The organism is Streptomyces sp. NPDC020490, assembly GCF_044335305.1.
Lineage (GTDB): Bacteria > Actinomycetota > Actinomycetes > Streptomycetales > Streptomycetaceae > Streptomyces.
Window position 1 is genome coordinate 57,672 of the sequence record NZ_JBIRUY010000002.1, and the last position, 50,055, is coordinate 107,726.

The following is a 50,055-nucleotide window of genomic DNA, read 5'->3' on the forward strand; positions in this document are numbered from 1 at the left end:
AGAAGCGGGAGGTGATCCGGCGCGTGGTGACGGTACGGCTGTACAAGGCGAGTAAGCCCGGGTCGCATCGGGTGGAGTGGGAGCGGGTCCGGCTCGCGTTCTTCGGGGAGCCGGGGTTCAGGGCCTGACCCCTCCGTGCTCCCGCGAGCGCTCCCGCTCAGGCTTGCCCTCCGGCTGCTGCTGGGGGAACGGGATGAGGTTCCCGGTGGCTGACTCTCCGGGCGCGAAGCGGCCGTTGTGGAACATGCGCACGGTCGCTTCCATCGTCTGCGAGATCAGCTCGGCCCGCCGCTCCTCGAACTCCCGGTGCAGCGCCTCGCGTTCGGCCTTGAGCTGGACGGCGAGTTTGGCCCGCTCGGCGGCCGCGTCGCGGGTGAGGCGGCCCTGCTCGCTCTCCAGCGCGGCCTTCGCGGCCTGGTAGGTGCTGCGCTGTGCTTGCGCTTCGCGTTGGGCGGCGGCCAGGAGGCGCCGGTCTTCGCGTGTGTCGACTATCCACTTGTGGACCAGGACGAGCGCGAGGGTGGTGAACGCGGTCAGGGTGAGGCAGGTGCCGCCGACGGAGTGGGCGACGTCGTGGCGGAGGATGCCGTGGATGCTTATGGCGAGTCCCCCGAGCATCACCAGACCTGTTGCGCCGGCCAGTACCCGGGCCCCGCTCGTGAGATTCATCCATACCCCCGCATCACATCTGTGCTGCTGTCCCTCCGTGGTCAGCATTGGAGCGATCGGAGGCCTCGTTCTCTAGACGCTTGAGACGCTCGATGGTTGCGTAGAAAAGTTGGCGTCCTACTTCGTCCCTGATTCCGAGGCGATCGGCTGCTTCTTCCGGAGTGAGACTAGAGCCTACCCGCGATCGTTCAGTTTCGGACAGTGACTGAAGTGATTCGGAGGACAGGACGCCGCCTTCTACGAGGAGAGTGGTCACTTCCAGGCCGGTGGCGTCGGCGATGGCCTCGTAGAAGCGGGCGTCGGGGAGTGCGGTTCCTTGCCAGAGTCGGCTCACGCTGCTTTCGGTCATGCCGGTGTCCCGCGCGAAGCGTGCTTTGGCGCCGTGGCCGGTGTATCCGGCTCGTGTTGCGGCTGGCACAACGATCGCTGCGAAGCGTTGCGCGCGCGTGGGCATCCCGTCCGTCATGTCCAACGACTGTACCTCCCTAGTTAGGGAGTAGCCACAAAATCCCTCACAAGCAAGGGCGCCAATCAGGCCATTGACCTGCGTTTATGCAGCTCACATCGAAACTCGAACAAGCGTTCGCCTGGCAAATTCACTCCCCCCTAGCGAGCAAGCTCCCTTGCGCGCAAGCATGGATCGTGGCAGAGTCTCCCTCGTGAGCAAGGAACCCCCTGCTACCAGCAACGACTCATGCCCCGAAGGGAGTGAATACGTGTTCCGCCTCAACATCACCAAGCTGCGATACATCGCGAAGAACAACGGCGACAGCAGCGGCTACGCGATCAGCCGGCGCACCGGCATCCCCGAGTCCTCCGTCTACCGCTACCTCAACGGCACGGCTCAGCCTGACCTGAACTCGGCCATGCGCCTCGCCGAGGCCTACGACATCGACCTCCGCACCGTCATCAAGCGCGTCCCGGTCGGAGCTGTCGCGTGACTCGCGACGAGCGCCGAGCCCTCCTCGGCGACGACGTCCTCGCACGGCTGCGTGAGCGCGTGGCCCTCGCCCCGGAGCCCACCGACGACCTCGTCGCCGACCTCCGCCTGATCATGACGCGCCCTGGTGGCCGCATCCCGCAGGCCCGGCCGGCTGCTGACGCCGCCTGACCCCTTGAACGCGCCGAAGGGCCGCTCCGACTTGCCGGCCTGAGCGACCCCACGACTACGGCGCCCCTACAAGATCCGAAAGAGAGGCCCCGATGGGCACATCCTTCCAGACCCCGACCATCACCCGGACCCCGCAGGTGGTGTCCCTGCACAAGGCGCCGCTGCCGACGGCGGTGTTCGTCGACCGTGACGGCGACGTGTGGCACGCGACCGGGCTCACGCCGGGCGGTGAGCTGCTGCTGGCCTGCCCGCACCCGCTCAACCCGGAGGACCAGGGTGTCGGTGAGTCGTTCCCGTGGACGCTGCGTTCGGTGCGGGCGTCGTTCGGTCCGCTGATCGCCCGGACGGCGGTGGCGGTGTGAACACGCAGCTCGTGAACTCGGCGGCGGGCGTGATCCTCGCCGCGCTGCAGCAGAACCGGACGGCCGCCGGCATCGCGCTCGCGCTCGACTCCGCGCAGTTGTTGCAGTCGCCGGAGGCGGCGGCGGGGTTGGACCGGCTGCGGGCTCGGGTCGCCGAGCTGGAGGCGCTGCTCGCGCAGGCCACCGAGTTCCGCCTGTCGGAGCCGGGCTACGGCCTGTACGTCCGCCAGGCGCCCGGTGCGCGCGGCTTCGCCGTGCTGGAGGCCCGCCGCTCCGACAAGGGGCGCCGCGCGTGGACGACGGTGGGGTGGCAGTACAGCGCGGTCCTGTCGGGTGCGGAGTTGTTCTGCTGGCCGGATGCCGTGTCGGCGGTGGCGGAGGCGCGGCGGGTGATGCCGGGTGCGGTCGTCCGTGACGGCTCGTCGGTGGAGACGGCGGATGGGATCACGCGGCGGATCGCGCCGACACAGGCCCTCCGCGAGGGCGAGGACGACGTCACCCCGCAGGTGACCAAGCTGCGGGCCCTGCTCGCCGGGCAGCGGGCCGCCGTCGAGGGCGAGCACTACCCGACCGTGCACCACGACTACCGCGTCCCCCGGGACCTGCCCGAGGCGGGTGACCGCTCGTGATGTGGCTCCTCGTCGCCGCCGCTGTCGTCGCCGTCCTCATGGTCGCCGTGGCCATCCTCATCCCCACCGGGAGCAACCGATGATCCGTTCTTCGAAGCCGCCGCTGTCGTTCGAGACCGGCGCCAACCACCTGCACGGCGTCCTCCGCGTCGACCAGATCCGCACCGACACCTTCTTGCAGCTGGTGCAGCACTGGGCCGACCCGCAGGCGCGCGACGAGATCCTCGACGCCCTCGACCAGCTGGCCGACGTCGTGCACTCCCCGCGTCGTGAGGGCGAGTTGGACGCCGCGATCTTGCAGGTCGAGGACGTGGCGGGCATGGACTCGGCGCAGGTCGAGGTGTCGATCCCGGACACGCGCCGCCTGCTGAAGGAACTGTCGCTGGTGGAGCGGGTGTTGTCCCGCTTCCGCAGGCCGCTCAAGGGCGTGCTGCCCGTACAGCAGGACCGGAGGGCGTCGTGAGCATCCCCACCTTCCTGCAGACCTTGTCCGGCGGCGACCTGCCCGCGGACGCCGTCCGTGAGGAGCGCTGCATCCGCGAGCCGATCGGCTGCGGCCAGCCCCTCATCGCCGAGGACGGCACGGCCCGCGTGTTCTGGGACGAGGCCGAAGCCGCCCGCTATCAGGCGGAGTGGCGGATCACGGGGCTGTGCCCGGACTGCCAGGACCGCATCGCTGACGAGGGCGGTGCGGCATGAGCGAGGACTACCCCGGCGAGCTGGCCATGCTCCGCGGCCTGGTCCGCACCCTGCGCGTCGAGGTCCGTGCCGACGACGCCAGCCTCGACACGGTCCGTCAGCGGCTGTGGCAGCACGTCGAGGACGAGCGGGCCGCCCGCACCGAGGCGAAGAGCAGCCGGGCCGACGCCGTCCCCGGCCTCACCGACCGTCAGGCCCGCCTCCTCGACGCGATCCGCACCCACCGCGGCGAGTGGACCACCCGCCGCGTCATCCACCTGTACGCCCTGACCGACCCCGGCGTCGTCCAGCGAGGCACCGCCCGCCGCGACCTCGAAGCCCTGCACCGGGCCGGTCACCTCGTCCTCGTCGACACCCCCGACAACCGCCACTACGTACTGAACACCCGGAAGGACGTGCGCCCGTGAGCGCCGAACTCGTCAAGCACACCGCCCCCGCCGCCTCCCTGCCGGACATGGTCCGCTACGCCAACGAGCTGGCGAACGCGAACCTCCTGCCCGGCCAGTACCGCCGTCAGCCCGCGAACGTGCTCTACGCCATGGAGTACGGCCGCACCCTCGGCATCACCCCCCTCGCCGCGATCACCGGTATCCACGTCATCGAGGGCAAGCCGTCCGCGTCCGCCGCCCTGATCTCGGGGCTGGTGCGGCAGGCCGGCCACAAGCTCCGCGTCCGCGTCGAGAATGGGCCGGGCGGGCCGCGTGCTATCGCCACCATCCACCGCGCGGACGACCCGGAGTTCGAGTTCCGCGCCGAGTGGGACATGGACCGGGCCCGGGGCGCGGGGCTGGTGAACAAGGACGTGTGGCGGAAGTACCCGCAGGCCATGCTCAAGGCGCGCGCGATCACGGAGGTGGCGCGGGACGCCTGCGAGGAGGTGCTGTTCGGGCTGCACTACACGCCCGAGGAGCTGGACGCGAACGTCAGCGAGGACGGCGTCCCGGTCGACGCCTCGGTGCAGCAGTTGCGGCGGGTGCAGCCGGGCGAGGGCGACCCGTGGGCCACGCCCGGCCCGCAGCAGGGCACGCCGCCCGAGCAGGAGTTCGCCGACACCGCCGCCAAGGCGACCGACCAGACGGCCGTGAAGGACGTCTACCGGCAGGCGCACGCGGCCGGGCTCCTCGCGGCGACGGTGAAGGTCGACGGGGAGTCGACGGAGCTGGGCGCCTACCTGATCGCGCGGGGCCAGCAGCTCGCCGCACCCGCGCCGACGACGGGCGACGACGCGTCTGACGACGGGGTGGTCGACGCCGAGGTCGTCGAGACCCCCGCTGAGCCCACCGCCGACCCCGTGGCCGACGCGCAGGCCGCCGAGCGGGAACTCCGCGACGCCGCCGCCCGGGTTGGGCTCGACAACCTCGACGAGGAGTTCGAGCGGTCCTACGGCCTGCCCATCAGCGAGGCGTCCGCCCGGGACCTGCGCGGCATGACCGCGATCCTCACCGGCCACGCCGCCTGACCACCGCACAACTCGGGGCCGCCGCGGCCCGAACCTGCGGCGGCCCCACCCTCCAAGGAGACCACAGCACATGAGCCTGAAAGACACCGCCCGCGCAGTCGCGGTCCTCTCCACCCTCCACAGCGCCATCGCCGACCAGCTCAAGACCGCGAAGCGGGAACTTGAGGACGGCCTGCGCGCCGCCAAGGCCGAGACCGGCACCCAGAAGATCGCCATCACCCTCAACGAGGGCCAGGACATCGGCACCGCCAGCCTCGTCCAGCCGAAGGCCACCGCCGCCGTCACCGACCCCGACGCCTTCACCGCATGGGTCGTCGAGAACTACAGCGGCGAGATCACCCGCCGGTTCGTCACCGAGGTGAAGCCCGGCTTCCAGAAGAAGCTCCTCGACCAGATCACCGCCGCCGGGGTGGCGGAGTGGGCGGACCCGGAGACCGGCGTCATCCACGAGGTGCCCGGCGTGACGATGCAGGGCCGGTCCGCGTACACGCGGCTGACCGTGCCGGACGCCGGCAAGGAGGCGATCGCTGCGGCGTGGCGGGAGAACCGGCTCGGCGCGGCCATGCCCCCGGCCATCGCCCCGGCCCCCGCCGCCGTCGAGTCCAGCGACGACGAGACGGAGAAGCTGCGGCAGCGGATCGCCGAGCTGGAGGAGCGGGACGCGTGGCTGTCCGCGCTGGAGGCCGCGGGCGTCGACAACTGGGAGGGCTGGGACACCGCCCGCGAGATCGCAGGGGAGGCGTCGTGAGTGCCTTCGCGGACGTCCGCAAGGCGGCATGGGACACCGAGACCACCGGCCCGAACCCGCTCGAGGACCGCATCGTCACCGCTGCGTTCGTCGTCCGCGGCGGCGGCCGCGAGGATCGCGTCTTCTCCTGGCTCATCAACCCCGGCATCCCCATCCCCGCCGAGGCGAGCGCCGTGCACGGAGTGACCGACGCCATGGTGCAGGCCGACGGGCAGGACCCGAAGACCGCCCTCGACGAGATCGCCACCAACCTGCTTCGCGCGGCCGCGTGGGGCATGCCGATCGTCGCGTTCAACCACTCGTTCGACTGGTCGATCCTGCACTACGACCTCAAGCGGAACGGCCTGCCGACCGTCGAGGACCGCCTCGCCGAATACGCGGACTCGGCGCCGCTGCCGCTGCTGGACCCGCACGTCATCGACCGGCAGTGCGTCCCGCGGCTCCGCGGGAAGGGCCAGCGCAAGCTGAAGCCGACCGCCGAGCGGTACGGCGTCACGCTGACCGACTGGCACACCGCCGAAGCCGACGCGCTCGCCGCGCTGCTGATCACCGAGGCGCAGTTCGAGCGGTTCCCGCAACTCGACTTGATGGGCCCGCAGCAGTTGTTCGCCGCGCAGCGCGCGTGGCGGGCGGAGCAGCAGACCGGCCTGCGGGAGTGGTTCCGCACGCAGGCGACGCCGGAACAGGCCGCCGATCCGGAGCGGTCGTTCGACGGGTCGTGGCCGTTGATTCCCGCCCCGCGTGAGGGCGACACCACCACCAGGCAGGAGGGCCTGCTGTGATGCTCATCTTCCGCGCCCGCTACGAGCGGGACATGGCCAGCATGCGCGCCGAGAACGCGCGGCTGAGCCGCGACCTCGACGCCGCCCGGACCGAACTCGACGCCGTCCAGGCCGCCGCCAAGACCGCGGCCAACGCCGCCCCCCGCCGCGACACCCCTGCCGCCGAGGTCGGAGAACGCCTCATCGAGGGCGGCCACCCCCACCCGGCCAGCACGCCGCGACGCGGCTGCGGCACCTGCCGTCTCCTCGCCGACCGGCTCGCTGCTCTGCAGGTCTCCCACGAGGCCGACACGCGGGAGCTGCACGACCTGCGGCAGGGGGCGGGATCGTGAAGCTCGCCAGCCGTTTCTTCCGCGGTCCCGGCCGTCACCGCCTGACGGACCGCCCCGCGGCCCGGATCGAGGTGCCCCTCGACCACCTCCTCGGCCCGCGGTTCGCCGACGTCCCGCACGGCGCGATCGCCCCGCAGGGCTTCCGCAACTGCCCGCCGTGCGGCGGCGAAGTCCCGGTCGTCCTGCACCCGGGCGGCGCGCACACGTGCGAGGCCGGCCACCTGGTGTTGCCGGGAGGCGCCCGGTGACCGCTCTGTTCGACCTCACCCCGCAGGTTCCGGCCGCCACCCAGGCGGCCGGGCCCCGGCCCCGCTACCGAGTCGCCGGGATCGACGCCAGCCTCACCGGCACAGGCGTCGCCACCCTCGGCGGCACCACCCTCATCACCTCCACCGGCCGCCGCAAGGACTCCATCGCCCAACGCCGGACCCGCATCAAGGGCATCGTCGACGAGGTCCTCGTCGCGATCGGTGTCGTCGACCTCGCCGTGATCGAAGGCCCCTCCCACCACAGCGTGGGCGGCTCCGTCTGGGACCGGGCCGGACTGTGGTGGCGGATCGTCGACCGGCTCTGCGCCGAGGACATCCCCGTCGCCGTCATGCCGCCCATGTCCCGCGCGAAGTACGCCACCGGCAACGGCGCGGCACGCAAGGCCGCCGTGATGGAGGCCGCCCGGCACCGGTACGGGGCCGTGCTGGACAACGACAACGAGGCCGACGCGCTGGTCCTGCGCGCGGCCGGACTCGACTGGCTGGGGCAGCCGTTGGCGGAGGTTCCGGCGGGGCATCGTGCGGCGCTGGCGGGATGCCAGTGGCCCGACCGCGAGCAGGTGACCCGATGAACCTGCCCGAACGCGAACCCAACGGCCTCACCCTCCTCGACCTCTGCTGCTGCGCAGGCGGCGCCGCCATGGGCTACTACCTCGCCGGCTTCGACATCACCGGCGTCGACATCGTGGACCGACCCAACTACCCCTTCCGCTTCGTGCAAGGCGACGCCCTCACCTACGCCCGCATGAACGGCGCCGACTACGACCTCATCCACGCGTCGTGGCCCTGCCAGCACCGGGCCGCGATCACCAAGGGCACCAACGCCCACCTCCAAGACACCTACCCCGACCTGCTACCGGAAGGCCGCGAGGCCATGCTCGCCACCGGCCGGCCCTACGTCATCGAGACGACGGAGGCCCGCCCCGATGTGGTGCTGTGCGGCACGCAGTTCGGGCTGCCGATCCTGCGGCACCGCCGGTTCGAGGTGCACGGCTGGACCCCGCTCGCGCCTCCGCACACGCCGCACAGGGGGCGGGTGCGCGGGTGGAGGCATGGCGCGTACTACGAGGGCGAGTACCTCGCGGTGTACGGCAAGGGCGGGGGCAAGGCGAGCGTTCCGGAGATGCAGGCCGCGCTCGGGATCGACTGGACCGATGTGCATGAGGAGTTGACGGAGGCGATCCCGCCTGCGTACACGCGGTTCCTCGGCGAGCAGGCGGCCGCGCAACTGCTGGGGGTGGCCGCGTGAGCCCCGTCCGCGCTGACGTCGCCGAGCTGCTGCACGCCGGATACGGCGACCGCACCATCGCCCGCCAACTCGACCTCACCATCAGCACGGTGGAACGCGCACGGGCACGGCTGGGCATCCCGCCCGGCCGACCTGGCCCGAAGCCCACCCACAGCCCCGAGGACCTGTTCTGGCGGCGCGCACAACCCACCGACGACGGGCACCTCCTGTGGCCCACCTACACGCCACAGAACGGCGCCGTCATCAAGCACGGCGGCCAACGCCACTCCGTCCACCGCATCGCCTTCCGCATCGGCCACCAGCGGGAGCCCGAAGGCCGGGTGACGACCGGCTGCGACCGGGCCGGCTGCGTCCACCCGCGGCACGTCGAGGACCAGGCGATGCGCGCCACGTACACGGCGATCTTCGGAACCACGGGAGCCACAGCATGAGCATCGACTTCCTTCCCCAGCCCACCGGAATCACCTGGCAGAAGCAGGCCGCGTGCCGCGCCGAGAACGTCGACCCGGAGTGGTTCTTCCCGGAGCGCCACGTCGCCGAGATCGCCCTGGCCCGGGAGATCTGCGCGGGCTGCCCGGTCGCCCGCGAGTGCCTGATCGACTGCATGGCCTACGAGGGCGGCAAGCCGGTCGGGTCCCGGCATGGGGTGTACGCGGGGTTGTCGCCGAAGCAGCGGCAGCGGCTGTACGAGCAGCTCCGCACCCGCGCGAAGACGCGGCCGCAGCCGGCGGAGGAGCGGCCGGTGGAGAAGCCCGCGGTCAAGAAGCGGGAGCCCGCTCGGTGCGGGACCCGGCCGGGCTATCAGAAGCACCTGCGGGAGAAGACCGAGATCTGCCAGCCGTGCCGGGATGCGAACACGGCGGCGGACCGGCGGCTGCGGAACACCGGCACCACGAAGCAGCTCGCGGCCTGATGACCGGCTGGCTCGGCGGGCTGCACATACGGCGCACGGCAGGCGGCCTCGCAGTCGCCGACGTGCTGTGCGCCGTGTGCCTGCACCACCGCCGGGCCATCGGCGACCAACCCGTCCGCGACCTCGTCGCCTCCGACCCCATCACCACCCACCGGGCCGAGTGCCCGGGACCACGGAAGGACACCACACCATGACCATGAGCACCGAGGAAGCCTCAAAGCTCATCTTCGAAGCCCTCGCCCACGGCGTCGCCGGAGACCGCGACAACGCCATCGGCAAGCTCAACAGCGTCTGCGAGGACGCCGACGGACCCCGCATGTACGGCGTCTGCTGCGCCCTCGCCGGAGCCGGAGCCCACATGCTCCGCCGGATCTACGGCGACAAGGCGCCCAAGACCCCGGAGGAAGGCATGTTCGTCCTCCAGGAACTCCAGCCCGGCGCCATGGGCGACGACCCGGCGAAGGCGTTCTCCGTCCGCTTCCTGACCGCATGGGCCAACGGTGACACGGACACCACCGACGCCCTGTTCACCGCTGCCACCCGCGCCAGCGGCGAGCAGTACATCGGCTCGGTGTGCGCGCTGTTCGCGGACGTCATCGGGATTACCCGCCTCGCCCTGGACCAGGACAAGACCGCCTGACCGCCCGACACAAGCGCCCCGCCGGGCGGACACCGGCGGGGCACCAACCCCAAGGAGACCACGACATGGGCATGTACCACTCCACCTACTTCGCCTACGGCGTCCACATCCCCCTGCCCGACGACGTCCACCCGTGGGCCGAGAACGACCGCGTCGACGCGCAGCTCCGCACGCTCAAGGAACAGTGCCCCGACGTCGGCTACCTCTCCGCTGGCAACTACGACGCCGACGAGCTGTTCCTCACCACCCAGTGCGACGAGGTCGCGCTCGGCACGTACAAGCACGTCACGCCCGAGACCGTCACGGCCGAGCAGCTCGCCGACTGGAATCGCCAACTGGCAGCCGCCGTGCACGCCCTCGGATACGGCGATCTCCCTGGGCTGGCCGGGCCTGGCTGGCTCTGCGTCCCGGACCTGTCCTGACCGACTGACCTGGCGGCCGGCCCCCACGGCGCACCTCCCCCGAGCGCCAGCGGCCGCCACCCGGGCCCGCCCCGCACCCCCGTCGGGGCGGGCCCACCCCAGCACAAAGCCCCACACCACACGGTGCGGGGCTCAAGACACGCGAGAGGAGGCAGGCCATGCCCTACCGGCCCGACCCGAAGACCACAGCCACACCCGGCGTATGCCCGCGCTGCGACGCACCCGTACTCCAGCAGCGGGAAGGCCTGCCCTACACCGTCACCGCGGACGCCGCACGGCTGACGCCCGACGCCGCGGCGCGCCTGGTCGAGCCGAACCGGCTGGCCTGGTGCCTACGCGAGGCGAAGTGGTCGCCGCCGCGGCTGGTCGAGGTGCTGCCCGGTTTCCACGGCCTGGCGTGTGGGCGGGCGCACGTCATCGACCATCGCTGCCCGGCCGGGACGCCGGCGGTCAGGGGGGCGCTGTGGTGACGTCAGGACTCGGCGATGTTCTTCGCGGCGTTGACGTCGCGCTGGCGCTTACGCCACGCGGCGATCTCGCGCTTGATGTACATCCGCAGGTCGTCCGACCGCGAGATGCCCTTCTCGTCGCACACCGCTTGGTACGCGCTCCAGTCGTCGTTGGAGACGCGCACTACACGGTTGGGCATCGGGTCGCGGGTTGCCATGGCAAAAGGCTAGCTGATCTGCGCGCATGCAGTCGATACCACCAACGCAAGACGGTGGCATTTCGCATATGCATTTTACGTGCACTGCCGGTAGGATCTGAGGCAGGTGAGGCACACAGCGACAGCGCTTTGACCTGCTAATTCACGCTGCCCACGCACGCACCCCCCGGCAAGGAGCACCACCCGAGTGACCGAGAACCCGCAACCGCAACGCCGCCCCGGCGAATGGCCCGAGCAATACCTACGCATCGCCGCCGAACGCGCCCGCTGGGAACTCACCCTCGGCTCCATCCGCGCCCACCTCGAAGAACAACCCAGCCCCGCCGCCGTCCGAACGGCCGGCCGCCGCTGGATCAACGCAGTCCTCCAGATCGCCGAGCACACCGCCGCCACCAAGCGCGGCCAGCACACGAAGGAGCGCGAACAGTGACCGAAGGCATCGCGTTCAACCGCCTCGCCGACCTCCTCCGAGACCGCGGCGAACCCACCCGCTACCGCGGCGGCGCGCTCCGAACTCGCGGCCTCTGCCACGACGGCGACGCCCCCGACACCGTCGCCATCCGCCGCGGCAACAACGGCGGCGTCGTCATCTTCTGCCACAAGTGCCAGGGCAACACCGACTTCCTCACCGCCATCGGCTGGACCGAAGCCGACTGCTTCGACGAACCCCTCGCCGAACGCCCCCGCGACCGGCCCGCCGACGACCTCTGGATCCCCTGCAAGGACCGCGGCCACGCCCGCATCGCCCAGTACCTCTACCGCGACGAGCACGCAGCCGTCGTCCACGGCGTCACCCGCTGCGACCACAAGTGCTTCGCCCAGTGGCGCCCCGACCCGGCCACCCGCTCCGGCCGCCGCTGGTCCCTCAACGACCACACCGGGCAGCGCCTCGTCCGCGCCGTCCCCTACCGGCTCCCCGAACTGCTCGCCGCCAAGCAGGCCGACCGCGTCATCTGGATCGCCGAAGGCGAGAAGGACGTCCACGCCCTCGTCGACCACGGCCTCGCCGCCACCTGCAACGCGGGCGGCGCCGGCAAGTGGACCGCCGAGCACGCGGCGTTCCTCGAGGACGCGGACGTCACCATCGTCGCCGACCGCGACGACACCGGCCGCAAGCACGCCGAACACGTCGTCGCCACCCTCACCGGCATCGCCCGCTCCGTCTACGTCGTCCAGGCCAAGACCGGCAAGGACGCCGCCGACCACTTCGCCGCCGGACACGCCGACTCCGAGTTCGTCCAGGTCTGGGCACCCGTCCCCTACGCGGCCCCCATGGCGGTGGCCGCGTGACCGACGCCCCCAACTGGCAACCCAACGTCGGCACCGCAGACCCCCGTCTGCTGCCTGCCGAGTTCTGGGAGGCCAGACCCGCTCACCGGCAGATCCAGCGCGCCGCACACGCCATCAACCGCAGCGCCGACGTGGCGTTCGCCGGCGTCCTCGCGCGGATCGCCGCACTCATGCCCCCGGACCGGCCCGGCGACACAGGCATCGGCTCCCCGGCGAGCATGAACACCTTCGTCGCCCTGCTCGGCCCCAGCGGCAGCGGCAAGTCCTCTGGCAAGCGGGTGCCGCGCTGGCTCGTGCCCGCCCCGCCGGACATCGACTTCGCCGAGTACCTGCCGCTGGGCACCGGCGAGGGCATGGCCGAGGCGTACATGGGCGAGGTCGAGGTCACCGAAGGGGGCACCGGGCGCGGGAAAGGCAAGACGAAGACCGTCCGCGAACAGGTCCGCACCAACGCCCTGATGTACGCGGACGAGGGCGAGCGCCTGATCAAGACCATGTTCGGCCGGTCCGGCACGACCATCGGCGAGACCCTGCGCACCGCCTGGACCGGCGACACCATCGGCCAGTTCAACGGCCAGAAGGTCAACACCCGCGTCATTGAAGAGGGCAAGTACTCCCTCGGCCTGATCATCGGCTTCCAGCCCGAGACCGCACTGCCGCTGTTCGACGACGCTGCGGCCGGCACCCCACAGCGCTTCCTGTGGTTCTCCACCCTCGACACCACGCTGCCCGACGAACCGCCCGCGTGGCCGCCGCCGCTCGAACTGCCCCTCCTTAACAGCCGCCTGCGCGACGTCACGATCACCTTCGCCGACACCATCCGCAAGGAGCTGCGCATCGAGGACCGGGCCCGCGTCATGGGAGAGATCATCCCGGCCCCGCTCGACTCGCACCGGCCGCTCACCCTCGTCAAGACATCCGTCCTGCTCGCCGTCCTCGACAACCGGGCCGACGTCACCGCGGAGGACTGGGAGCTCGCCAAGGTCGTCTGGAACACCTCCTGCAACGTCCGGGACGCCCTCGTCGAGGCTGCGGCCCGGCAGCGGGCGCAGGAGGAAGAGGCGCGGACCAAGCAGCACGTCGACCGCGCGGTGCGCGCTCACAAGGCCGTCACGACCGCCGACCGCACGGTGGTCCGCATCGGCCGCCGGATCGCCAACCGGGTGCACGCCTCGGAGGGCATGACGCTGGGCGCGGTCAAGACGGACACCGCCAACCGCGACCGCCCGTACCTCCTTGACGCGCTCGACTACGCCGAGGCGCAGGGCTGGGTTCAGGTCGACGGCGACAAGGTTCAGCCCGGGGGGTCGAAGCCCTCGTGAGCCAGGTAAAGCGGACGCAAAGTCGAAGCCTGTACATCTGGACATGTCCAGGGTCCTCGCGCACACACACGCATCGCGGGAGAGGCATTTTTCTTTCTTTCCCCTGGTCAGAGGCTTGCGACGTTTTGTTGATCACTTCTCATTCCGTGTCCAGGGCTGGACATGTCCAGATGTCCAGCCTCATGTACACGTCATTTGTCCAGACCAATTCGGGAGCCCGAGCATGACCATCCGCCCCCAAGACCTCCCCGAACTCCGAGCCGAACTCCTCACCTGGCAGCAACAGCACGGAGCCCGGTACTTCACCTCATGCCTCAGGGCAGGGGCACAGACCTCGTACCAGCCCCTTCTCACCACCGCAGAAGAAGGCGACCAACTCGCCCGAGCAGAAGCCGCACGACTCGCGGAAGCCGAACTGTTCTGGGTCTCCCCTGAGATGACCGAGCTAACAGTCGCAGCCGCCCGCAGCATGCCGGCCTGGTCGCTGGAACCCGAAGACCTGCCAGCCCCATCCGGCCTCATCTACTTCGACGGGCTCCCCACTGTCAGGCCCGAGTTCCCCACCACAGCCATGGCATGGGGCCCCTGCCCGCCGGGGATGGCCACCCAAGCCCTGAAGAACACCGGCCTCTGGCTCAGTTGCTACGTAGACCGCGACTGGGTCGAGGCACAGGAAGGGCTCGACCTCTCCCACATGCGAATCCCGCTGGGGCCCCTCGTGTACGACGGCGAGAGCATCGCCGCATACGGCGAGCGAGAGACCGGAGACGTCGCCTTTATGAGCGACGCGGGTCGCATCGTCGAGGTCGACGACCAGACCTTCATCAATAAGTGCAGCTCCCTGGTCGTACTCAAGTCCGCCAGTCTGCTGATGCGCCAGGAACTCGCCGCCGCCAACACCATCGAGCCGGACCGCGCCACACGGAAGCGACTGCGCCGGCAAGGAGCAGACGAAGACGTTCGCACCCGGGTGATCGAACTCCGCCGCCCCAAGACCACCGCCAACCCGTCCGGCGAGTCCAGCCGCGAATACCACCACCGCTGGATCACCCGCGGCCACTGGCGCCAGCAGTGGTACCCCGCCCGCCAACTCCACCGCCCCGTCTGGATCGCCCCCCACATCAAGGGACCCGAAGGCGCCCCCCTCATCGGCGGCGAAAAGGTCTACGCCCTCAAGCGTTGACCGCCCCCGCCGCCTGACCGTCCCGCCGTACCCCAACCAGACACGCCGCCAACTGGAGCAAACATGACCAAACCGACCACCGTCAGCGACCAGCAGCTCGCCGTCCTCGCCCCGCTCGCCACCCTCATCGAGACCACCATCCGCGACACCCCCATCCGCATGGGCCCCGGCGGCCTCGACGACCTCACCGGCCAGCTCACCGTGAAGACGTGCGTGTGGGTCGGGAAGAACGTCCTGCCCCGCACCAAGAGCCTGGCTGCGTTCGTCGCTGACGTGGACGCCGAGCGGCAGCGGCAGCTCGCCAAGTTCGGCGACCAGCACCACCCCGACGGCACCGGCAGCAAGAGCCAGCAGGACGACGCCGAGCGCGCCCGTCGCTGGTGCCAGGACGCGTTCGGCTCCGGCTACGGCACGTGGGTCGACATCCTCACCGAGGAGGTGGTCGAGGCCTACGCCGAGCGCGACCGGGCCCGGCTGCGCGCCGAGCTGGTGCAGGTCGCTGCCGTCTGCGCCGCGTGGATCGCCGACCTCGACAGCCGACCCGCCGCTCGTTCCGCTGCGGCGGCCGTGACCGAGACACCCGCCAGCCAGTGACCGCACCACCCACCCGCCACACCCACCGGAGGAATCCCGTGACCATCCCGCTCACCGACCAGCAGCTCGCCGAGTACGCGACCGCCGTCGCCGCCTACCAGCAGCACGCCCCGACCGGGTTCGCCTGCTGCACCGCCCACCCGGCCGCCGACGCGAGCGCCGCGCTGCTCGCCGAGGTCCACCGCCTCCGGCAGCAGAAGCGGGTCCTGCTCCGCTCGCTCGCCGCCAAGCACGCCCGCAGCAGCGACGAGGCGCTGCGCGAGTTCCTCACCGCCGAGGAGACGCACGTGGTCGCCGACGGCAGCAGCGACCCCGCCCACACCGACAACCACCCCGGCTGCGAGCCCGCCGTCTGACCGCACGACACCGGCCGCCTGCTGGAGCTAGCAGCAGGCGGCCGGCCACCCCGACCATCCCACACCCCGCCAGGAGAACCCATGAACCAGCCCCGGCACACCCCTGCTGAGGCCGTGCAGTACTGGTACGACGCCGCTGTCGAGCGGCGTGAAGAGCGTGACCGGCTGCGGGGCGTCGTCGCACGCATCCGGCAGATGGCCGACTACTGGGAGCAGCAGCTTCCCGAGGTGATCCGGACCCCGGCCGTCGTGTCCGCGCTCCGTGCCGCGCTGGAGCTCGCCCCCGCCGTGGAGCCGCCCACCGACCGGACCGGGCTCCGGGACCTGATCGCTGACGCCCTCGCCGCCGCGGACGGCTGGAAGTGGGTGCCCGACTTCGACCGGACCCTGAGCCCCGCCTGGCAGGGCTACCGGCAGCGCGCCGACGCCCTGCTGGCCGTACTGCCGACCACCGACCAGGCCGCCGTGCCCTCCGCGGCCGCCCGCAAGACGCTTCGCCGCTGGGCCTACGCCGCCGGACACATCGAGTCCGAGCTGGACGGCGCCGTGGACCGGATGTACGGCCTGGTCGCGCGAGACGTGCTGCGCCGTCTGGCCGCCGTGGCGCCCGCCACGCCCCCGCCCGCACCCGCCGACCGTGCTGCCGTGCTGCTGTGGGCGGCCGACCAGATCGACACGGAAACCCGCCGCCTCCACGCGGACGGCGTGCTCGAGCCGGACCGGTACCGGCCCTGCCGCGACGCAGCCGCCCAACTCCGCGCCCTCGCCGCCGAACTGCGGCAGCACGGCACCGAGACGCGGCCGAGTTCCGGCCCGACGGACTGCCTGTTCTGCCAGCCCGACACCCCCACCAACCGGCACGTGGCCCGGCACGGCACCTGCTACGCCCGCCACGACAACTACCCCGCCGCGCCAGGCCACGTCGAGGTAGTGCCGCTGCGGCACGTCGAATCCGTGCGTGACCTCACCCCGGCCGAGATCCTCGACATGCACACCCTCCTCCGCCAGATCACCGCCAGCCCGGACGCGGATGGCTGGACGATCGGCATCAACGAAGGCGCCGCGGCCGGCCGGACCATCGACCACGTCCACATGCATGTGATCCCCCGCCGGTGGGGTGATGTGGCGGATCCGCGGGGTGGGGTGCGGCATGTCCTGCCGGGCACCGACGCGGACGCGTGGACGGTCGCCGGGGCGCAGCAGCCCGCGGCAGGCGACACCACCAAGGAGGCGCGCAACCGCGTGAAACACTCCGGCCCGGACACGCGGTTCTGCGTCCTGTGCCTGTCCGGCGAGCACGAGCGCGTCGACGAGGAGGCGTAATGCGCGAGCTGAACGCGTGCGGCTTTTCCTCCGAGACCATCGCCGCCGAGTACGAGACAGACGCCGCCCTCGCCGAAGCCGGGTACGACCTGGAAGACCCGTACTTCACCGCCGCTTGGAAGGCCGAGGAAGCGCACCGTGCCGCCGACTGGGAAGCCCAGCACCGGCCCGTCGCCGAGGAGCCCCGCCCGTGAGCAACGCCGCCCTGTTCGCCGAGGCCGTGGACGCGGTGGTTGCCCTGTACCGGGCGCTCGCCGTGTGGCTGCTGATCGCCGCGATGGTGTGCGCGCTGCTGTCGCTCGCCGTGGTCGTGGGCGTCGCCTACGCCGCGAAGGCGGCGAGAAGGTGGCTGTACGCCCGTCTGAGCGATGAAGACGCCCCGCAGGCATCCGAGCCCCGACCGCCCGTCAAACGGCCCCACACGCCCGCCTGGGCGCATCAACAGCCCACCCGCTACGAGGAAGCCGCATGAAGCCCTACCGCGTACTCGTCACCGGCAGCCGCGACTGGGACGACGTCGAAGCCATCTGGCAAGCGATGAACCAAACCGTCCGCGACGCCGGAACAGGCCGCGAAATCGTCGTCGTTCACGGCGCCTGCCCGCGCGGAGCCGACTGGCACGCCGATCGGTGGGCGCGCCTCGCCGATGTCAAGACCGAACGCCACCCCGCGAACTGGCAGATCAACGGCAAGCGGGCCGGGTTCATCCGCAACGCCCACATGGTCAACCTCGGCGCCGACATCTGCCTCGCCTTCATCCGCAACGGCAGCCGAGGCGCCAGCCACACCGCCGCCCTCGCCGAGCAGGCCGGCATCCCCGTCCGCAGGTGGACCGCCTGATGGGCCGCGCTCTCGCCGTCGGCACCGTCTGCGCCCCGCTCATCTCCGCGCTCCTGCTCGGCCTCGGCCGGGCAGGGCGCGCCCTCCGCAACCGCTACACCCGGAGACCCCGATGACCTACCGCTACATCGACCCCGACGGCCACCGCATCGAAACCGCACCCGGCTACGTCGCCGAAACCAACGCCGTCTCCGTCACCACCTGGAATGCCCACGGCGACACCATCCGCGTAGACATCCCCGTCGACCGCGTCGAGGAGCTGATCGCCGGCATCCGCGACACCGCCCGCCAAGCCGCCGGAGGCCAGCCGTGACCACCCCCGCCGACGAACTCCGCGCAGCAGCCGATGCGCTGGCACCCGAACAAGAGACTCGACCGACACTCACCGGGGACAACCCAGATCCCGACGCCTGCGTCGCCCAGATGCTCCGAGATGCAGCCGAGACCTGCGACGTCATCACCCGGAACGGGCTCAAGGTCAAAGAGACCGATCCCTGGCTGGCATCTGCCCTGGCCGTAGCACGTGTACTGCGCCCCCGTCTCGAAGGAACCCGATGACACCCGCCGAAGAAATCGAAGCAGCAGCAGTCAAGCTCCGTAGCCTCGTCACCGATGCCACCGAAGGCCCCTGGCACACCTGCGATCCGAATATCCGCTGGGGCGACGACCGCGACCACCGCTTGGTCGGTGGCGGGAAGATCCTTGCCAAGTTCAACAACGGCCACAACGGACCGCTGAACGCCGACTATGTCGCCGCCATGCACTCCGGCGTCGGCGAGAAGCTGACCCGCTGGTTGCGGTCGGCGGCCCGGGACGCCCGCGAGATCGGCCCCGACCCCCACGCCCTCGCGGTGGCCCGCGCCATCAACGGGAGCCAGCCGTGACCTACCTGCTCACCGCGCTCCTCGCAGCCTCCGCCGGCTGGACCTGGGGCCACGCCACCGCCCGCATCCGCATCATCGTCATCGGCGCCACCCAAACCCAGGACGACACGGCCCTGCTCGCCGCTGAGCGTGCCCGCTTCGACCAGCTCATCGCAGGCTTCGACCTGCCCGACGACCCCAGGAATGCAGCGTGACCGACCACACCACCGCGCTCGACGCCATCGCCGAGCAGCTCCGCCGCATCGCCGACGCCCTGTCCACGCCCGCTTCCCCGGCCGCCGACGAGGACGACGCCCCGACGGCGACCGCCGACGACGGGCCGCGCTGCGTCTGCGGCGACCCCATCGAGCAGACCGGCGACCCCGCGTACTGGATCCACAGCCCCGGCTCGGACACCCCCTGCCTCCACGCTCGGCCCGAGTCGGTCACCCTCGCCACGCCGTGCACCGGCTGCGGCCACGCGTACAACTGGCACGGCGGCAGCAAGGCGTCCTGCCAGCTCGGCGACGAGGTGAAGCGCTGCGGCTGCGAGGGGTTCACCACCGAGGCCCAGCCCGCCACCACCCCGGCCGGGCGTCCGGCGTGCGTGCCCGACCACGCCACCACCAGTACCTGCCCCGGCTGCACCTGGGACCGCGAGCACCCCACCACCGACGAGGACGAACAGCGCATCGCCCGCCGCGACAGCACCAGCAACCTCCTCGCCCGCCTCGCCCGCGACGGCATCCTCAGCGAGGCAGAGACCGCGCTCCTACGCCAGCACGTCCACGCCGAGCAGCACGACACCGACATGGCCCGCGCCGTCGCCTCCGACCAACGAGTGAAGATCCGGGCACTCCGCGAAAAGCTGAGCAAGGCGCAGCGGGAGGCTGACACCGCGCGCGAGACGGCCGCGCTCTCCCTCGGGCGGGATCTCCTGCGCGACGGGCTGGACGTCTTCCTGCCGCGCCTCGTGGGCTCGGACCACGCCGCTTGCATCCTGAGCGAACGGCCCAGCCGGACGGCCGAGCTGGAGCAGGCGCAGGCCGCCATCGACCGCGTGCGCGCCGTCGAGCAGCAGTGGGCCGGGAAGGCGCTGCCGCACTCCGAGGCGCACCGGATGCTCACCGACCTACGCGCCGCCCTCGACGGCAACGCCCCCGCCGCGCCCACCGAGGCCGACCAGCCGCTCCCCGTACCCCGCAACGCAGCCATCACCCTGCACCGCACCCTCGGCGAACTCCTCGGCGACGAAGGGGCGCAGGCCATCGCCCGCGTCCGCGCCCTTCACCAGCGGGAGTACGACGGATGCGGCTGGTGCTCGACGAACGATCGGTACCAGGAGTGGCCGTGCCCGACGATCCGCGCGCTCGACGGGGAGCAGCCGTGATCGTCCGCACCGTGCTCCCGCTCCCGCTCCCGCTCCGCACCCGGGCCCGGCTCCGCGTCGAGCACCACATCGACAGCCTCGGCGCCTGGCTCGCCGGACACGGCCACCCGGGCGCAGCCGAGTGGCTATGGCGGGCCTGCCGCATGATCTGACCCGCCCGGCTTGACCGTCATGGCATCCTGAGCACGCCGGGCGTCGACGACGCGGGCGCTGGATCTCATCGAGGGTCGGCCCGCCGAGACGCCCGGCCCTGACGCGCCCCACGGGTGCTCAGAGGCGATGGCCCACCGGGCGCGACCGCCACAACACGAAGCCCCGCCGACTCAGCCGGCGGGGCTTCACTCGTGCACGGGCTACGGCCGCCAGGTCTCCCGGTAGCCAGGCCGGTCCGCGTACACGACAGCGAGCAGGCGCACGGTCGTGCAGGCGTCCGGCCGCAGGCGGCGGCCACCGGGTACGTCGCAGACCTGGCAGCCATCGTCGCGAATGCTCTGCGTGTGGAGTGCCAGGACCGCGCGCTTGGCGTCGATCTCCCGCAGCACCCGAGCAGGATCATGCGCAGCGATATGCCGCGCCACCGCCTCCTCGTGCACGCCGCCGCCACTCATCCCACTGCCCACCAGCTCCACCACCGGCGCCGTGTCGTTCGGCGGCGTGGTGGTGATGCACCAGTAGGTGCCGCCCGCGTCGGACGGTCCTTCGACGCTGCGCCAGTTCATGGCCCCCAGCGTCGGGACCGCCAAGGTGGCGGCCACGCGCGCGATCCGCTCGTCCTCGTCGAGCTGCTCGCCAAACCACCGCACCAACTCATCCATCCTGCTCGCCCTCCAGGTCGTTGCGGGCCAGATCGAAGAACAGCGTCACACACGACTCGACGCCCAACTCCTCGGCCGTGCGCTTGACGATGAAGGCGTACACCTTCTCGCGGGTGTCGCCCGGCTCGAACCCGACAACCCCGTCCCGCGTCGACGCCACGATCCCCGGCCCGTTCGGGTTCTGGTACTGCAGCGTGATCACGTAGTGCCACTCGTGCTCAGCCATCCTGCGCCCCCGACTCGTCGGCCATACGCCGCAGCTCGTTCGTGGCCGCTTTGATGTCGCCCATGTGGTCATCCGTCAGGTCGCGCAGCACCTCCGACTCGTCGAGCCGGTCGGCCGCCTCCCGCAGCACAGCCCGCCGGAAGGCATCGATCTTCTCGCTCGCTCGCTGCGAGATCTCCGGCGAGTGCTCCTTGCCCTGCATCGCGAAGGCGTACAGCTCCCGGCGGGCGTCGGCCGTCGTGGTGGTCACTGGCTCTCCTTGCTGTTTCGAGGGCGTCCGCTTGACGCCCGGCTGCTTGGGGTTTGCCGCGAAGAACGCGGCCACCTCGTCCGCGCGGAACCGGGGGCGCGTGCTGCCCTGACCCTCGACGGGCTGGGGGAAGACGCCGGTCCGCCGGTACGTGTGGATCGTCTGACGGCTGACCCCGTGCTCCGCCGCGATCTCGGTGGTGGTCATCAAGCGCGGACTCCCCTCGTGTTCAGGGCTCTTGGGCACGGCAACATCCTCCCTGACCCTCTTGACGTTGTAAAGAGGGTCTGCCAGTGTGGAACGGCACCAACAGAACGGCCCCGGCGGTGCTCGCAACACCAGCCGGGGCCAGCCGAATCCCCTGAGCGACCAGGAGAAACGACCGTGACACACGGTACAAGCACCCCCCAACCCCAGCCCACCCCCGCGCCGTGGCCCGAGAGTGTGATCGCCCGCTACCTGACCGTCGGCGGCGCCACCGTCGACCTCACCGAGCGCTCCGGCTACTACAACCGGACCGAGCCGACCGAGACCTACGTCGCCTGTGGCGGATGCCTGGCCACCCACACCGTCGAGTGGGGGTGGAGCGGCTACGCCGACGAGTACGACCTGCCGCAGGACAACTTCGACGAGGGCGGCAAGCGCTCCACCCCCAAGGCCCGCGAGTGGGCCCAATCCCACGCCGAGCGCTGCCGCGCCATGCCCCGCCCGGCGGTGACCGCATGAGCGAGCAGCAGCCCACCCCCTGCGGCACCTGCCACGGCACCGGCGGCACCACCGTCGACACCAGCAGCGACGGCATCACCCGCCAGAACTGGCAGTCCTGCACCACCTGCCACGGCACCGGCAGCCGCTGACCTCACCCCGCAAGCCGCCGGCCCCCGCGAAATCCCCCACGCGGGGGCCGGCACCCCACACCCACTCCGAGAGGCACCCCTACATGAGCCAGCAGAACAACGGCGGCTTCGTCACCACCGAACCGGCCGACGGCGGCGCCGACACCGTCATCGTCACCAACGAAGGCGTGAACGTCCACCACTGCCCCGGCGGCATCACCGAGGACGACCTCGTCGACTGACACCCCGCACCCGACCCCGAGAGGAACCCGTCATGGGCCTGTTCAGCCGGAAGGCGGCCGAAGCGCTCGACACCACGGCCGCCGCCCTTACCCGGGTTGCTGGAGGCACTGGCGACAGGGTTGCCGCCGTCGTCCTCGACCCCCTCCGCAGCCGCCTCGACTCCGACTGCACCCGCTGCGAGAAGGGCAACTGCCAGCGCCGCTGACCGGCTGCCCGCGTCGCCCGACCCCACCGGCCGGGCGGCAAGGAGAACCGGCCAGCCCCGCCCACCCGCGACCACATCCCGGAGACCCCCATGCCACGCCTCCCGCGCTGCGCCTGGACCCTCATCGCCAGCCTCCTCCTCATCAGCCACCACACCATCGGCACGACCGCCACGATCGGTTTCCTCTTCGCCGCCGCCGGCTGGGTGGTCACCACCCCGGCCCCGCTGGTGGTGGTCGCCTCGCTCGCGGCCTGGCACCTCACGTCACGCCACACCCCCCACCGCCGCCGCGCCCACGCCTAGGAGACCCCCTCATGCGCACCCCGTTCCGCCACCCCACCCGCACCATCACCGAGAACGTCCACGGCGTCGACGTCTCCTACGACATCCCCGACACCGCCCCCCGCCTCCCGTTCAACCTCGACGCCGCCCTCCGCCGCGCCCTCTTCACCTTCGCCGTCGCCATGACCGCCGGCGCGATCGTGTGGGGCACCGTCGCCATCGGCGGCATGCTCCAGCTCCTCGCCCCGCCCTGGGCCGCCTACCTCGTCGCCGGAGTGTTCGACGCCGGATGGGCCGCCTGCCTCATCGCCGAGTGGCTGCTGCGCTACGACCACACCCGCGCCGCGCTCCCGCAGAAGGCGGGCCTGGCGATGCTCGCCGTGTCGATGGCCGCGATCGTCCTCGACGGCCACCGCAACGACGCGGTCCTCGTCGGGATCGTCGGCGCGCTCGTCTCCGCCGCGGCGAAGGGCGTGTGGGCGATCGGCATGCACACCATCCGCATCAAGCTCGACCCCAAGTACGAGGCGTACCTCCGCACGCTGCAGCAGCAGACCGGCACCGAGCAGGCGCTGGCGCTCAGCGAGTGGGACCGACAGCTCACCCAGAACCGGACCGTGAAGCTGCGCCTCGCCCTGGAGGCACGCCGCCCGGCCGAGACCGCCGTGAACCAGCTCGTGGACCGCCCGCAGTCCGCCCCGGTCCACGCCGCTGACCAGCCCGTGAACCAGGTCGAGGCCACACCCGAACCGGTCGCGGTCCAGGCCGTGGCCCGCGCCGTGGACCGCCCGGTCCAGCCCGAGGACCAGGTCGACCTCCTCGTCTCCCTCCTCCGCAAAGGCGAGCACATCACCAAGGCGCGCGCCGCAGAACTCCTCGGCGTCCCCGAGTCGACCGCGTACCGGCGCCTGACCAAGGCGACCAGCGTCGTCAACCAGTACAACTAGCCGCCCGCCACCCCAGGCCCCGCCACAGCGCGGGGCCGACCCGTCTCCCGGAGCCACCGCCGTGAAGATCAGCCGCGCCGACATCGCCACCGCCATCACCCTGCCCAGCCTCGTCTCCGGCGCCGCCCTCCTCGCCGACATGCAGTACGGCAGCCACGCCACCACCGTCGAGTTCATCACCGCAATCGCCGCGGGCAAGCTCGCCTTCGTCAGCTTCGCGAAGAAGTGGCCCCAGCCCCTGTCCTGGGGCGCCGGCACCATGGCCGGAGCGTTCACCCAAGCCGCCATCACCGGAGCCGCGGGCGTCGGCCCGGCCGTCTACGCGTGGCTCGTCGCGGTCGGCCTCGCCGGCGCGGCCCGGCTCGTGTACCGGCACCACACCCGCCACGACGAGATCAAGCTGGAGCAGGAGTCGGTGAAGCTGCAGACGGCGCTGATCCGGCAGCAGATGGCCGCGCACGCCCTGGCCCAGCGGACCGCGCCCGAACCGGGCCAGTCCGGACCGGACCTGACCGGGCGGACCGTGGAAGAAACACGGCTGCGGACCGTGGTCCACGAACTGTTCAAGGCAGAACTGCCGGGCTGCACCGTGGAACGGACCCGGACCGGGTGGACCGCCGTCCTGGACCTGCCCGTGAACCTCGACCGGGCCACCCTGCGAACCGCGTGGCCCAAGGTCGCCTCCGGCATGGGCGTGGCCGGGGAGTTCGTGCTGGAAGACGGGGCACTCACGAACCAGCTCGTGGCCCGGTTCATCGACGGCGACCCCCTCGACGCCATCGTTCCGTACCAGCGTCAGTCCGCAGGCCGGTTCACCGACCCGGTCCTCCTCGGCGTGGACAGGTTCCTGAACCCGGTCACCGTTGAACTGGCCTACGCTCACGCCCTCGTCGCCGGGTCCAGCAAGTTCGGAAAGTCCACCCTGGTCCGGTCCATCGTCCTCCAGCTCGCGGACCGCCCGGACGTCGTGGTCTACGGCGTGGACCTCAAACCGGGCGCGCCGGAGATGACACCGATGCTGCCGATCCTGCAAGACCTCGCCACCACCCCCGAGCAGGCACACGCCTTCCTCGACTGGCTCAAGCAGGAACTCGGCGAACGCGGCGAGATCCTCGCCCAAGCCGGCGACCAGGAATGGGACCCGGCCAAGCACGGCCGTCCGGCGCTGTGGGCGGTGTTCGACGAGCTGGGAGAGCTGGTGCGGCAGGCCGATGTCGGGCCGTGGAAGAAGGATCCGGCGTCGAAGAAGCTCGAATCCCTGCTCGCTCTGGCCCGTTTCGCAGGCATTCACCTGATCGCGGCGACTCAGCAGCCGTCCCGGAAAGTGTTCGGGGGCACCACGGACGCCCGCGGGAACTACTCGGTTCGCCTGTCCACCCGCATGGCGGACCGAGACCACCGCCGGTTCATCTTCGGCACCACCCCCGGCTGGGAGCCCGGCGACCTCGACGCGCCCGGGAAGTTCCTGCTCCAGTCCCCGGACCATCAGCTGCCGGCCCCGTACAAGGGCATGTGGCTGACGAAGGACGAGTTCACCGCGGAGGTCGCGCGGATCGGCCGGGAGACGGCGAAGGCGCCGGTGGGGAAGCGGCTGATCCTGCCGGTGCCGGGCGGCACGAACCAGGACCGGGTACGGGCCGCGCTCGCCAAGTACGGCAACGCCACCCGGCGGGAGTTGGAGCAGGCGACCGGGCTCGGAGAGAAGCAGGTGCTGGACGCGGCCCGCGCGCTGCGTCCCGAAGTCGAGCGCTGCGAGGACACCGGAACGTGGCGTCTGGTGCCGGTCGGAGCGTGGGAAGCTCAGGCGATAGCGAGCCGGTGAACCCGCAGGTCACGGCCCGGACTGTGGGGGTCGGGAAGGGGGCCGGATCAGGTCGGAGGACGGGTCGGCCGGCGGGTCGTTCGTCCGCCCCGGTTTTCGACCCCTGTAGAGGCGCTGGGCCTGCGACACTGGGTTGAGGCGCCGGATGCCCCTGGCGCGCGAGGGCCCCGCCACTGTCTCCCCCCGTCGGTGGTGGGGCCCTCGCATGCCCACGGAGTGTTCAGCCGGCCTCGTCCGCCGCGAGCGCCAGCTGCAGCGCCTCCCCACCGGCCATGATCGTGCGGGCGTCGTCCGGGCACGGCGAGCCCTGGATGCTGGCGTTCTCGTCGCCGAGGCACTCATGCTCGGTGTACGCCTCGACCGCGGCGTTGACCTTCCCGATCTGTGCGGTCGTCTTCGGGTACGCGGCCGCCCCGCCCGCCCCGTTGATCGCGGTCTCCAGGTCGTCGACGACGAGGGCAATGTCGGTCAGGTGTTCGGCGCACGCCTGGTCGCCGGCCTGGTTGCAGATGCCGGTGTCGGTCTTGGTGGCGGCTTTGAGTTTGGGTGTCCAGGCGGCGGACAGCTTGCCTGCGGGGCTGGTCGTCTTCGTGGTGGCGGCTGGCTTGTCGTCGCTGCCGCTTGTGGTGCAGGCGGCGGCGGTGAGGATGAGTGCGGTGGCGAGCAGTCTGGTGACGTGCTGGTGCATGTGGGAACCCCCCTTGTGTGTGCGGCTGAGGGTAGATCAGTCGGGGTTGGGGGGTTGGTGGTTCGTGTGGATTGGCCCCGCCCTGGTGTGGGCGGGGCCGTCGTCATGCGGTGGCTGGCGCGCGCCAACATGCGTCCGTACAGGGCTCCCCGTCGTGCGGATACCCCTGCCGGTCGAGGTCTTCGAACTCGGCCGTCCTCATCGCGGCCAGACACCAGCGGCCCTTGTCTGTGAGCCACGCCCCGCTCAAGCTCGTCCCGTGCTCGATCAGCCCGGCCCGTTCCATCGCGCCGAGGACGATGTGGTGCGCGCCGGGGATGTTTCCGGTCAGTGATTCGGCGGTCTTCCAGCGGCTTTCCTCGTAGAGGGGCATGAGGCCGAGGAGATCGCGGACGAGGTCGTATGCGGCCTCGGGGTTGCCACAGCCGCAGAGGCCAAGGCCCTGTTGGTTGTCGTAGAAGATGACGTAGAGGTGTTCGAGGGCGTGCTCGCTGCTCATGGTGTGGGCTCCTTGCCCGAGTTGATTCCCAAGAGCCGTGGCGGGATGCGGTACGCCTGGCAGATCGTCGCCCGCAACTGGTCGGCCGGGGTGTCCTGCGGGCGGCGTTCGTAGGCGTGCCGGTCGAGCTGGTGCAGGGCGCGGTCTCGGCGTGGGTACGGGCGGTGGCTCATGCGGTGACCTCCAGTTGCTCCCACAGCCATGGAGTGTGCGTCGTGTGACGCCGCTCCCTGCCGCAGGTCCGGCAGTGCGTCGGCCGCCAGCGCGCCTGCGGGACGAACGTGTGCAGCGGCTTCAGCCAGTGGCCCTCGACCTGGAGGTGGTCGCCTCGGTGTTGGCCGCAGCGGTCGCAGATCCAGTAGCCGTCCGAGCCGTCGGGTTGGACGGGACCCGGCCGGAACCAGTGGTCGGTGATCAGCGGCGGGCGGGCGCTCATGCCGTGATCTCAGGCAACTGGTAGAGGGCGAACCGAGCATCCGGCATCTGCCCGTCACTCACGTACACGCCGAACGACTGGCAGTAGATCAACGCTTTCCCCTTCGGCACCTTCTCTGAGGCGCACACCTGATAGCCGAGCACCTTGCCGCCGATCAGCACAGCAGCGTCCGGGTCGGTGGGGTTGAGCCATAGCTCGTCGTCTCCGCGCTGCGGCGGCCACTGCTTGCGTGTCCACAGGACCACGTCGTAGATCGCGCGCCCGAGCGGGCCTTCCATGACCTCGGCTGCTCGCTGCTGTCGGATCTGCTCGGGCGTCATCCATTCGCTGCTCATGGTGTGGGCTCCTCGTCCGGGCGCACCAGGCCCGCGCCGTCTGCCTGCTCCTGCATGTCCGGTAGCGCTCCCCTGCTGAAGTCGCCCCAGAGTGTGCTGCTGCCCACATGCCACCCGTCCGGTCTGGGGTTGGCAGCGCTGGGCCATTGCAGCTTGCGGTCTTGGAGGAAGCCACGGTAGTGGCCTTGTGGTCGTTCGCATTGAACGCGACGGCCGTCCTTCTGAAGCAGCGCTGTGCACAGGCTCATGTGGTCGTCTCCTCGCCGCCCGCCGGGCGCTCTACCTTCGCGCTGCCCTTCGGGGTCGGCTTGGGTTGTGACGGAGGCGCTCCCTCGTCACCCGTTCCCTTGTGGGGGCAGGCCTTCAGCTTGTCCTCGCGCATGTGCCACTTCCGGCCGCAGTACTTGCACTCCACCCACCACAGCGCGCCCTCAACCCCGGGGTGAGCCTCCAGCGCCCGCAGGTTCTTCGTGCCCAGCGTCCGCGTCCGCACCGCGAGGAGAGCATCCAAGAACTGCTTCTCGGCAGCCTCGGCGGCGCGCTGCTGCCGCTCCCGCTGCTTGTGCTCGCACGGCTTCAGCTTGTGGTCCGGGCGAAGCCGCTGCTGCTCGCCGCACTCGGTGCACTCGATGAGCCACCGCAGGTTCACCCGGCCGGGGAACGGCTCCAGGGCCCGGAAACCGGCTGCTTGGATACGCGCGGCGGCTAGGGTCTCGCCCGCTTCGCTCATGCGTTGGTCTCCTCGCTGCTCTCGGGGCGCGCCGGCGCGAGCTTGCCCACGGTCGGCGGCCGCTTCCGCTCCACCCCCAACGCGCGGGCACGACGGCGGAACACCTCGGGCGTGAGCCCAGTCCACGCGGCGAGCTGGCCCACCGTGGCGCCGGCCTTCAGCTCGCGGTCGGCGAGCTCCAGCATCTCGGGCTTCAGCGCGCGCTCGCCTTCGTAGTGGGCTTTGTAGCGGGCGAACACTTCGGCCGCGTCTTGGGGTGGCGTGTGGTCCTTCGACATACCCCCATGGTGACACAACAGGTAGCCCTACCGTAAGAGCTACGCGTAGCCCTATTGACAGGGCTACGTGTAGGGCTGATGATGGAGTCATCACCACGAGCGAGGGGGCACAACCGATGAGGCACACCAAGAACGAGACCCAGCACCACACCCTCACCCGCCTCATCACCGCCCACGACCGCCGCCAGCCCGTCACCATCACCTACCTCAAGGAAGAGAAGGACGACACCGGCCGCAAGACCGGCCGCCTCATCGAGACGGTGCGCACCATCGAGATCCACGACTTCGCCCCCAGCCAAGCCGGCGACATCCTCGTCAAGGCCCTCGACCGCGAGACGGGCGAGATGCGCTCCTGGCGACTGGACCGGATCCAGGCGTACACGATCCACCGGACCGCCTACGTCATCGAGACGCCGGCCACCACCGACAAGCCCGCCCGCACCACCGGCCTCAACACGGTCACCGTCCTCTACCCCGTCGACTGCCCGCTCGCCGCCCGCGTCCAGCTCCTCGCGGATGCCCTCGCCGCATAAGGAGAACCGCCATGTACCAGCCCCACGACGGCGACCGCGTCACCGTCACCCGCCACCACCCCACCGGCCGCACCTCCACCTGGACCGGCACCCTCAGCGCCGTCAGCCCCACCGGCTTCTACCTCACCGGCGTCGACAGCCGCGGTCACCGGTACGACGGCTACCTCTCCAGCGCCGCCGTACTGGCCCGCTACGGCGCCACCCAGACCATCACCCCCGCCTGACCTGATCGGAGCCCCACGATGCTCGGCATCATCCCCACCGCCGCCGTCCTCGACATGCTCACCCCCGACGACGACGACACCCCCGACGCCCTGTACGTCCGCGACGTCCTCGACCACAAGCGGCGCAGCCCCCACTACCCGGACCTGCTCGACGAGATCCGCGCCGAGGGCATGGCTCTCCCCATCATGATCCGCACCCTCAACGGGCAGCCCTGGCTCGCCGACGGCCACCACCGCGTCGCCGCCGCCCTCGACCTCGGCATCACCCACCTGGTCTGGTCGGACCTGCCGCTCGAAGTCGAGGACCACCCGCACAACCCGATGATGCGGATCTACGGCCCATACCGGCCCACCGTCTGACCGTCCGACACGACAGGAGAACACCATGACCGACAACCAGCCCACCGAGACCGCCACCATCACCCTCGAGGACGGCAGCACCCGCACCGTCCAGTACATCCAGGACGTCGGCGAGTCCTGCATCCAGCGCGCATGCAAGGCCGCCCTGGAAGCCGCCGACCTCCGGCAGGCCGCGTACGTGATGCGCGGGCACGTCGACGCCGCCCTGGACGAGCTGAACGACCTCGTCAGCGACGGCACCGTGACCGCCGAAGCGGTCGGCGCCGTGCGGCGTGCACTGCGTGAGGCTCTGGGACTCCACTGATCACCGCGCCGCAGCTCGACTGACCCGCCGCAACGCCGAAGGCCCCGCCCCCTTGCCGCCCAAGGGGATCGGGGCCTTCAACCTGCGCGCACCCCATGTGCCACCCACCGGTTGACGCGCATCGTTACCATCACACCATGACAACCGGTAACGAGCCACCCGTACCGGCCGAGCACCCCACCCCGCCCGGCCCCAGCTGGGAACGCCCCCGCGACCGCCGCGGCAACTTCCTCCCCGCACAAGCCACCGCCAACCGCGCCGCCCACGCCGCCCGCCTCAAAGCCGCCAACCCCCGCATGACGTACCAGCAGATCGCGGACGCCGTCGGCTACAGCAACAAGGGCGACGCCTGGCGCGCCGTCCAGGAATGCCGCGAGTCCGTCAAACGCGCGGCCGGCGCCGAACTCGTCGCGGCCGAGGCGCAGCAGCTCGACGACCTGTTCGCGGCCGCGCTGGAGGTGCTGGAGCGGGACCACGTCGTCGTCTCCCACGGCAAGGTCGTCACCATGCTCGACGAGGACGGCGTCGAGAAGCCGATCCCCGACGACGGCCCGAAGCTCGCCGCGATCCGCGAGATGCGCGCCATCCGCGAGTCCTACCGCAAGCTCCTCGGCGTCGACCAGCCGCAGCAGGTCGCCGTGTCCGGAGCCGTCCGCTACGAGGTGGTGGGCGTCGACCCCGCGGACCTCACGTGACCACAGCGGCCGACACCGTGGTCCGCTACGAGCCGCGCGGCGCGGCGCTCGAAGCCATGCGCTCGAAAGACCCGGAGATCCTCCTCTCCGGCGCCGCCGGCACCGGCAAGTCCGTCGGCGCCTTGCACAAGATTCACTTCGCTTGCCTGTCCAAGCCGAAGGTCCGCGCGCTCGTCGTCCGCAAGACGCTCGCCTCGCTCACCGCGTCGACGCTGGTGACGTTCCGGGAGAAGGTCGCCAAGGAGGCGCTGGAAGCCGGGGTGGTCCGCTTCTACGGCGGATCCGCTCAGGAGCCGGCCAGCTACAAGTACGCCAACGGCAGCGTCATCGTCGTAGGGGGACTCGACCGCGCATCACGTTTGCTCAGTACCGAGTTCGACCTAGCCTTCGTCGACGAAGCGATCGAGGTCACCGACGAAGACCTCGACACGATCGTCTCCCGCCTCCGCAACGGCGTGCTGTCCTACCAGCAACTCCTCATGGCCACCAACCCCGGACCCCCCAGCCACCACCTGAAGCAGCGCGCGGACGCCGGCCGATGTCGGATGCTCTACAGCAAGCATGAGGACAACCCCCGTCTTTACTCCGGGGGTGAGTGGACCGAGTACGGGCTGGCCTACCTGGCACGCCTCGACACCCTGACCGGCGCCCGCTACCACCGGATGCGGTGGGGAAAGTGGGTGGCGGCTGAAGGGCTCGTGTACGAGGGGTGGGACGAGTCCGTGCACCTCGTTGACCGGCCGACTGTGACCGCGGCGTGGCAGCGCTGGGGCAGCATCGACTTCGGCTTCACGGCGCCGTTCGTCTACCAGGACTGGTGGGAGGACCCCGACGGCCGCCTCTACCTCGCCAACGAGGTGTACTTCACCCGCAGGCTGGTGGAAGACCACGCGAAGACGATCCGGGATCTCCTGTACTGGCCGTCCGGGCAGCCGCGCGGCCAGCTCCCGCGCGCGATCTACGCCGACCATGACGCCGAGGACCGGGCCACGCTGCAGCGGCACTTGGGCTTGTCGACGAAGCCGGCGCACAAGTCGGTGTCGGATGGGATTCAGGCGGTGCAGTCGCGTCTTCGTGTGCAGGCGGATGGGAAGCCGCGCCTGTTCATCTGCCGTGACGCGCTCGTCGAGCGGGATCCGGAGCTGGAGGCGCGGTCGCTGCCGATGGGGGCGGCGGAGGAGATCACCGGCTATGTGTGGGCGGTCCGGCCCGGGCACAAGGGCGGGCTGAAGGAGGAGCCGCTGAAGGAGAACGACCACGCGATGGACGCCCTCCGCTACATGGTCGCGGCGCGGGATCTGGTTGGGCGGACGAAGCTGAGGTGGATGTGACGACAGGAAGGCTTGCGGCCATGTGGCAGAGGACAGCCCAGAGGATGAAAATCTTGCGGCGAGATGGCTTGTTGACAGGAGGATTTACACTGATCTCGACTGGGGTCGGCATGCGTGCCGGTCTCTGGCTCGGGCTGCTCGTCGCCGGAGTCCTCGCCGTCGCCTACGAGCACCACCTCAGCCGCCGCGAATAAACCCAGGGAGGGACCGTGGCACGCAGCTTCCTCGGCTCCCTCGCCAACGCCGCCGGCACCCTGCGTACCCGCACCACCGAACTCCCCGTCCCCTTCACCGGCCGCACCGCCTCCTATGGCGCGTTCGCCGGGCCGCGCCGTGACGCCGAAGGCCAGATGCGGGCGATGACCGCGGTCGGCACCCTGTTTGCGATCGTCGATCGCACCGCCAACGCGACCGCCCTGGTCGACTGGAAGCTGTACCGCAAGGCCAAGTCCGGCAAGCGCGAGGACCGGACCGAGGTCACCGCGCACGCGGCCCTCGACCTGTGGGCCCGGCCCAACGCCTTCATGCCGCGGCAGGAGTTCGTCGAGACGTTCCAGCAGCACTTCGACCTCACCGGCGAGGCATGGTGGGTCATCGCCCGGCACGCCCGCTCCTCGATGCCGCTGGAGCTGTGGCCCGTCCGCCCGGACCGCATGACCCCCGTCCCCGACCGCGACCAGTTCCTGTCCGGCTACATCTACACGTCGCCCGACGGGGAGCAGGTCCCGCTGGAGCTGGACCAGGTCATCCAACTGCGCCGGCCGAACCCGCTGGACCCGTACCGCGGCCTGTCGCCGGTGCTGTCGATCCTGCCCGACCTCGACACCAGCCGGTACGCAGCCGAATGGAGCCGCGCGTTCTTCATGAACAGCGCTGAGCCGGGCGGCATCATCGAGGTCCCCAGCCCGCTGTCGGACGAGGAGTTCGACGAGCTGCGGGACCGGTGGAACGAGCAGCACAAGGGCGTCCAGAACGCCCACCGCGTCGCCATCTTGGAGCACGGGACGTGGAAGGACCGCACGATCTCGCAGCGGGACATGCAGTTCGTCGAGCTGCGGGGTGCGACCGCGGACCGGGTGCGTGAGGCATACGGCATCTCCAAGACGGCGATCGGTGACTTCGAGGACATCAACCGCGCCAGCGCCCTCGCCGCCAAGAGCTGGTTCGCGGAGCAGCAGACCGTGCCCCGCCTGGAACGCATCAAAGGCGCCCTCAACAACGAACTGCTGCCCATGTTCCCCCGGAGCGAGGACCTGGAGTTCGACTATGAGCCGCCGACCCCGCCGGACCCGGAAATCGAAGCGCAGCAGCTGACCGCGCGCGCGAACGCGGCGAAGGCCCTTGCGGATGCTGGCCTGTGGGACGCGGACGACATCCTGTCTGCGGTCGGTCTGCCGGAGATGCGGCGCGCCGCCACCCTGGCCGGGCCCGCTGCTGTGCCGGTGACGGACGCGTGGCAGGAGTCGGTGGCCGGGCTGCTCGGTGAGGACATCGAGAACGCGCAGCGCTGGGTCGTGAAGGCCGTCGGCGACGACAACACCTGTGACCCGTGCCGGGAGAACGACGGCCGGACGTACCGCAACCGGGCCGACGCCTACAAGGACTACCCGGGCGGCCAGGGCTACATCCACTGCGTCGGCGCTGAGCACGGCAACCCGTGCCGGTGCAAGGTCGTCAAGCGCGGCCGGAAGGGACAGAGCGAATGAACAACCTGCCCGCGGGCTTCGCCTCGTTCGTCGCTCGCCAGCGCGAGCAGGCGGAGAAGCTGCGCGCCGCGCACGGCATCGAGGCCCGGTCTTGGTACAGCATCCGCAACGCCGCCTCCACGGAGGAGGCGGAGGTGATGCTGTACGACGAGATCGGCGGCTGGTACGGCGCCACGGCCGACCAGTTCATCGCCGACCTGCGCGGGGTCACGGCACCGACCCTGCGCGTGCGAATCAACTCGCCTGGCGGGTCGGTGTTCGAAGGGATCGCGATCGCCAACGCGCTGCGCTCCCACCCGGCGAACGTCGTGATCCAGGTCGACAGCGTCGCCGCGTCGATCGCCTCCGTCATCGCCATGGCCGGCGACCGGGTCGAGATGGCCCCCAACAGCATGCTGATGATCCACGATGCGTCCGGCGTCTGCCTCGGCAACTCGGCGGACATGCAGGAGATGGCGCAGCTCCTCGACCTCATCAGCGACAACCTCGCCGACGCCTACGCCGCGAAGGCTGGCGGGACGCGCGAGCAGTGGCGTGAGCTGATGCGCGCCGAGACCTGGTACCTCCCCGACGCCGCAGTCGAGGCCAAGCTCGCGGACGAGGCGCTGACGATGCCGAAGACGGGCCAGCCGGTCGAGGGGCCGGAGGAGGAAGAGCCGGACATGCACCGGGCGTGGGACCTGGCCGCCTACGGGTACGCCGGCCCGCCCAAGCCCGAGGCGCCGAAGCCTGCCCCGCCCGCTGCCCGCGAGGAGCAGCAGCCGACGCTGGTCATCTCCATCGCCGACCTCCTCGACGAGGACGCCGTGGCCCGGCTCCGCGCCGCGGTCGCCCCGCCCGCCGAGCCTGCGGCCCCCGCTGTCGAGGACGTGGCGCCGGTCGAGTCGGCCGCCGAGACCACGCCGCCTGACCCCGCGCCGGTACCGGTGCCGGAGGCGTCCGCCGCTGAACCCGTAGACGCGTGGGCGGCGATGATCGCCCACCTCACCCAGGACGAGCCCGACGCGTGGTCGGTGCTGGTCTCCAACCTCACCACCACGGCGTCGTCCAGCGCGGCGACGGAAGCCTGAAGGAGGCACCTGTGGCAACACCCACCATCCCGCGCAACGCCGACGAGCTGGAAGAGATGCTCGGCGACGCCGCGTCTGCCAAGGAGATCGTCAAGTCTCCGAAGGCGCTGACCGAGTTCATCGTCGACTTCGCCAAGGGACAGATGGCGAAGGCGCCGGAGATCGAGCAGCAGATCCGTGACCAGGTCGACCGCGGTATCGCCGAGGCGCTCCGCAACGACCGGCAGGTCGAGCAGATCCACCGGCTGAACTTCGACCCCAACGGCGCGCCGGTGCGGAACAAGCACTACAACCCGAAGGCCCCGGGCGCGAAGCTCGACACCCGGTTCTCGAACTGGGGCGAGTTCCTCGGCTCGACGTGGGACGGCAACCGCAGCCAGGAGTCGTACGCCGCGCAGGCCGACATCAAGCAGATCCAGAACTCGTTCGGTAGCACGGTCCCCGGTGACGGTGGGTTCCTCATCCCCGAGCAGCTCCGCGCCGAACTGCTGCGCGTGTCGCTGGAGTCGGCGGTCGTCCGCTCCCGCGCCCGCACGGTGCCGATGGAGACCCTCTCCGTCCCCTACCCGATGATCGACTCCACCAGCAACGCGTCCAGCGTGTACGGCGGGATCACCGGCTACTGGACCGAGGAAGGCGGCAGCCTCACCGACTCCTCGCCGACGTTCGGCCGCATCAACCTCATCGCCAAGAAGCTCACGCTGTACTCGGAGATCCCAAACGAGCTGTTCCAGGACTCGATCATCAGCCTGCAGCAGTTCATGAGCGAGACCTACCCCGAGGCCCTCGCCTGGTTCGAGGACGTCGCCTTCACCACCGGCAACGGCGCCGGCCAGCCGCTCGGCTACCTCAACGCCCCCGCCGCGGTCACCGTGGCGAAGGAGACCGGGCAGGCGGCCGGGTCCATCGTGTGGGAGAACATCGTCAAGATGTACGCCCGCATGCTCCCGAGCAGCATGAACCGCGCGGTGTGGGTGTGCCACGTCGACACCTTCCCCGAGCTCGCCACCATGGCTCTCAGCGTGGGTACCGGCGGCAGCGCGGTGTGGGTCGGGAACCTGTCTCAGCCCGGCGCCGACGCCCCGCCCATGAGCATCCTCGGCCGCCCGGTCGTGTTCACCGAGAAGGTCTCCTCGGTGGGCACGGTCGGCGACATCAACCTCGTGGATTTCGGCTACTACCTGATCGGCGACCGGCAGGTCATGCAGTCGTCCACCAGCGCCGAGTACAAGTTCGCCAACGACAAGACCGCGATGCGCGTCATCGAGCGCGTCGACGGCCAGCCGTGGATCCAGTCCGCCATCACCCCCAACCAGGGCTCGAACACCCTGTCGCCGTTCGTGAAGCTCGCCACGCGTAGCTGACGCGCCCGGCCGCCGCCGGCATTGACACCCCGGCGGCGGCGCACCACCCGGGTCGGCAGTCCCGCCCCGGCCCGGCCAACCACATGGGAAGGAATCCCCGGCCATGATCGAAGCCCTCGGCAGGCTCGTCGACAGCTCGGTTGGCATTGCGCCAGTCGATCTCTCCGGCGGTGCAAACACCGGCAAGCGCGTTTCCCTCCGGAACGCAGACGCAGTCAAGATCACGCTGTACAAGGGAGCCGGAACGGCTGGCGACGACCCGGTGCTGACCCTCAAGCAGCACACCGCGTCGTCGGGTGGCACCTCCGCCAACCTGGCGATCATCGATCACTACTACCTCAAGTCCGCGACGACCCTCGCGGGCACGGAGACCTGGTCAAAGGTGACGCAGGCCGCAGCCGCGACCGTCAGCGACCCGGGCGGCGCGGGCACGTCGGCGGAGTCGCAGCAGATCGTCGTCATTGAGGTGCAGGCGTCGCAGTTGTCCGACGGCTACTCCTACGTGTCCCTCGACATCGCCGACGTCGGCACCAACGCGCAGATCGGCTGCGTCCTGTACGACCTGTACGACCTGCGCGCGAAGCGGAAGCCCGCCAACCTCGCCGCGGCGCTGGCGTAGGGGGGCTGACTGATGACTGCGATGATCCAGGGCTCTCAGCTCCGCACGATCCTGTTCGGCACCGCGGTGTCGAAGGCGTACCCGACGCTGGCCGTCGAGACCAAGACGCTGTTCAACATCACCGGCGGGAAGGTGCTGATCACGTCCATCACGGGCGAGGTCACCACCGCGATCACCGTCGCGAACACGGTCAAGCTGCAGGCCAACCCGACCACGGGCACCACCAAGGACCTGTGCGCGGCAACGGACCTCGGCACCACCGACACCCCCGCCGGGAACCTGGTGTCCTTCCAGGGCCTGACCGGGGACTCGCTCCTCACCGGGCCGGGTGCGGTGCCCACCATCAAGCAGCCGATCGTGGTGAACACCGGCACGATCGAGCAGGTCACGGCGACCGGCGCGGACGGCGGCATCACGTGGACGCTCACGTACGTGCCGCTCGACGACGGCGCGTCTGTGACGGCGGCCTGAGATGGCTTTGTGGCTGTGCCGGGAGTGCACTACCGCGTATGCGGTGGGCCTCCCGGCGTGCCCGCACTGCCGGTCCAGGGACTACAGGGAGGACGGCGCCGTGTCGCCGAAGATCACCGTGCACGAAGGGCCGTCGGTCGCCGGGATCACCGGGTCGTGGTCCGAGGAAGGCACCCCCGACGTGTGGCCCGCGCAGGCCACCGCAGTAGAGGGAGGTGAGGGGTCATCTCCTGGTACGGACTCCTCAACATCAGCCGAGACACCCGAGAGCGCGCCCGAGCCTGGCAAGTCGGCGGGCCGCTCTCCTGCCCGCACGACGGCGAGCCGCTCATCCAAGGCCCGGACGGCGCGGGGCTCTTCTGCCGGTTCGACGGCTGGCGGCCGAACGGGCGGACCGTCGCAGACCGCGTAGGCCGCCTCAACGCGAGCTGACACCCACCGACACAGACGACGAGGGGAGGTGACATGGGCAGCAGCCTCGACACCAACACCGCACAGGACGGCTACTGGTACGCCCTCCGCGAGGAGATCAAAGCCGAACTCGACGTGAAGGAAACCGCGCGCAGCAACGCGCGGATCGACCGCGCCATCGAAGACGCCTCACGGCGCATCGACGGGCTCATGCACCGCACCTTCGCCCCCGTCACCGCGACCCGCTACTACGACTGGCCCATGCGCCCCTCCGGCGCGTACACGCCGTGGATCCTCCGCCTCAACAACTCGGAGCTGATCTCGGTGACCACGCTCACCTCCGGCGGGCACACGATCACCGCCGACCAGTACAACCTCGAACCCAACCGCAGCGGGCCCCCGTTCTCCCGCATGGAGATCAAACTCTCCACCGACGCAGCGTACGGCGGCGGCGCGACGTACCAGCGCGACGTCACCATCACCGGCCTGTGGGGCTACCGCAACACCGAGCAGACGGCCGGCACGACTGTCGAGGCCCTGGACGCCACGGAGACTGGCGTCGACGTGGACGCGGCGACCTCGGCGGCGGTCGGTGTCGGGGCGATCCTCCGTGTCGACTCCGAGCGGATGATCGTCACCGAGCGGCAGCAGCTCGACACGGGGCAGACCGTCGGCGGGGGCGGGCTGACGAACCAGAACAACGCCACCGCCGTCACCGTGCAGTCGGGCGCGGCGTTCGCGGCCGGCGAGACCATCCTCATCGACGCCGAGCGCATGCTGATCGAGGACATCGCAGGCACCAGCCTGATCGTCCGCAGGGCGTGGGACGGCTCCACCATCGCCGCGCACAGCGTCGGCGCCACCATCTACGCCCCCCGCACCCTCACCGTGCAGCGGGGCGCCCTCGGCACCACCGCCGACACCCACACCAGCGGCAGCACCATCTACCGGTGGATGCCGCCGGGCCCGATCCGGCAGCTGTGCGTGGCCGAAGCGGTCACGGACCTGCTGCAGGGCCGCTCCGGGTACGCGCGCACCGCAGGCACGGGGGACAGCGAGCGCGAGGTGTACGGCCGCGGCCTGAAAGACCTCCGCGCGTCCGCCTACCAGCAGTACGGGCGGAAAGCCCGGACGAGGAGCGTGTGACATGCCGGGCTTCGACATCCGCGTCAACGCCTCCGCGAACGGGCCGATGTTCGACGGGCGGGCGCAGCGCGCGCTGCGCGACTACGAAGACCAGATCAACTACCGGGTCGCGACCGAGGCGGAGAACCTCGTCCTCGACCACCTCGGCCGGTCGATCCGCAACCGCACCCCCTACTACGAAACCCGCGTAGGCGTGGAACGCGCGGGCCGCGGCTACGAGGTCACCGACCACGGCGTCATCTACGGCCACTGGCTGGAGGGCACCGGCTCCCGCAACTACCCGGTCACCCGCTTCCGCGGCTACCGGGCGTTCTCCCGCGCGCGGGCGCTGATCCAGCGCCGCGCACCCGGCATCGCCCGCCGGCTGCTGGCCCGCTACACGGTGAGGATGTGAGATGGCACTCGACCTTGCGTCGCCCCGTAGCTGGCTGACGTCGCATGCCCAGTCGCTGGGCCTGTTCGACCGGGTGATGGGGCATGAGCCGGTGTCCGCGCCGGGCAGCGGCCTGACCTATGCGGTGTGGCTCGGCGACCTGGCGCCGTCGGTCCAGAACTCGGGCCTGTCCTCGACGAGCGCCCGCGTCGTCCTCACCGGCCGGGTCTTCCTGCCTGCGGACACCGAGCCGCTGGACGACGTCGACCTGATCGTGGGCGGCGCGGCCGCCGACCTGATCGGCGCCTACACGGCCGACTTCACCCTCGGTGGGACGATCCGCAACCTCGACCTGCTCGGCTCGGACGGGGACGCGCTGCGGGCCCGCTTCGGCTACCTGAGCCTCGACGCGACCACGTACCGGATCGCGACCCTCACCCTCCCGATGATCGTCAACGACGTGTGGACCCAAGGGGCCTAGATGACCAAGAAGAGCGGGCTCGCACAGGCCTTCTACCTCGGCGGATACAACCTGTCCGGCGACACCGGCGCGGGCAACGAAATCGGCGGCGGCCTCGCTGGTACGCAGGACGTGACCGGCATCGACAAGGAAGCCCACGAGCGGGTCGGGCTACAGCGGGACGGCCGCCTGTCCTGGACGTCGTTCTTCAACCCGGAGACCGCGGCCGACATCCCGGGCACCACCGAGGACCGGGCGCACGTCGTCCTGTCGAGCCTGCCGACCACCGACCGGCACATGATGTGGGCCACCGGCACCACCATCGGGTCGGCGGCGGCGTGCATGGTCGGCAAGCAGATCGACTACAACCCCAGCCGCGGCGCGGACGGATCCCTGACGATCGCGGTGTCGGCGCAGGCCAACGCATACGGGCTGGAGTGGTGCGAGCTACTGACGGCCGGCACGCGCACCGACACCGGCGCGACGAGCGGGACGTCGCTGGACCTCGGCACCGGCAGCACGGCGTTCGGGCTGCAGGCGTATCTGCAGGTGCTGTCCTTCACAGGCACGGACGCAACGATCACGATCGAGGAGTCGTCCGACAACGGCGGCACCGACGCGTGGGCGGCCGTGACGGGGGGCGCGTTCACGCAGGTCACCGCGGGGCCAATGGCGGAGCGGATCCAGACGGCTCGGAATCAGACGGTGGAGCGCTACCTGCGGGTGACGACGTCGACGACGGGCGGCTTCAGCAGCTTGAAGTTCGTGGTGGCCGTGGCCCGCAACAACGTCCAGACGCTGTTCTGAGGGGGCTTGTGATGGGTGAACCGAACCGTCTTCCGCCGCAGGGTCCCGTCGGCGCGTACCAGACGTTCAGCGTGCGCTCCCGCCCGGACAAGGCCGTCCGCACCGTGTGCGAGCAGGTCGGGTGTGCGGCGTGGCGGCAGGGCTGGGAGTCCGTCATCGACGAGGCGACAGACCTCGGTAAGCAGCAGGCGCAGTACATCCGCACCCAGTCCGGGCGGACGTTCCGCGAGCAGCGCACCGCCGCGGGGCTGACGGTGTTCCGGTTCGAGTCCGGGCAGCGCTGCTTCGCCGACCACAGGACCCGCCCCGAGCTGTACCTCGTCCGTGACGGGGACTTCCGGGGCAACCCGACCGGCCGGAAGCGCGTGCACACGCGGCCGGCGGACTGGGTGGAGCACATGCAGGAAGAATTCGGCCGGTTCAACGACGACCGGAAGCGGGGCTGAGCGATGAGCGAGTCGAAGCGCTGGCGCCTGTGGATCGACGACGAGGACCGCACCGACGAGTGCGACGACCTCGACTTCGGTGTCCCCGCCCTGGTGTACAACGCGCCCGGCGATGAGGGCGCCAGGCGCAGCGTCCTCGGCCCCCGCGGCTTTTGGATTGCGCTGACCGGACCGAGCGAAGGGCTAAGCGCTCTGGCGCACGACGGCAAGCAAGTCCACCGGCTCAAGCTCGCGTTCGGCGCCGAGGCGATTCCGGTGCCGGTGGAGTTCCACGAGGAGTGGACCGAGGCCAGCGGGGTTCGCAAGCTGTTCGGCTGCCTCGCTTCAAACCGTGACCACGAACCGCAGTGGGTCACCGAATCGCAGCTCGCTGAGGCGTAGCTCCAATAGAAGGGAACGATCATGGCGAAGGAATCGGGCCTCGGCTGGACCACGCTGAACGTGGACGACAGCTCCGGCACCGCACGGGACATCCGCAACGACGTCACCAACTTGGACTGGTCCATGCCGCGCGGCGTGCAGGACGTGACCGGCATCGACAAGTCCGCGATCGAGCGGCTGCTGCTGCTGGCGGACTTCTCCGGGAACATGAACGGCGTCTTCGACGACGGCTCCAACCTGGCGCACGCCGTGCTGAAGACCGTCGGCTCGACGTCGGTCGCACGGACGATCGGCATCGTCATCTCCGGCCAGACCCTCAACAACGAGTGCCTCATCACCGACTACGCCCTCACCCGTGCGGCGTCCGGCGAGTTCACGTGGCAGGCCCCGTTCTCCCTTCAGGACGGCACCACGCCGACCTGGTCCTGACCTGCCACTACGTCTGATTGGAGGTCGGCCGTGGGATTCCGCGAGCCCGACAGCACCATCACCGTCCGCTTCGAGCCGGGCCACATCTACCACGGCCTCGAAGCCACGCTCCGCAGCATGACCATCGAGGAGTACGCGGCCGCCCTCGGCTGGGACGGAGGCGAGGGCGACAGCCAGGGACAGACCCTGGAGCGCTTCTACAAGGCGCTCATCTCCTGGAACCTCACCGACAGCCGCGACCAGCCCATCCCCGTCAGCGAAGCCCGCCACCGGGACAAGCGGCTCATCCTCGCCCTGAACAACGCCTGGGTGGAATCGCTGACGGGGGTCCACAGCAGCGACCCTTTGCCCGACAGCTCTACCTCTGGCGAGAACTCCCCGGCGCCAGCAATTCCGATGGCACCACTGTCGGAGAGCCAGGCGAGCTGAGTTTCGCCCGCCGCATCCTCGGCCTGCTGCGCGAGTTCCCCGGCTACACCCTCACCACGCTGCTGCAGGAAGACGTCCGCCTGCTGCGTCTGCTCAGCATCGAACGCCTCGGCACCCCCGACGAACCCGACACCACGGAAGGAGGTGAAGACCAGTGGCCGGAGATGACGTGAACATCCGCGTCACAGCCACCACAACCCAGGCACAGCGCGCCTTCCGCGACCTCAAGGGGGAGGTGCGCGGGCTGAAGGGCACGCTGATCCCGCTCGCCGCGGCTGCGGCCCCGCTGGCGGCCGCCATGGCGCCGATTGCGGTGAAGGCGGCCGGCGCCGGGGTGGCGGTGGCGGCGTTCGGGGCGGCGGTGGCCGGGCAGGTGTCGCACCTGTCGGACGCGTCGAGTGCGCAGGACAAGTACACGGACGCGGTCACCAAGTACGGGCGCGGCAGCAAGCAGGCCGCCGAGGCGCAGCGCCTGCTGTCGACGACGCTGTCGTCGATGCCGCAGGCGACCGCGCGGGCGGCGGTCGGGCTGCAGACGCTGAAGACGAACTTCAAATCCTGGTCGGACGAGCTGTCCGGGTTCACGATGACGCCGGTCGAGAAGGGCTTCACGCTCCTCGACCAGCTGCTGCCCCGGCTGACGCCGATGGTGAAGGGCGCATCGACGCAGCTGGACCGGCTGATGTCGGTGGCGGGCGGGGCGATGACGACGTCCGGCTTCGACGTCCTCGCCGACAAGGTCAGCACGTTCGCAAACCAGTCACTGAAGGACGCGACCGACGGGGCGATCCACTTCGCGCGGGCCCTGTCGCAGGGTGAGGCGTCCGGCCCGATCAAGGCGTTCATGGAGTACGCGGAGAAGAACGGGCCCGTCCTCCGCGAGACTCTCCGCAACGTCGGCGAGGCGGTAATGACCCTGGTCGAAGCCTCCGCAGACGCCGGGCCGGGGATGCTGACGCTGGTGAACGCGGCGGCGAAGCTGGTCGCCTCCCTGCCGCCGGGGCTGGTCGCCACGCTGATGCAGGCGGCCGTCGCGTTGAAGGCCGTCCGCCTGGCGAGCGCCGGCTTCGACGCGGCGGCCGGGCTTGTGGCTGCGTTCTCGGCTCGGCTCACGGCGTTGAGAACAACGGCGACGACGGCCGGCGGCGGCATGGCCGGGCTGAATGCGGTGTTCTCGTCGACCAAGGCGAAGATCGGGCTGGCGGCGGGCGCGGTCGGCGCGCTGGTGCTGACGCTGCATGAGCTGTCGGGCAACAAAGCCCCGGTCGCCGTGGACGAGTTGTCGACGTCGCTGAACACGCTGGTCACCACGGGCAAGGTGACCGGCGCGCTCAAGACCAACTTCAAGGAGATTTCCGAGAGCATCGCGATGGTGTCGAAGGGCGCCTCCGACAACAAGTTCGCGCAGCTCACCTCCGACTTCGGCACCTGGATCGGCGTGTCCACGGGGCCGGGTATCTCGGATGCACGCAAGAACGTCGACGCGTGGGATAAGTCGATGGCCCAGCTCGTGGAGAGCGGGCACACGCGGGAGGCCGCAGCCCAGTACGAGATCCTGAAGAAGGCGTGGGTTGCCGGCGGTGGGGATCTGAAGCGGCTTGGCAAGTTCACGGACGACTACAAGAACGCGTTGGCGGATCAGAAGTTCGAGGCGAAGCTCGCCGCGGACAGCATGGGCGTTTTCGGGCAGGCAGCGCAGGACACCTCGGCCAAGTTGGACGCGCAGACGGCCAGCGCTGATGGGCTACGCCAGTCGATCCTCGCTCTCAACGAGACCAACCGCAGCGCCTATGACGCGCAGATCGGGTTCGAGGCGTCCCTGGACGACCTGACCGCGTCCTTCGAGAAGAACGGCGCCACCCTCGACCTGAACACCGAGAAGGGCCGGGCCAACGGCGAGGCCATGTCGCAGGCGGCGAAGGCGCAGGACGACTTCATCGCGGCTGGTGTCGCAGCCGGGGACTCGCTGGGGTCGATGACGAAGAAGTCGGACGAGCTGCGTTCCACGATGCTGAAGTTGGCGACGGAGGCGTTCGACGGGAACAAGTCCAAGGCCCGCGAGTACGTGAACACGTTGCTCGGCGCGCCGTCGGAGATCAAGACGCTGGTGAAGCTGGAGCGCGAGGACGCGATCTCCGGGTTGAAGGCGGTGAAGGCGGCGTTCCAGGCGCAGCCGAACGCTAAGAAGATCACCGTAGACACGCTGAACGGCGCCGCAATCAAGGCCCTGGAAGCGGTGGGGCTGAAGGTCAAGCAGTTGCCCAACGGCAAGACGCAGGTCACCACGAAGAACGGCAGCGCCCTGTCGGCGATTGACGCGGTGCGCCGGGCATTGAACAACCTCAACGGCAAGACCGCGGTCACGTGGACGATCAACAAGGTCAAGACCGAGTACTCCCTCGCGAGCCACATCTCCGGCGGGAAGTCGGCACACGAGCTCACTGGTGCGACGGGCGGTCTGTTCACCGGGAAGCGGTTCCGGTATGCCGACGGCGGCCCCGTCAGCGGTCCCGGGACGGGCACGTCGGACGACGTGTTCGCGCCGTGGCTGTCGAACGGTGAGTTCGTCATCAAGGCCGCGTCGGTGCGCAAGTACGGCGAGCGGTTCTTGCAGCGCCTCAACGACGGCCGGGTAGAGATGCCGCGGTTCGCGAAGGGCGGGAAGGTCAGCAAGCAGGCGAAGGCCGAGCAGCAGGCCCGGCATGACGCCATGGGCGACCTGACCGTCAGCCACTTCGGCCAGTACGCGGGCTACCAGCGCAGCGAGTTCGGGTCGTCGCTTGCGAAGCCGGACTCGATCGGCGCGCTGGTGAACGCGTTGAACCAGTGGCGTTCGATCATCATGAAGGCCACGCACGGCAGCACCGAGTCGAAGCTGCTGAAGCAGCTCGACCAGACGGGCAAGCAGCTCCTCAAGTACGAGAAGCAGCTCAACACGGTCACCAAGAGCCTGGAGAAGGCCAAGGACAAGCTCAACAGCTTGAAGGACGCCGCCGCCTCGCTGGCGTCGTCGGTGAAGGGCAACCTGATCTCCTCGGCGAACATCACCAAGGGCGCGTCGGGTGAGGGCCCGGTCACCCTGTCGTCGATCAAGTCCGGGATGGTCGCCGGCAGGGACAAGGTCGTCGCGTTCGCCTCGGCGTTGAAGCAGCTCAAGGCGAAGGGCTTCAGCAAGACGATCATCCAGCAGGTGGCCGAGGCCGGCATCGACGGCGGCGGCCTGGAGACCGCGGGTGCGCTGCTGCAGGCGTCGTCGTCTGAGGTGCAGTCGATCAACCAGCTGCAGGGGCAGATCGAGTCCGCCGCCGGGTCCGCGGGGAAGACGACCGCGGATGCGGTGTATGGCGGGGCGATCAAGTGGCAGCAGATGCAGGTCAACAAGCTGTCGCACTCGCAGGAGAAGCTGTCCCGGTCGATGGACAAGCTGGCGAAGACGATGGAGAAGTCCATCGAGCAGGCGTTCAAGGGCAAGGCGGCGGGCGGGATCGTCGGCGCGGCCGCGTCGGGCGGGATCCGCTCGAACCTGACGTGGGTGGGCGAGCAGGGACCGGAGCTGCTGGACCTGCCGGCCGGGTCGCGGGTGTGGTCGAACGCGGACTCGCGGCGGAAGGCGGCGCCGTGGGCGTCGATGCTGAACACCTACCACCGTGCGCCCGTTGGCCCTGCGCGCGCGGCCGTGGCGCCGGGCGGGGACGGGCAGCCGCTCGTCATCCAGGTGCGCATCGGCGAGCGCGATTTCGGCGAGCTGTGGGTCGACACCGGCCGCAAGGCCGTCCGCGCCCGCGGCTCCATCGAGGCAACCCTGCGGCCACCGCGCGGCAGGTAACAGAGAGGAACCCGTAGTGCCCTTCATCGTGTGGAACGGGCCGGCGCCGACGACTGCCGCGCAGCAGTCGGTGACGACCGGCACCAGCATCAAGACGATGCTCCAGCTCTCCACCCCGTCGACACGGCAGATACAGCTGCTGGAGTGGGGCTGGTCGTCGGACGACCCGCCCGGCGCGGACGGCGTCATCGAGCTGCTGCAGACCGACGTCGCCGCGACGGTGACCGCGCACGTCGCCTCCGGGGTGCAGAACCTGGACCCGAACGGTGCGGCCTCGCTGCTCACTCTCGGCACCAGCGCGACCGGCTACACGTCCACCGCGGAAGGGTCGACGACTGCGACCCGCGTGTTCGATGCGATCTCCCTGTCGTCGGTGTCCGGGGAGTCGGGGCTGTCGTATGTGCGGCAGTGGATGCCCGACGCCCGGCCGATCATCCCCGTGTCCAAGTTCTTGCGGGTGCGGGCGACGACACCGACCACGGCGATCGACATGCGCTGCTACATCGTGTTCCAGGAGTTGGGCTGACCGATGCCGTCGATCGCTCCTCTCGTCGCCGCGTGGAAGCGGCGTGCCCGTAATCTGCCTGGCCCGCTCGCGGGTACCGGGGAGGTGTCCAACGGGGAGCCGGTGCAGGTGGAGATGCTGGTGTCCGGCGTGTGGGTGGACATCACCTCGTATGCGATGGTGCGGGACGACTCGGGCAGCATCAGCGTGTCCGGGGGGATCACGGGCGGGGAGGGGTCGCAGACGGAGCGCGGGCAGGCCCGCCTGGTGCTGAAGAACCAGGACGGCCGCTTCTCCCCCCGCAACCCGTCGGGCCCGTACTACGGGGCGATCGGTCGGAACACCCCCATCCGCATCAGCGTGCCGGACGGCCTCGGCGGCAAGAGCTACCGGATCTGGGGCGAGGCCACCGCGTGGGAACCCAACTGGGATCCGACGGGTACGGACGTGTGGGTCGATGTCACCGTCGAGGGCCTGCTGAAGCGACTGGCGCAGGCCCCGGCACCCGAGCGCAGCGTCATCTACGAGGCGATCACCGACCCGCCGCTGACCGGGCTGGTGGCGTACTGGCCGATGGAAGACCCGGCCGGGGCCACCGAGCTGGCGTCGGCGCTCACCAACGGCAGCCCGATGACGTGGACCGGAACCCCGACCCTGGCCGCATACGACGGGTTCGGCGCCTCGGACCCGCTGCCCACCATCACCGGCGCCGCACTGACCGGCGGCGTCACCAAGTACGACACCACCAGCGTGACCCAGTACCAGGCCCGGTGGCTCCTCGCCGTCCCCGCCGCTGGCTTCAGCGACGTCGACGTGATCGCCCGCCTGAAGGTCCAGGAGGTCGCCGCCGGGGCGTCGCTGCTGAACTACTTCGACATCCACTACAACGACCCGCCGGGCGGTCTCGGCAGCTACGGCGGGCCCGGCACGCTGACCATCACGGCCAAGGACGGCGACGAAGCCACGATCGGCAGCAACGCCTCCACCACCATCGACGCGCGCGGGCGCCTGCTGCGGGTGTCGGTGGAGATCTCCCTCAGCGGCGCCGACATCACCGGCACGCTACGCATCCTGGACATCAACACGGGGGTGACGGACTCGGCGTCCATGACGGTCGTCTCGACGAGCATGTCGCGGGTGCTGTCGGTGAGCCTCGGCCCCAGCACTCTCGGGGGCAGCGCGGGCGTGGTCGGCGCGGCGGTGGGGCACCTGCTGCTGCAGACGACGATCACCGACATCGACGACTTGGGCCGGGCGATCCAGCCGTCCGGGGAGACCGCGGGCCGCCGGATCCAGCGCCTGTGCGGCGAGGAGGGCATCCCGTTCGAGTGGATCGGCGACCTCGACGACACCGCCGCGCTGGGCGCGCAGGGACGGCAGAACCTGCTCGCGCTGGTGCAGGAGGCGGTGCAGGCCGACGGCGGGCTGCTGTACGAGACCACTGACGTCCTCGGCCTCGGCTACCGCACCCGCGCCTCCCTGTACAACCAGGACCCCGCGCTCACCCTCTCGTACACCGGCTACCAGTTCGCCGAGATCCCCGTCCCGGTCGAGGACGACCGGTACACGCAGAACCGCGTGACCGTCACCGTGGGCGGGGTGTCCGCCACCTATGAGGAGACGGACGGCCGTCTGTCGACGGAGCAGCCCCCGGCGGGGGTGGGCGTGTACGGCTCCGACGTCACCCTCAACCTCGCCACCACGGACCGGGCGACGCTGCTGGATCAGGCGGCATGGCGGGTCCACCTCGGCACCGTCGACGAAGCCCGCTACCCGACGGTCACCGTCAACCTCGCCCACCCCTCCATCACGCCGGAGTTGAAGCGGGCGATCCTGGGCCTGCGGATGGGCGACCGGGCCCGGTTTACGGGCATGCCCGCGTGGCTGCCGCCGGACGACCCGGACCAGCTGGTGCTCGGCACCGAGGAGACGATCAGCCACTTCCAGCACAAGCTGACGTTCACGTGCGCGCCCGCGTCCCCGTACTCGTACGTCGGTGTCCTCGACGCCACGGCAGCCCGCATCGACGTGGACTCGCAGCTGGTCTCCGCCGTGTCCTCGTCGGCCACATCGTTGGTGGTGGCCCCGGCCGCAGGGGAGACGGACCTGTGGACGACGGACAGCGCAGAGGTGCCGTGGGATGTCCGCGCAGGCGGGGAGGTCATGCGCGTCACGAGCGTGACGCCGTGGCTCAGTGACACGTTCACGCGGACCGCATCCTCGTCGTGGGGCACCTCGGACACGGGGCAGACCTGGTCCAACTCGGGCGGCACCTCGGCGGACTACGCGGTGTCGGGCGGCGTCGGCACGCACACCCTCGCCTCGGTCAACGTCTCCCGCCGCTGCTTCATCGACACCACCATCTTGGACTGGGACCTGTACTGCGACGTCGCCGTCTCCGCGACCGCGACCGGCGGCTCAATCTGGGGCGGGCCCACCGGCCGGCACATCGACTCCGACAACCTCTACCAGGCCAGGCTCGAGTTCGACACCAGCTCCGTGGTGACGCTGGCGATCCGCAAGCGCTCCAACGCCGTCGAGACCAGCCTCGGCACGTACGTCCTGCCCGGCACCTACACCGCCGGCGTGTTCTACCGGGTGCGTTTCCAGGCGCGGGGCGCGGTGCTGCGGGCGAAGGCGTGGCTGGTGACGGATGTGGTGGAGACGCCGGAGTGGCAGGTCACCGTCACGGACGGCACGCACTCGACGACGAACTACTTTGGGGCCCGGTCGATCGCCTCGTCGGCGAACACCAACGTCAGCCCGCAGGTCAGCTACGACAACTACCAGGTGACCAACCCGCAGACCTTCACCGTCACCCGCAGCATCAACGGCGTCAGCAAGGCGCAGGTCGCGGGTGAATACCTGTCCCTCGCCAACCCCACCATCCTCTCCCTGTAAGGAGGCCAGCCTGTGGCCGAGTCCTACCCGACGTTCCTCGGCGGGCAGCGCATCACCGCGAGCCTCCTGCGCTCGTCACAGATGCAGACCCTCCGCAAGACCGCCGACACCCAACGGTCGGCGACCACAACGACCACCGCCGACCCGCACCTGCAGACCGACGTCGTCGCGGGCGCCGTCTACATCTGGGAGGGCTGGATCAAGTACGACACGCCGACCGCCGCCGACATCAACATCGATTTCAGCGCGCCGTCCGGGGCGCTCGGCGAGTGGACGGCGATCGGCGCCGGTAGCTCCCCTGTGATCGGCTCGACCGCTGCGCCGGCGCTGCAGACGGACACGCAGGACGCGCGCGGTTACATGCTCCGGGTGGAGACCAACGACGTCACCGCGGCGAGGAGCTACGGCGGTCTCGGTACGGGTGGCACACCGATCACCCTGCACCTCAAGGGCACGCTACGGGTCGGCAGCACGGCAGGCACCTGGAGCCTGGACTGGGCCCAGTTCTCCAGCAACGCGACCGCGACGACGGTCTACACGGACTCGTGGATATGGATGCT

At 70.4% G+C, this 50,055-nt stretch carries 80 protein-coding genes (2 of these 80 running past the window's edge); 67 read left to right on the forward strand and 13 right to left on the reverse strand.

What is annotated here, in order from left to right; genetic code table 11:
- A protein-coding gene (locus ACH4ZX_RS03555; RefSeq protein WP_398266828.1) for a recombinase family protein crosses the window boundary here: on the forward strand, positions 1-128 show its 3' portion. 1,462 nt of this gene lie to the left of the window's left edge; the window shows 128 of its 1,590 coding nt (coding positions 1,463-1,590); its start codon lies beyond the left edge, outside the window; it ends in the stop codon at positions 126-128.
- Here the strand turns inward: ACH4ZX_RS03555 and ACH4ZX_RS03560 are convergent.
- Positions 118-669: a hypothetical protein gene (locus ACH4ZX_RS03560; RefSeq protein WP_398266831.1), complete on the reverse strand. Its 552-nt coding sequence runs from the start codon at positions 667-669 to the stop codon at positions 118-120. The two genes, ACH4ZX_RS03555 and ACH4ZX_RS03560, sit on opposite strands and share 11 nt — an antisense overlap.
- A 13-nt stretch (positions 670-682) precedes the next feature.
- Positions 683-1,135 carry a hypothetical protein gene (locus tag ACH4ZX_RS03565; protein ID WP_398266833.1) on the reverse strand — a complete coding sequence of 151 codons (453 nt, stop codon included), beginning with the start codon at positions 1,133-1,135 and terminating at the stop codon, positions 683-685.
- 250 nt (positions 1,136-1,385) lie between these two features.
- On the opposite strand from ACH4ZX_RS03565, the gene ACH4ZX_RS03570 reads away from it, so the two are divergent.
- The 20 genes from ACH4ZX_RS03570 to ACH4ZX_RS03665 all read left to right on the forward strand — a co-directional run bounded on the left by ACH4ZX_RS03570 (position 1,386) and on the right by ACH4ZX_RS03665 (position 10,754).
- Positions 1,386-1,610, forward strand: a complete 225-nt coding sequence (locus ACH4ZX_RS03570) for a helix-turn-helix domain-containing protein (protein ID WP_398266836.1) — start codon at positions 1,386-1,388, stop codon at positions 1,608-1,610.
- Positions 1,607-1,780, forward strand: coding sequence for a hypothetical protein (locus ACH4ZX_RS03575; RefSeq protein WP_398266839.1), 174 nt, complete (start codon positions 1,607-1,609; stop codon positions 1,778-1,780). The genes ACH4ZX_RS03570 and ACH4ZX_RS03575 overlap by 4 nt, the downstream gene beginning before the upstream one ends.
- Positions 1,781-1,872: 92 nt before the next feature.
- A complete protein-coding gene (locus tag ACH4ZX_RS03580) occupies positions 1,873-2,142 on the forward strand; it encodes a phiSA1p31-related protein (protein ID WP_398266842.1) in 270 nt (89 codons plus the stop codon).
- A complete protein-coding gene (locus ACH4ZX_RS03585) occupies positions 2,139-2,771 on the forward strand; it encodes a hypothetical protein (RefSeq protein WP_398266845.1) in 633 nt (210 codons plus the stop codon). Before ACH4ZX_RS03580 ends, ACH4ZX_RS03585 begins: the two co-directional genes overlap by 4 nt.
- A gap of 79 nt (positions 2,772-2,850) precedes the next feature.
- Positions 2,851-3,234: a hypothetical protein gene (locus ACH4ZX_RS03590; protein ID WP_398266848.1), complete on the forward strand. Its 384-nt coding sequence runs from the start codon at positions 2,851-2,853 to the stop codon at positions 3,232-3,234.
- Complete coding sequence (locus tag ACH4ZX_RS03595) at positions 3,231-3,470, forward strand: hypothetical protein (protein WP_398266851.1); 240 nt, start codon at positions 3,231-3,233, stop codon at positions 3,468-3,470. Before ACH4ZX_RS03590 ends, ACH4ZX_RS03595 begins: the two co-directional genes overlap by 4 nt.
- Complete coding sequence (locus tag ACH4ZX_RS03600; protein WP_398266854.1) at positions 3,467-3,877, forward strand: hypothetical protein; 411 nt, start codon at positions 3,467-3,469, stop codon at positions 3,875-3,877. Before ACH4ZX_RS03595 ends, ACH4ZX_RS03600 begins: the two co-directional genes overlap by 4 nt.
- The gene (locus tag ACH4ZX_RS03605; RefSeq protein ID WP_398266857.1) at positions 3,874-4,929 is read left to right on the forward strand and encodes a hypothetical protein; all 1,056 of its coding nucleotides are present in this window, start codon (positions 3,874-3,876) and stop codon (positions 4,927-4,929) included. Before ACH4ZX_RS03600 ends, ACH4ZX_RS03605 begins: the two co-directional genes overlap by 4 nt.
- Positions 4,930-4,999: 70 nt before the next feature.
- Positions 5,000-5,677 carry a hypothetical protein gene (locus ACH4ZX_RS03610; protein WP_398266860.1) on the forward strand — a complete coding sequence of 226 codons (678 nt, stop codon included), beginning with the start codon at positions 5,000-5,002 and terminating at the stop codon, positions 5,675-5,677.
- A complete protein-coding gene (locus tag ACH4ZX_RS03615; protein ID WP_398266863.1) occupies positions 5,674-6,459 on the forward strand; it encodes an exonuclease domain-containing protein in 786 nt (261 codons plus the stop codon). The genes ACH4ZX_RS03610 and ACH4ZX_RS03615 overlap by 4 nt, the downstream gene beginning before the upstream one ends.
- Entirely contained in the window at positions 6,459-6,791 is a 333-nt protein-coding gene (locus ACH4ZX_RS03620; RefSeq protein ID WP_398266866.1) for a hypothetical protein, read from the forward strand. Before ACH4ZX_RS03615 ends, ACH4ZX_RS03620 begins: the two co-directional genes overlap by 1 nt.
- Positions 6,788-7,039 (forward strand): hypothetical protein, encoded by a 252-nt coding sequence (locus ACH4ZX_RS03625; RefSeq protein ID WP_398266869.1) that lies wholly within the window; start codon positions 6,788-6,790, stop codon positions 7,037-7,039. The genes ACH4ZX_RS03620 and ACH4ZX_RS03625 overlap by 4 nt, the downstream gene beginning before the upstream one ends.
- Positions 7,036-7,632, forward strand: coding sequence for a hypothetical protein (locus tag ACH4ZX_RS03630; protein ID WP_398266872.1), 597 nt, complete (start codon positions 7,036-7,038; stop codon positions 7,630-7,632). The genes ACH4ZX_RS03625 and ACH4ZX_RS03630 overlap by 4 nt, the downstream gene beginning before the upstream one ends.
- Complete coding sequence (locus ACH4ZX_RS03635; protein ID WP_398266875.1) at positions 7,629-8,309, forward strand: DNA methylase; 681 nt, start codon at positions 7,629-7,631, stop codon at positions 8,307-8,309. Before ACH4ZX_RS03630 ends, ACH4ZX_RS03635 begins: the two co-directional genes overlap by 4 nt.
- Positions 8,306-8,740 carry a hypothetical protein gene (locus ACH4ZX_RS03640; protein ID WP_398266877.1) on the forward strand — a complete coding sequence of 145 codons (435 nt, stop codon included), beginning with the start codon at positions 8,306-8,308 and terminating at the stop codon, positions 8,738-8,740. Before ACH4ZX_RS03635 ends, ACH4ZX_RS03640 begins: the two co-directional genes overlap by 4 nt.
- Positions 8,737-9,222, forward strand: coding sequence for a WhiB family transcriptional regulator (locus ACH4ZX_RS03645; protein WP_398266880.1), 486 nt, complete (start codon positions 8,737-8,739; stop codon positions 9,220-9,222). Before ACH4ZX_RS03640 ends, ACH4ZX_RS03645 begins: the two co-directional genes overlap by 4 nt.
- A complete protein-coding gene (locus ACH4ZX_RS03650; protein WP_398266883.1) occupies positions 9,222-9,416 on the forward strand; it encodes a transcription factor WhiB in 195 nt (64 codons plus the stop codon). The genes ACH4ZX_RS03645 and ACH4ZX_RS03650 overlap by 1 nt, the downstream gene beginning before the upstream one ends.
- Positions 9,413-9,862, forward strand: coding sequence for a hypothetical protein (locus ACH4ZX_RS03655; RefSeq protein WP_398266886.1), 450 nt, complete (start codon positions 9,413-9,415; stop codon positions 9,860-9,862). The genes ACH4ZX_RS03650 and ACH4ZX_RS03655 overlap by 4 nt, the downstream gene beginning before the upstream one ends.
- Before the next feature lie 65 nt (positions 9,863-9,927).
- Positions 9,928-10,284, forward strand: coding sequence for a hypothetical protein (locus ACH4ZX_RS03660; RefSeq protein WP_398266889.1), 357 nt, complete (start codon positions 9,928-9,930; stop codon positions 10,282-10,284).
- A 158-nt stretch (positions 10,285-10,442) separates the two neighbouring features.
- A complete protein-coding gene (locus tag ACH4ZX_RS03665; protein ID WP_398266892.1) occupies positions 10,443-10,754 on the forward strand; it encodes a hypothetical protein in 312 nt (103 codons plus the stop codon).
- A gap of 2 nt (positions 10,755-10,756) precedes the next feature.
- Here the strand turns inward: ACH4ZX_RS03665 and ACH4ZX_RS03670 are convergent, their stop codons facing one another.
- Positions 10,757-10,951: a hypothetical protein gene (locus ACH4ZX_RS03670; RefSeq protein ID WP_398266895.1), complete on the reverse strand. Its 195-nt coding sequence runs from the start codon at positions 10,949-10,951 to the stop codon at positions 10,757-10,759.
- 187 nt (positions 10,952-11,138) lie between these two features.
- On the opposite strand from ACH4ZX_RS03670, the gene ACH4ZX_RS03675 reads away from it, so the two are divergent.
- The 15 genes from ACH4ZX_RS03675 (at position 11,139) to ACH4ZX_RS03745 (ending at position 20,264) form a co-directional block, all read left to right on the forward strand.
- Positions 11,139-11,381 carry a hypothetical protein gene (locus ACH4ZX_RS03675; protein ID WP_398266898.1) on the forward strand — a complete coding sequence of 81 codons (243 nt, stop codon included), beginning with the start codon at positions 11,139-11,141 and terminating at the stop codon, positions 11,379-11,381.
- Positions 11,378-12,241 carry a toprim domain-containing protein gene (locus tag ACH4ZX_RS03680; RefSeq protein WP_398266901.1) on the forward strand — a complete coding sequence of 288 codons (864 nt, stop codon included), beginning with the start codon at positions 11,378-11,380 and terminating at the stop codon, positions 12,239-12,241. The genes ACH4ZX_RS03675 and ACH4ZX_RS03680 overlap by 4 nt, the downstream gene beginning before the upstream one ends.
- Positions 12,238-13,563 carry a hypothetical protein gene (locus ACH4ZX_RS03685; RefSeq protein ID WP_398266904.1) on the forward strand — a complete coding sequence of 442 codons (1,326 nt, stop codon included), beginning with the start codon at positions 12,238-12,240 and terminating at the stop codon, positions 13,561-13,563. Before ACH4ZX_RS03680 ends, ACH4ZX_RS03685 begins: the two co-directional genes overlap by 4 nt.
- Before the next feature lie 223 nt (positions 13,564-13,786).
- The gene (locus ACH4ZX_RS03690) at positions 13,787-14,746 is read left to right on the forward strand and encodes a hypothetical protein (RefSeq protein ID WP_398266907.1); all 960 of its coding nucleotides are present in this window, start codon (positions 13,787-13,789) and stop codon (positions 14,744-14,746) included.
- A 63-nt stretch (positions 14,747-14,809) separates the two neighbouring features.
- Positions 14,810-15,340, forward strand: a complete 531-nt coding sequence (locus ACH4ZX_RS03695; RefSeq protein WP_398266910.1) for an NUDIX hydrolase — start codon at positions 14,810-14,812, stop codon at positions 15,338-15,340.
- Between the two features lie 38 nt (positions 15,341-15,378).
- Entirely contained in the window at positions 15,379-15,696 is a 318-nt protein-coding gene (locus ACH4ZX_RS03700; protein ID WP_398266913.1) for a hypothetical protein, read from the forward strand.
- Between the two features lie 81 nt (positions 15,697-15,777).
- Positions 15,778-17,019: an HIT domain-containing protein gene (locus tag ACH4ZX_RS03705; protein ID WP_398266916.1), complete on the forward strand. Its 1,242-nt coding sequence runs from the start codon at positions 15,778-15,780 to the stop codon at positions 17,017-17,019.
- A complete protein-coding gene (locus ACH4ZX_RS03710; protein WP_398266919.1) occupies positions 17,019-17,213 on the forward strand; it encodes a hypothetical protein in 195 nt (64 codons plus the stop codon). Before ACH4ZX_RS03705 ends, ACH4ZX_RS03710 begins: the two co-directional genes overlap by 1 nt.
- A complete protein-coding gene (locus ACH4ZX_RS03715) occupies positions 17,210-17,491 on the forward strand; it encodes a hypothetical protein (RefSeq protein WP_398266922.1) in 282 nt (93 codons plus the stop codon). Before ACH4ZX_RS03710 ends, ACH4ZX_RS03715 begins: the two co-directional genes overlap by 4 nt.
- A complete protein-coding gene (locus ACH4ZX_RS03720; RefSeq protein WP_398266925.1) occupies positions 17,488-17,859 on the forward strand; it encodes a DUF2493 domain-containing protein in 372 nt (123 codons plus the stop codon). Before ACH4ZX_RS03715 ends, ACH4ZX_RS03720 begins: the two co-directional genes overlap by 4 nt.
- 112 nt (positions 17,860-17,971) lie before the next feature.
- The gene (locus tag ACH4ZX_RS03725; protein ID WP_398266928.1) at positions 17,972-18,172 is read left to right on the forward strand and encodes a hypothetical protein; all 201 of its coding nucleotides are present in this window, start codon (positions 17,972-17,974) and stop codon (positions 18,170-18,172) included.
- Between the two features lie 241 nt (positions 18,173-18,413).
- Positions 18,414-18,743 carry a hypothetical protein gene (locus ACH4ZX_RS03730; RefSeq protein WP_398266931.1) on the forward strand — a complete coding sequence of 110 codons (330 nt, stop codon included), beginning with the start codon at positions 18,414-18,416 and terminating at the stop codon, positions 18,741-18,743.
- Positions 18,740-18,937, forward strand: coding sequence for a hypothetical protein (locus ACH4ZX_RS03735; RefSeq protein WP_398266934.1), 198 nt, complete (start codon positions 18,740-18,742; stop codon positions 18,935-18,937). The genes ACH4ZX_RS03730 and ACH4ZX_RS03735 overlap by 4 nt, the downstream gene beginning before the upstream one ends.
- Complete coding sequence (locus tag ACH4ZX_RS03740; RefSeq protein WP_398266937.1) at positions 18,934-20,112, forward strand: hypothetical protein; 1,179 nt, start codon at positions 18,934-18,936, stop codon at positions 20,110-20,112. Before ACH4ZX_RS03735 ends, ACH4ZX_RS03740 begins: the two co-directional genes overlap by 4 nt.
- Positions 20,109-20,264, forward strand: coding sequence for a hypothetical protein (locus ACH4ZX_RS03745; protein ID WP_398266939.1), 156 nt, complete (start codon positions 20,109-20,111; stop codon positions 20,262-20,264). Before ACH4ZX_RS03740 ends, ACH4ZX_RS03745 begins: the two co-directional genes overlap by 4 nt.
- Before the next feature lie 201 nt (positions 20,265-20,465).
- Here the strand turns inward: ACH4ZX_RS03745 and ACH4ZX_RS03750 are convergent, their stop codons facing one another.
- From ACH4ZX_RS03750 to ACH4ZX_RS03760, 3 genes are read right to left on the reverse strand one after another with little or no spacing between them, the layout of a single operon-like run.
- Positions 20,466-20,927, reverse strand: a complete 462-nt coding sequence (locus tag ACH4ZX_RS03750; protein WP_398266942.1) for a DUF6221 family protein — start codon at positions 20,925-20,927, stop codon at positions 20,466-20,468.
- Positions 20,920-21,153: a hypothetical protein gene (locus ACH4ZX_RS03755; protein ID WP_398266945.1), complete on the reverse strand. Its 234-nt coding sequence runs from the start codon at positions 21,151-21,153 to the stop codon at positions 20,920-20,922. The genes ACH4ZX_RS03750 and ACH4ZX_RS03755 overlap by 8 nt, the downstream gene beginning before the upstream one ends.
- The gene (locus ACH4ZX_RS03760) at positions 21,146-21,610 is read right to left on the reverse strand and encodes a helix-turn-helix transcriptional regulator (RefSeq protein ID WP_398266948.1); all 465 of its coding nucleotides are present in this window, start codon (positions 21,608-21,610) and stop codon (positions 21,146-21,148) included. Before ACH4ZX_RS03760 ends, ACH4ZX_RS03755 begins: the two co-directional genes overlap by 8 nt.
- Positions 21,611-21,787: 177 nt before the next feature.
- Here ACH4ZX_RS03760 and ACH4ZX_RS03765 point away from each other — a divergent pair, with 177 nt between their 5' ends.
- The 7 genes from ACH4ZX_RS03765 (at position 21,788) to ACH4ZX_RS03795 (ending at position 25,738) form a co-directional block, all read left to right on the forward strand.
- Positions 21,788-22,129 (forward strand): hypothetical protein, encoded by a 342-nt coding sequence (locus ACH4ZX_RS03765; RefSeq protein ID WP_398266951.1) that lies wholly within the window; start codon positions 21,788-21,790, stop codon positions 22,127-22,129.
- Entirely contained in the window at positions 22,126-22,260 is a 135-nt protein-coding gene (locus ACH4ZX_RS03770; RefSeq protein WP_398266954.1) for a hypothetical protein, read from the forward strand. Before ACH4ZX_RS03765 ends, ACH4ZX_RS03770 begins: the two co-directional genes overlap by 4 nt.
- A gap of 83 nt (positions 22,261-22,343) precedes the next feature.
- Positions 22,344-22,481, forward strand: coding sequence for a hypothetical protein (locus ACH4ZX_RS03775; RefSeq protein ID WP_398266957.1), 138 nt, complete (start codon positions 22,344-22,346; stop codon positions 22,479-22,481).
- 32 nt (positions 22,482-22,513) lie between these two features.
- The gene (locus ACH4ZX_RS03780; protein WP_398266960.1) at positions 22,514-22,687 is read left to right on the forward strand and encodes a hypothetical protein; all 174 of its coding nucleotides are present in this window, start codon (positions 22,514-22,516) and stop codon (positions 22,685-22,687) included.
- A gap of 90 nt (positions 22,688-22,777) precedes the next feature.
- The gene (locus ACH4ZX_RS03785) at positions 22,778-22,990 is read left to right on the forward strand and encodes a hypothetical protein (protein WP_398266963.1); all 213 of its coding nucleotides are present in this window, start codon (positions 22,778-22,780) and stop codon (positions 22,988-22,990) included.
- Between the two features lie 11 nt (positions 22,991-23,001).
- Positions 23,002-23,916 (forward strand): hypothetical protein, encoded by a 915-nt coding sequence (locus ACH4ZX_RS03790; protein WP_398266966.1) that lies wholly within the window; start codon positions 23,002-23,004, stop codon positions 23,914-23,916.
- A 61-nt stretch (positions 23,917-23,977) separates the two neighbouring features.
- Positions 23,978-25,738: an FtsK/SpoIIIE domain-containing protein gene (locus ACH4ZX_RS03795; RefSeq protein WP_398266968.1), complete on the forward strand. Its 1,761-nt coding sequence runs from the start codon at positions 23,978-23,980 to the stop codon at positions 25,736-25,738.
- 220 nt (positions 25,739-25,958) lie between these two features.
- Here ACH4ZX_RS03795 and ACH4ZX_RS03800 read toward each other — a convergent pair whose 3' ends face one another.
- The 7 genes from ACH4ZX_RS03800 to ACH4ZX_RS03830 form a co-directional block, all read right to left on the reverse strand.
- Positions 25,959-26,426, reverse strand: a complete 468-nt coding sequence (locus ACH4ZX_RS03800) for a hypothetical protein (RefSeq protein WP_398266971.1) — start codon at positions 26,424-26,426, stop codon at positions 25,959-25,961.
- Between the two features lie 103 nt (positions 26,427-26,529).
- Positions 26,530-26,925: a hypothetical protein gene (locus tag ACH4ZX_RS03805; RefSeq protein ID WP_398266974.1), complete on the reverse strand. Its 396-nt coding sequence runs from the start codon at positions 26,923-26,925 to the stop codon at positions 26,530-26,532.
- Entirely contained in the window at positions 26,922-27,098 is a 177-nt protein-coding gene (locus tag ACH4ZX_RS03810; RefSeq protein WP_398266977.1) for a hypothetical protein, read from the reverse strand. The genes ACH4ZX_RS03805 and ACH4ZX_RS03810 overlap by 4 nt, the downstream gene beginning before the upstream one ends.
- Entirely contained in the window at positions 27,095-27,361 is a 267-nt protein-coding gene (locus tag ACH4ZX_RS03815; RefSeq protein WP_398266980.1) for a hypothetical protein, read from the reverse strand. Before ACH4ZX_RS03815 ends, ACH4ZX_RS03810 begins: the two co-directional genes overlap by 4 nt.
- On the reverse strand, positions 27,358-27,696 hold the full coding sequence (locus ACH4ZX_RS03820; protein WP_398266983.1) for a hypothetical protein: 339 nt from the start codon (positions 27,694-27,696) through the stop codon (positions 27,358-27,360). Before ACH4ZX_RS03820 ends, ACH4ZX_RS03815 begins: the two co-directional genes overlap by 4 nt.
- 244 nt (positions 27,697-27,940) lie before the next feature.
- Positions 27,941-28,426, reverse strand: a complete 486-nt coding sequence (locus ACH4ZX_RS03825; protein ID WP_398266986.1) for a hypothetical protein — start codon at positions 28,424-28,426, stop codon at positions 27,941-27,943.
- The gene (locus ACH4ZX_RS03830; protein WP_398266989.1) at positions 28,423-28,704 is read right to left on the reverse strand and encodes a hypothetical protein; all 282 of its coding nucleotides are present in this window, start codon (positions 28,702-28,704) and stop codon (positions 28,423-28,425) included. The genes ACH4ZX_RS03825 and ACH4ZX_RS03830 overlap by 4 nt, the downstream gene beginning before the upstream one ends.
- A 116-nt stretch (positions 28,705-28,820) precedes the next feature.
- On the opposite strand from ACH4ZX_RS03830, the gene ACH4ZX_RS03835 reads away from it, so the two are divergent.
- The 24 genes from ACH4ZX_RS03835 to ACH4ZX_RS03950 all read left to right on the forward strand — a co-directional run.
- Positions 28,821-29,237, forward strand: coding sequence for a hypothetical protein (locus ACH4ZX_RS03835; protein ID WP_398266992.1), 417 nt, complete (start codon positions 28,821-28,823; stop codon positions 29,235-29,237).
- 11 nt (positions 29,238-29,248) lie between these two features.
- The gene (locus tag ACH4ZX_RS03840) at positions 29,249-29,461 is read left to right on the forward strand and encodes a hypothetical protein (RefSeq protein WP_398266996.1); all 213 of its coding nucleotides are present in this window, start codon (positions 29,249-29,251) and stop codon (positions 29,459-29,461) included.
- Positions 29,462-29,479: 18 nt separating this feature from the next.
- A complete protein-coding gene (locus ACH4ZX_RS03845; RefSeq protein WP_398266999.1) occupies positions 29,480-29,821 on the forward strand; it encodes a ParB N-terminal domain-containing protein in 342 nt (113 codons plus the stop codon).
- A 25-nt stretch (positions 29,822-29,846) separates the two neighbouring features.
- Positions 29,847-30,125, forward strand: a complete 279-nt coding sequence (locus ACH4ZX_RS03850; RefSeq protein ID WP_398267002.1) for a hypothetical protein — start codon at positions 29,847-29,849, stop codon at positions 30,123-30,125.
- Positions 30,126-30,262: 137 nt separating this feature from the next.
- Entirely contained in the window at positions 30,263-30,820 is a 558-nt protein-coding gene (locus ACH4ZX_RS03855; protein ID WP_398267005.1) for a hypothetical protein, read from the forward strand.
- Complete coding sequence (locus ACH4ZX_RS03860; protein WP_398267008.1) at positions 30,817-32,151, forward strand: phage terminase large subunit; 1,335 nt, start codon at positions 30,817-30,819, stop codon at positions 32,149-32,151. Before ACH4ZX_RS03855 ends, ACH4ZX_RS03860 begins: the two co-directional genes overlap by 4 nt.
- A 71-nt stretch (positions 32,152-32,222) precedes the next feature.
- Positions 32,223-32,345: a hypothetical protein gene (locus tag ACH4ZX_RS03865; protein ID WP_398267010.1), complete on the forward strand. Its 123-nt coding sequence runs from the start codon at positions 32,223-32,225 to the stop codon at positions 32,343-32,345.
- 15 nt (positions 32,346-32,360) lie between these two features.
- Complete coding sequence (locus tag ACH4ZX_RS03870) at positions 32,361-33,857, forward strand: phage portal protein (protein WP_398267012.1); 1,497 nt, start codon at positions 32,361-32,363, stop codon at positions 33,855-33,857.
- Positions 33,854-34,927, forward strand: coding sequence for a head maturation protease, ClpP-related (locus ACH4ZX_RS03875; RefSeq protein WP_398267014.1), 1,074 nt, complete (start codon positions 33,854-33,856; stop codon positions 34,925-34,927). Before ACH4ZX_RS03870 ends, ACH4ZX_RS03875 begins: the two co-directional genes overlap by 4 nt.
- Before the next feature lie 11 nt (positions 34,928-34,938).
- Positions 34,939-36,291, forward strand: a complete 1,353-nt coding sequence (locus ACH4ZX_RS03880) for a phage major capsid protein (RefSeq protein WP_398267016.1) — start codon at positions 34,939-34,941, stop codon at positions 36,289-36,291.
- 103 nt (positions 36,292-36,394) lie between these two features.
- Complete coding sequence (locus ACH4ZX_RS03885) at positions 36,395-36,910, forward strand: hypothetical protein (protein WP_398267018.1); 516 nt, start codon at positions 36,395-36,397, stop codon at positions 36,908-36,910.
- A gap of 12 nt (positions 36,911-36,922) precedes the next feature.
- Positions 36,923-37,381 (forward strand): hypothetical protein, encoded by a 459-nt coding sequence (locus ACH4ZX_RS03890; RefSeq protein WP_398267020.1) that lies wholly within the window; start codon positions 36,923-36,925, stop codon positions 37,379-37,381.
- A gap of 465 nt (positions 37,382-37,846) precedes the next feature.
- A complete protein-coding gene (locus ACH4ZX_RS03895; RefSeq protein ID WP_398267022.1) occupies positions 37,847-38,938 on the forward strand; it encodes a hypothetical protein in 1,092 nt (363 codons plus the stop codon).
- Between the two features lies 1 nt (position 38,939).
- Positions 38,940-39,332, forward strand: a complete 393-nt coding sequence (locus tag ACH4ZX_RS03900; RefSeq protein ID WP_398267024.1) for a hypothetical protein — start codon at positions 38,940-38,942, stop codon at positions 39,330-39,332.
- A 1-nt stretch (position 39,333) separates the two neighbouring features.
- Positions 39,334-39,792, forward strand: a complete 459-nt coding sequence (locus tag ACH4ZX_RS03905) for a hypothetical protein (protein WP_398267027.1) — start codon at positions 39,334-39,336, stop codon at positions 39,790-39,792.
- Positions 39,793-40,578: a hypothetical protein gene (locus ACH4ZX_RS03910; protein WP_398267030.1), complete on the forward strand. Its 786-nt coding sequence runs from the start codon at positions 39,793-39,795 to the stop codon at positions 40,576-40,578. It abuts the gene before it with no gap.
- An 11-nt stretch (positions 40,579-40,589) separates the two neighbouring features.
- Positions 40,590-41,024, forward strand: a complete 435-nt coding sequence (locus ACH4ZX_RS03915; RefSeq protein ID WP_398267033.1) for a hypothetical protein — start codon at positions 40,590-40,592, stop codon at positions 41,022-41,024.
- 3 nt (positions 41,025-41,027) lie between these two features.
- Entirely contained in the window at positions 41,028-41,405 is a 378-nt protein-coding gene (locus ACH4ZX_RS03920; protein WP_398267036.1) for a hypothetical protein, read from the forward strand.
- 21 nt (positions 41,406-41,426) lie between these two features.
- Positions 41,427-41,834 carry a hypothetical protein gene (locus tag ACH4ZX_RS03925; RefSeq protein WP_398267039.1) on the forward strand — a complete coding sequence of 136 codons (408 nt, stop codon included), beginning with the start codon at positions 41,427-41,429 and terminating at the stop codon, positions 41,832-41,834.
- A 30-nt stretch (positions 41,835-41,864) separates the two neighbouring features.
- Entirely contained in the window at positions 41,865-42,263 is a 399-nt protein-coding gene (locus ACH4ZX_RS03930; RefSeq protein ID WP_398267042.1) for a hypothetical protein, read from the forward strand.
- A gap of 154 nt (positions 42,264-42,417) precedes the next feature.
- Positions 42,418-46,089: a phage tail protein gene (locus ACH4ZX_RS03935; RefSeq protein ID WP_398267045.1), complete on the forward strand. Its 3,672-nt coding sequence runs from the start codon at positions 42,418-42,420 to the stop codon at positions 46,087-46,089.
- Between the two features lie 16 nt (positions 46,090-46,105).
- Complete coding sequence (locus tag ACH4ZX_RS03940; protein WP_398267048.1) at positions 46,106-46,615, forward strand: hypothetical protein; 510 nt, start codon at positions 46,106-46,108, stop codon at positions 46,613-46,615.
- Positions 46,616-46,618: 3 nt separating this feature from the next.
- Entirely contained in the window at positions 46,619-49,495 is a 2,877-nt protein-coding gene (locus ACH4ZX_RS03945) for a hypothetical protein (protein ID WP_398267051.1), read from the forward strand.
- Positions 49,496-49,507: 12 nt separating this feature from the next.
- Positions 49,508-50,055: the 5' portion of a hypothetical protein gene (locus tag ACH4ZX_RS03950; protein ID WP_398267054.1), read on the forward strand. The gene runs 13 nt beyond the window's last position; only the first 548 of its 561 coding nucleotides appear in the window; its start codon is at positions 49,508-49,510; its stop codon lies off the right edge, out of view.

Coding starts and splice junctions, on each gene's coding strand:
- ACH4ZX_RS03840 (WP_398266996.1), top strand. CDS start 29,249: ATGTACCAGCCCCACGACGGCGACCGCGTCACCGTCACCCGCCACCAC.
- ACH4ZX_RS03875 (WP_398267014.1), top strand. CDS start 33,854: ATGAACAACCTGCCCGCGGGCTTCGCCTCGTTCGTCGCTCGCCAGCGC.
- ACH4ZX_RS03710 (WP_398266919.1), top strand. CDS start 17,019: ATGCGCGAGCTGAACGCGTGCGGCTTTTCCTCCGAGACCATCGCCGCC.
- ACH4ZX_RS03790 (WP_398266966.1), top strand. CDS start 23,002: ATGCGCACCCCGTTCCGCCACCCCACCCGCACCATCACCGAGAACGTC.
- ACH4ZX_RS03925 (WP_398267039.1), top strand. CDS start 41,427: ATGGCGAAGGAATCGGGCCTCGGCTGGACCACGCTGAACGTGGACGAC.
- ACH4ZX_RS03760 (WP_398266948.1), bottom strand. CDS start 21,610: ATGACCACCACCGAGATCGCGGCGGAGCACGGGGTCAGCCGTCAGACG.
- ACH4ZX_RS03850 (WP_398267002.1), top strand. CDS start 29,847: ATGACCGACAACCAGCCCACCGAGACCGCCACCATCACCCTCGAGGAC.
- ACH4ZX_RS03650 (WP_398266883.1), top strand. CDS start 9,222: ATGACCGGCTGGCTCGGCGGGCTGCACATACGGCGCACGGCAGGCGGC.
- ACH4ZX_RS03695 (WP_398266910.1), top strand. CDS start 14,810: ATGACCAAACCGACCACCGTCAGCGACCAGCAGCTCGCCGTCCTCGCC.
- ACH4ZX_RS03835 (WP_398266992.1), top strand. CDS start 28,821: ATGAGGCACACCAAGAACGAGACCCAGCACCACACCCTCACCCGCCTC.
- ACH4ZX_RS03905 (WP_398267027.1), top strand. CDS start 39,334: ATGGCACTCGACCTTGCGTCGCCCCGTAGCTGGCTGACGTCGCATGCC.
- ACH4ZX_RS03900 (WP_398267024.1), top strand. CDS start 38,940: ATGCCGGGCTTCGACATCCGCGTCAACGCCTCCGCGAACGGGCCGATG.
- ACH4ZX_RS03920 (WP_398267036.1), top strand. CDS start 41,028: ATGAGCGAGTCGAAGCGCTGGCGCCTGTGGATCGACGACGAGGACCGC.
- ACH4ZX_RS03785 (WP_398266963.1), top strand. CDS start 22,778: ATGCCACGCCTCCCGCGCTGCGCCTGGACCCTCATCGCCAGCCTCCTC.
- ACH4ZX_RS03655 (WP_398266886.1), top strand. CDS start 9,413: ATGACCATGAGCACCGAGGAAGCCTCAAAGCTCATCTTCGAAGCCCTC.
- ACH4ZX_RS03730 (WP_398266931.1), top strand. CDS start 18,414: ATGACACCCGCCGAAGAAATCGAAGCAGCAGCAGTCAAGCTCCGTAGC.
- ACH4ZX_RS03705 (WP_398266916.1), top strand. CDS start 15,778: ATGAACCAGCCCCGGCACACCCCTGCTGAGGCCGTGCAGTACTGGTAC.
- ACH4ZX_RS03945 (WP_398267051.1), top strand. CDS start 46,619: ATGCCGTCGATCGCTCCTCTCGTCGCCGCGTGGAAGCGGCGTGCCCGT.
- ACH4ZX_RS03600 (WP_398266854.1), top strand. CDS start 3,467: ATGAGCGAGGACTACCCCGGCGAGCTGGCCATGCTCCGCGGCCTGGTC.
- ACH4ZX_RS03755 (WP_398266945.1), bottom strand. CDS start 21,153: ATGGCTGAGCACGAGTGGCACTACGTGATCACGCTGCAGTACCAGAAC.
- ACH4ZX_RS03620 (WP_398266866.1), top strand. CDS start 6,459: ATGCTCATCTTCCGCGCCCGCTACGAGCGGGACATGGCCAGCATGCGC.
- ACH4ZX_RS03690 (WP_398266907.1), top strand. CDS start 13,787: ATGACCATCCGCCCCCAAGACCTCCCCGAACTCCGAGCCGAACTCCTC.
- ACH4ZX_RS03780 (WP_398266960.1), top strand. CDS start 22,514: ATGGGCCTGTTCAGCCGGAAGGCGGCCGAAGCGCTCGACACCACGGCC.
- ACH4ZX_RS03855 (WP_398267005.1), top strand. CDS start 30,263: ATGACAACCGGTAACGAGCCACCCGTACCGGCCGAGCACCCCACCCCG.
- ACH4ZX_RS03815 (WP_398266980.1), bottom strand. CDS start 27,361: ATGAGCGCCCGCCCGCCGCTGATCACCGACCACTGGTTCCGGCCGGGT.
- ACH4ZX_RS03645 (WP_398266880.1), top strand. CDS start 8,737: ATGAGCATCGACTTCCTTCCCCAGCCCACCGGAATCACCTGGCAGAAG.
- ACH4ZX_RS03660 (WP_398266889.1), top strand. CDS start 9,928: ATGGGCATGTACCACTCCACCTACTTCGCCTACGGCGTCCACATCCCC.
- ACH4ZX_RS03810 (WP_398266977.1), bottom strand. CDS start 27,098: ATGAGCCACCGCCCGTACCCACGCCGAGACCGCGCCCTGCACCAGCTC.
- ACH4ZX_RS03670 (WP_398266895.1), bottom strand. CDS start 10,951: ATGGCAACCCGCGACCCGATGCCCAACCGTGTAGTGCGCGTCTCCAAC.
- ACH4ZX_RS03890 (WP_398267020.1), top strand. CDS start 36,923: ATGACTGCGATGATCCAGGGCTCTCAGCTCCGCACGATCCTGTTCGGC.
- ACH4ZX_RS03590 (WP_398266848.1), top strand. CDS start 2,851: ATGATCCGTTCTTCGAAGCCGCCGCTGTCGTTCGAGACCGGCGCCAAC.
- ACH4ZX_RS03750 (WP_398266942.1), bottom strand. CDS start 20,927: ATGGATGAGTTGGTGCGGTGGTTTGGCGAGCAGCTCGACGAGGACGAG.
- ACH4ZX_RS03560 (WP_398266831.1), bottom strand. CDS start 669: ATGAATCTCACGAGCGGGGCCCGGGTACTGGCCGGCGCAACAGGTCTG.
- ACH4ZX_RS03580 (WP_398266842.1), top strand. CDS start 1,873: ATGGGCACATCCTTCCAGACCCCGACCATCACCCGGACCCCGCAGGTG.
- ACH4ZX_RS03725 (WP_398266928.1), top strand. CDS start 17,972: ATGACCTACCGCTACATCGACCCCGACGGCCACCGCATCGAAACCGCA.
- ACH4ZX_RS03800 (WP_398266971.1), bottom strand. CDS start 26,426: ATGCACCAGCACGTCACCAGACTGCTCGCCACCGCACTCATCCTCACC.
- ACH4ZX_RS03770 (WP_398266954.1), top strand. CDS start 22,126: ATGAGCGAGCAGCAGCCCACCCCCTGCGGCACCTGCCACGGCACCGGC.
- ACH4ZX_RS03830 (WP_398266989.1), bottom strand. CDS start 28,704: ATGTCGAAGGACCACACGCCACCCCAAGACGCGGCCGAAGTGTTCGCC.
- ACH4ZX_RS03825 (WP_398266986.1), bottom strand. CDS start 28,426: ATGAGCGAAGCGGGCGAGACCCTAGCCGCCGCGCGTATCCAAGCAGCC.
- ACH4ZX_RS03895 (WP_398267022.1), top strand. CDS start 37,847: ATGGGCAGCAGCCTCGACACCAACACCGCACAGGACGGCTACTGGTAC.
- ACH4ZX_RS03805 (WP_398266974.1), bottom strand. CDS start 26,925: ATGAGCAGCGAGCACGCCCTCGAACACCTCTACGTCATCTTCTACGAC.
- ACH4ZX_RS03845 (WP_398266999.1), top strand. CDS start 29,480: ATGCTCGGCATCATCCCCACCGCCGCCGTCCTCGACATGCTCACCCCC.
- ACH4ZX_RS03665 (WP_398266892.1), top strand. CDS start 10,443: ATGCCCTACCGGCCCGACCCGAAGACCACAGCCACACCCGGCGTATGC.
- ACH4ZX_RS03910 (WP_398267030.1), top strand. CDS start 39,793: ATGACCAAGAAGAGCGGGCTCGCACAGGCCTTCTACCTCGGCGGATAC.
- ACH4ZX_RS03820 (WP_398266983.1), bottom strand. CDS start 27,696: ATGAGCAGCGAATGGATGACGCCCGAGCAGATCCGACAGCAGCGAGCA.
- ACH4ZX_RS03775 (WP_398266957.1), top strand. CDS start 22,344: ATGAGCCAGCAGAACAACGGCGGCTTCGTCACCACCGAACCGGCCGAC.
- ACH4ZX_RS03720 (WP_398266925.1), top strand. CDS start 17,488: ATGAAGCCCTACCGCGTACTCGTCACCGGCAGCCGCGACTGGGACGAC.
- ACH4ZX_RS03610 (WP_398266860.1), top strand. CDS start 5,000: ATGAGCCTGAAAGACACCGCCCGCGCAGTCGCGGTCCTCTCCACCCTC.
- ACH4ZX_RS03915 (WP_398267033.1), top strand. CDS start 40,590: ATGGGTGAACCGAACCGTCTTCCGCCGCAGGGTCCCGTCGGCGCGTAC.
- ACH4ZX_RS03635 (WP_398266875.1), top strand. CDS start 7,629: ATGAACCTGCCCGAACGCGAACCCAACGGCCTCACCCTCCTCGACCTC.
- ACH4ZX_RS03565 (WP_398266833.1), bottom strand. CDS start 1,135: ATGACGGACGGGATGCCCACGCGCGCGCAACGCTTCGCAGCGATCGTT.
- ACH4ZX_RS03885 (WP_398267018.1), top strand. CDS start 36,395: ATGATCGAAGCCCTCGGCAGGCTCGTCGACAGCTCGGTTGGCATTGCG.